Source organism: Comamonas sp. SCN 65-56, from assembly GCF_001724135.1.
Taxonomy (GTDB): Bacteria; Pseudomonadota; Gammaproteobacteria; order Burkholderiales; family Burkholderiaceae_C; genus Comamonas_C.
This window is the reverse complement of sequence record NZ_MEDS01000012.1, coordinates 166,813-223,008: the sequence shown is the minus strand read 5'-3', so window position 1 is coordinate 223,008 and position 56,196 is coordinate 166,813. Positions and strand designations below refer to the sequence as shown.

At 65.1% G+C, this 56,196-nt stretch carries 55 protein-coding genes and 1 pseudogene (1 of these 56 only partly in view); 40 read left to right on the top strand and 16 right to left on the bottom strand.

What is annotated here, in order from left to right; genetic code table 11:
* The first annotated feature begins 26 nt into the window (after positions 1-26).
* The 15 genes from gyrA (at position 27) to ABS45_RS09200 (ending at position 17,775) form a co-directional block, all read left to right on the top strand.
* Entirely contained in the window at positions 27-2,639 is a 2,613-nt protein-coding gene (gene gyrA / locus ABS45_RS09270; RefSeq protein WP_291555188.1) for a DNA gyrase subunit A, read from the top strand.
* A gap of 54 nt (positions 2,640-2,693) precedes the next feature.
* Positions 2,694-3,803, top strand: coding sequence for a 3-phosphoserine/phosphohydroxythreonine transaminase (gene serC / locus ABS45_RS09265; protein ID WP_291555186.1), 1,110 nt, complete (start codon positions 2,694-2,696; stop codon positions 3,801-3,803).
* 68 nt (positions 3,804-3,871) lie between these two features.
* Positions 3,872-4,969, top strand: coding sequence for a prephenate dehydratase (gene pheA / locus ABS45_RS09260; RefSeq protein ID WP_291555184.1), 1,098 nt, complete (start codon positions 3,872-3,874; stop codon positions 4,967-4,969).
* A gap of 9 nt (positions 4,970-4,978) precedes the next feature.
* Positions 4,979-5,866: a prephenate dehydrogenase/arogenate dehydrogenase family protein gene (locus tag ABS45_RS09255; protein ID WP_291555182.1), complete on the top strand. Its 888-nt coding sequence runs from the start codon at positions 4,979-4,981 to the stop codon at positions 5,864-5,866.
* The gene (locus ABS45_RS09250) at positions 5,866-7,887 is read left to right on the top strand and encodes a bifunctional 3-phosphoshikimate 1-carboxyvinyltransferase/cytidylate kinase (RefSeq protein ID WP_291555180.1); all 2,022 of its coding nucleotides are present in this window, start codon (positions 5,866-5,868) and stop codon (positions 7,885-7,887) included. Before ABS45_RS09255 ends, ABS45_RS09250 begins: the two co-directional genes overlap by 1 nt.
* 188 nt (positions 7,888-8,075) lie before the next feature.
* Complete coding sequence (gene rpsA, locus ABS45_RS09245; protein WP_291555179.1) at positions 8,076-9,758, top strand: 30S ribosomal protein S1; 1,683 nt, start codon at positions 8,076-8,078, stop codon at positions 9,756-9,758.
* A gap of 17 nt (positions 9,759-9,775) precedes the next feature.
* Positions 9,776-10,135: an integration host factor subunit beta gene (locus ABS45_RS09240; protein ID WP_291555177.1), complete on the top strand. Its 360-nt coding sequence runs from the start codon at positions 9,776-9,778 to the stop codon at positions 10,133-10,135.
* A gap of 115 nt (positions 10,136-10,250) precedes the next feature.
* Positions 10,251-10,541 carry a LapA family protein gene (locus ABS45_RS09235; protein ID WP_291555175.1) on the top strand — a complete coding sequence of 97 codons (291 nt, stop codon included), beginning with the start codon at positions 10,251-10,253 and terminating at the stop codon, positions 10,539-10,541.
* A complete protein-coding gene (lapB, locus tag ABS45_RS09230) occupies positions 10,531-11,691 on the top strand; it encodes a lipopolysaccharide assembly protein LapB (RefSeq protein ID WP_291555173.1) in 1,161 nt (386 codons plus the stop codon). Before ABS45_RS09235 ends, lapB begins: the two co-directional genes overlap by 11 nt.
* 14 nt (positions 11,692-11,705) lie before the next feature.
* Positions 11,706-14,615, top strand: a complete 2,910-nt coding sequence (locus ABS45_RS09225) for a monovalent cation/H+ antiporter subunit A (RefSeq protein WP_291555171.1) — start codon at positions 11,706-11,708, stop codon at positions 14,613-14,615.
* Complete coding sequence (locus tag ABS45_RS09220) at positions 14,615-14,974, top strand: Na+/H+ antiporter subunit C (protein WP_291555169.1); 360 nt, start codon at positions 14,615-14,617, stop codon at positions 14,972-14,974. Before ABS45_RS09225 ends, ABS45_RS09220 begins: the two co-directional genes overlap by 1 nt.
* Entirely contained in the window at positions 14,971-16,635 is a 1,665-nt protein-coding gene (locus ABS45_RS09215) for a monovalent cation/H+ antiporter subunit D (RefSeq protein ID WP_291555167.1), read from the top strand. Before ABS45_RS09220 ends, ABS45_RS09215 begins: the two co-directional genes overlap by 4 nt.
* On the top strand, positions 16,632-17,123 hold the full coding sequence (locus ABS45_RS09210) for a Na+/H+ antiporter subunit E (protein ID WP_291555165.1): 492 nt from the start codon (positions 16,632-16,634) through the stop codon (positions 17,121-17,123). Before ABS45_RS09215 ends, ABS45_RS09210 begins: the two co-directional genes overlap by 4 nt.
* Complete coding sequence (locus tag ABS45_RS09205; RefSeq protein WP_291555164.1) at positions 17,120-17,401, top strand: K+/H+ antiporter subunit F; 282 nt, start codon at positions 17,120-17,122, stop codon at positions 17,399-17,401. Before ABS45_RS09210 ends, ABS45_RS09205 begins: the two co-directional genes overlap by 4 nt.
* Positions 17,398-17,775 (top strand): monovalent cation/H(+) antiporter subunit G, encoded by a 378-nt coding sequence (locus tag ABS45_RS09200; protein ID WP_291555163.1) that lies wholly within the window; start codon positions 17,398-17,400, stop codon positions 17,773-17,775. The genes ABS45_RS09205 and ABS45_RS09200 overlap by 4 nt, the downstream gene beginning before the upstream one ends.
* 28 nt (positions 17,776-17,803) lie before the next feature.
* Here the strand turns inward: ABS45_RS09200 and ABS45_RS09195 are convergent, their stop codons facing one another.
* Positions 17,804-18,274 (bottom strand): Rrf2 family transcriptional regulator, encoded by a 471-nt coding sequence (locus ABS45_RS09195; protein ID WP_291555162.1) that lies wholly within the window; start codon positions 18,272-18,274, stop codon positions 17,804-17,806.
* A 93-nt stretch (positions 18,275-18,367) separates the two neighbouring features.
* Between ABS45_RS09195 and ABS45_RS09190 the strand changes: the two genes are divergently transcribed.
* Complete coding sequence (locus ABS45_RS09190) at positions 18,368-18,796, top strand: group III truncated hemoglobin (protein ID WP_291555161.1); 429 nt, start codon at positions 18,368-18,370, stop codon at positions 18,794-18,796.
* Positions 18,797-18,970: 174 nt separating this feature from the next.
* Here the strand turns inward: ABS45_RS09190 and ABS45_RS09185 are convergent, their stop codons facing one another.
* Together ABS45_RS09185 and ABS45_RS09180 are read right to left on the bottom strand one after the other, a co-directional pair.
* Positions 18,971-19,198: a SlyX family protein gene (locus tag ABS45_RS09185; protein ID WP_291555159.1), complete on the bottom strand. Its 228-nt coding sequence runs from the start codon at positions 19,196-19,198 to the stop codon at positions 18,971-18,973.
* The gene (locus ABS45_RS09180; protein WP_291555213.1) at positions 19,195-20,388 is read right to left on the bottom strand and encodes a PLP-dependent aminotransferase family protein; all 1,194 of its coding nucleotides are present in this window, start codon (positions 20,386-20,388) and stop codon (positions 19,195-19,197) included. The genes ABS45_RS09185 and ABS45_RS09180 overlap by 4 nt, the downstream gene beginning before the upstream one ends.
* Before the next feature lie 92 nt (positions 20,389-20,480).
* Between ABS45_RS09180 and nth the strand changes: the two genes are divergently transcribed.
* Entirely contained in the window at positions 20,481-21,125 is a 645-nt protein-coding gene (nth, locus tag ABS45_RS09175; protein WP_291555158.1) for an endonuclease III, read from the top strand.
* 12 nt (positions 21,126-21,137) lie between these two features.
* Here nth and gshA read toward each other — a convergent pair whose 3' ends face one another.
* The gene (gene gshA / locus ABS45_RS09170; RefSeq protein ID WP_291555156.1) at positions 21,138-22,673 is read right to left on the bottom strand and encodes a glutamate--cysteine ligase; all 1,536 of its coding nucleotides are present in this window, start codon (positions 22,671-22,673) and stop codon (positions 21,138-21,140) included.
* Between the two features lie 94 nt (positions 22,674-22,767).
* A complete protein-coding gene (locus ABS45_RS09165) occupies positions 22,768-23,676 on the bottom strand; it encodes an SDR family NAD(P)-dependent oxidoreductase (protein WP_291555154.1) in 909 nt (302 codons plus the stop codon).
* An 85-nt stretch (positions 23,677-23,761) separates the two neighbouring features.
* On the opposite strand from ABS45_RS09165, the gene ABS45_RS09160 reads away from it, so the two are divergent.
* The 11 genes and pseudogenes from ABS45_RS09160 (at position 23,762) to yegQ (ending at position 32,588) form a co-directional block, all read left to right on the top strand.
* The gene (locus ABS45_RS09160) at positions 23,762-24,640 is read left to right on the top strand and encodes an NUDIX hydrolase (RefSeq protein WP_291555152.1); all 879 of its coding nucleotides are present in this window, start codon (positions 23,762-23,764) and stop codon (positions 24,638-24,640) included.
* Between the two features lie 132 nt (positions 24,641-24,772).
* On the top strand, positions 24,773-25,069 hold the full coding sequence (locus ABS45_RS09155; protein ID WP_291555151.1) for a 2Fe-2S iron-sulfur cluster binding domain-containing protein: 297 nt from the start codon (positions 24,773-24,775) through the stop codon (positions 25,067-25,069).
* A 134-nt stretch (positions 25,070-25,203) separates the two neighbouring features.
* Complete coding sequence (gene ribBA, locus ABS45_RS09150) at positions 25,204-26,325, top strand: bifunctional 3,4-dihydroxy-2-butanone-4-phosphate synthase/GTP cyclohydrolase II (RefSeq protein WP_291555149.1); 1,122 nt, start codon at positions 25,204-25,206, stop codon at positions 26,323-26,325.
* Between the two features lie 2 nt (positions 26,326-26,327).
* Positions 26,328-26,792 carry a 6,7-dimethyl-8-ribityllumazine synthase gene (gene ribH, locus ABS45_RS09145; protein WP_291555148.1) on the top strand — a complete coding sequence of 155 codons (465 nt, stop codon included), beginning with the start codon at positions 26,328-26,330 and terminating at the stop codon, positions 26,790-26,792.
* 44 nt (positions 26,793-26,836) lie between these two features.
* A pseudogene (gene nusB, locus ABS45_RS09140) lies at positions 26,837-27,277 on the top strand (transcription antitermination factor NusB); the annotation flags it as partial.
* 13 nt (positions 27,278-27,290) lie between these two features.
* Positions 27,291-28,475 (top strand): pyridoxal phosphate-dependent aminotransferase, encoded by a 1,185-nt coding sequence (locus tag ABS45_RS09135; protein ID WP_291555146.1) that lies wholly within the window; start codon positions 27,291-27,293, stop codon positions 28,473-28,475.
* Positions 28,475-28,891 (top strand): tol-pal system-associated acyl-CoA thioesterase, encoded by a 417-nt coding sequence (gene ybgC / locus ABS45_RS09130; RefSeq protein ID WP_291555144.1) that lies wholly within the window; start codon positions 28,475-28,477, stop codon positions 28,889-28,891. Before ABS45_RS09135 ends, ybgC begins: the two co-directional genes overlap by 1 nt.
* Positions 28,888-29,592: a protein TolQ gene (gene tolQ / locus ABS45_RS09125; protein WP_291555141.1), complete on the top strand. Its 705-nt coding sequence runs from the start codon at positions 28,888-28,890 to the stop codon at positions 29,590-29,592. The genes ybgC and tolQ overlap by 4 nt, the downstream gene beginning before the upstream one ends.
* Positions 29,593-29,608: 16 nt before the next feature.
* Positions 29,609-30,034, top strand: a complete 426-nt coding sequence (locus ABS45_RS09120) for an ExbD/TolR family protein (protein WP_291555140.1) — start codon at positions 29,609-29,611, stop codon at positions 30,032-30,034.
* Positions 30,034-30,993 carry a cell envelope integrity protein TolA gene (gene tolA / locus ABS45_RS09115; RefSeq protein WP_291555138.1) on the top strand — a complete coding sequence of 320 codons (960 nt, stop codon included), beginning with the start codon at positions 30,034-30,036 and terminating at the stop codon, positions 30,991-30,993. The genes ABS45_RS09120 and tolA overlap by 1 nt, the downstream gene beginning before the upstream one ends.
* 230 nt (positions 30,994-31,223) lie before the next feature.
* The gene (yegQ, locus tag ABS45_RS09110; protein WP_291555136.1) at positions 31,224-32,588 is read left to right on the top strand and encodes a tRNA 5-hydroxyuridine modification protein YegQ; all 1,365 of its coding nucleotides are present in this window, start codon (positions 31,224-31,226) and stop codon (positions 32,586-32,588) included.
* A 105-nt stretch (positions 32,589-32,693) separates the two neighbouring features.
* Here the strand turns inward: yegQ and acnB are convergent, their stop codons facing one another.
* From acnB to ABS45_RS09090, 4 genes are all read right to left on the bottom strand, one after another.
* Positions 32,694-35,285: a bifunctional aconitate hydratase 2/2-methylisocitrate dehydratase gene (gene acnB, locus ABS45_RS09105; RefSeq protein ID WP_291555134.1), complete on the bottom strand. Its 2,592-nt coding sequence runs from the start codon at positions 35,283-35,285 to the stop codon at positions 32,694-32,696.
* Positions 35,286-35,385: 100 nt separating this feature from the next.
* Entirely contained in the window at positions 35,386-35,946 is a 561-nt protein-coding gene (locus ABS45_RS09100) for a hypothetical protein (protein ID WP_291555132.1), read from the bottom strand.
* 31 nt (positions 35,947-35,977) lie between these two features.
* Positions 35,978-36,967, bottom strand: a complete 990-nt coding sequence (locus ABS45_RS09095; protein WP_291555130.1) for an aldolase/citrate lyase family protein — start codon at positions 36,965-36,967, stop codon at positions 35,978-35,980.
* A 165-nt stretch (positions 36,968-37,132) separates the two neighbouring features.
* On the bottom strand, positions 37,133-38,119 hold the full coding sequence (locus ABS45_RS09090) for a malate dehydrogenase (protein ID WP_291555128.1): 987 nt from the start codon (positions 38,117-38,119) through the stop codon (positions 37,133-37,135).
* Positions 38,120-38,331: 212 nt separating this feature from the next.
* Between ABS45_RS09090 and ABS45_RS09085 the strand changes: the two genes are divergently transcribed.
* The 9 genes from ABS45_RS09085 (at position 38,332) to rnk (ending at position 45,848) form a co-directional block, all read left to right on the top strand.
* Positions 38,332-39,087: a GntR family transcriptional regulator gene (locus ABS45_RS09085; RefSeq protein WP_291555126.1), complete on the top strand. Its 756-nt coding sequence runs from the start codon at positions 38,332-38,334 to the stop codon at positions 39,085-39,087.
* Between the two features lie 129 nt (positions 39,088-39,216).
* Complete coding sequence (gene sdhC, locus ABS45_RS09080; RefSeq protein ID WP_291555114.1) at positions 39,217-39,648, top strand: succinate dehydrogenase, cytochrome b556 subunit; 432 nt, start codon at positions 39,217-39,219, stop codon at positions 39,646-39,648.
* A 31-nt stretch (positions 39,649-39,679) separates the two neighbouring features.
* Complete coding sequence (gene sdhD / locus ABS45_RS09075) at positions 39,680-40,045, top strand: succinate dehydrogenase, hydrophobic membrane anchor protein (protein ID WP_291555112.1); 366 nt, start codon at positions 39,680-39,682, stop codon at positions 40,043-40,045.
* Positions 40,046-40,067: 22 nt separating this feature from the next.
* A complete protein-coding gene (sdhA, locus tag ABS45_RS09070; protein WP_291555111.1) occupies positions 40,068-41,873 on the top strand; it encodes a succinate dehydrogenase flavoprotein subunit in 1,806 nt (601 codons plus the stop codon).
* A gap of 26 nt (positions 41,874-41,899) precedes the next feature.
* Entirely contained in the window at positions 41,900-42,601 is a 702-nt protein-coding gene (locus ABS45_RS09065; protein ID WP_291555110.1) for a succinate dehydrogenase iron-sulfur subunit, read from the top strand.
* Between the two features lie 6 nt (positions 42,602-42,607).
* Positions 42,608-42,892, top strand: coding sequence for a succinate dehydrogenase assembly factor 2 (locus ABS45_RS09060; RefSeq protein WP_291555109.1), 285 nt, complete (start codon positions 42,608-42,610; stop codon positions 42,890-42,892).
* Between the two features lie 49 nt (positions 42,893-42,941).
* Positions 42,942-44,246, top strand: a complete 1,305-nt coding sequence (locus tag ABS45_RS09055; RefSeq protein WP_291555212.1) for a citrate synthase — start codon at positions 42,942-42,944, stop codon at positions 44,244-44,246.
* A gap of 157 nt (positions 44,247-44,403) precedes the next feature.
* Positions 44,404-45,270: an S-formylglutathione hydrolase gene (fghA, locus tag ABS45_RS09050; RefSeq protein ID WP_291555107.1), complete on the top strand. Its 867-nt coding sequence runs from the start codon at positions 44,404-44,406 to the stop codon at positions 45,268-45,270.
* Between the two features lie 170 nt (positions 45,271-45,440).
* Complete coding sequence (gene rnk / locus ABS45_RS09045) at positions 45,441-45,848, top strand: nucleoside diphosphate kinase regulator (protein WP_291555105.1); 408 nt, start codon at positions 45,441-45,443, stop codon at positions 45,846-45,848.
* A 52-nt stretch (positions 45,849-45,900) separates the two neighbouring features.
* Here the strand turns inward: rnk and ABS45_RS09040 are convergent, their stop codons facing one another.
* The 7 genes from ABS45_RS09040 to ABS45_RS09010 all read right to left on the bottom strand — a co-directional run bounded on the left by ABS45_RS09040 (position 45,901) and on the right by ABS45_RS09010 (position 53,716).
* The gene (locus tag ABS45_RS09040) at positions 45,901-47,037 is read right to left on the bottom strand and encodes an acyltransferase family protein (RefSeq protein ID WP_291555104.1); all 1,137 of its coding nucleotides are present in this window, start codon (positions 47,035-47,037) and stop codon (positions 45,901-45,903) included.
* 95 nt (positions 47,038-47,132) lie between these two features.
* On the bottom strand, positions 47,133-48,092 hold the full coding sequence (locus ABS45_RS09035) for a nitronate monooxygenase family protein (protein WP_291555103.1): 960 nt from the start codon (positions 48,090-48,092) through the stop codon (positions 47,133-47,135).
* Between the two features lie 82 nt (positions 48,093-48,174).
* Positions 48,175-49,965 carry an acyl-CoA dehydrogenase C-terminal domain-containing protein gene (locus tag ABS45_RS09030; RefSeq protein WP_291555101.1) on the bottom strand — a complete coding sequence of 597 codons (1,791 nt, stop codon included), beginning with the start codon at positions 49,963-49,965 and terminating at the stop codon, positions 48,175-48,177.
* A 61-nt stretch (positions 49,966-50,026) separates the two neighbouring features.
* The gene (locus ABS45_RS09025; protein WP_291555098.1) at positions 50,027-50,959 is read right to left on the bottom strand and encodes an electron transfer flavoprotein subunit alpha/FixB family protein; all 933 of its coding nucleotides are present in this window, start codon (positions 50,957-50,959) and stop codon (positions 50,027-50,029) included.
* Between the two features lie 97 nt (positions 50,960-51,056).
* Positions 51,057-51,806: an electron transfer flavoprotein subunit beta/FixA family protein gene (locus tag ABS45_RS09020; RefSeq protein ID WP_291555096.1), complete on the bottom strand. Its 750-nt coding sequence runs from the start codon at positions 51,804-51,806 to the stop codon at positions 51,057-51,059.
* 135 nt (positions 51,807-51,941) lie between these two features.
* Entirely contained in the window at positions 51,942-52,757 is an 816-nt protein-coding gene (locus ABS45_RS09015; protein WP_291555094.1) for an enoyl-CoA hydratase, read from the bottom strand.
* A gap of 5 nt (positions 52,758-52,762) precedes the next feature.
* Positions 52,763-53,716, bottom strand: a complete 954-nt coding sequence (locus ABS45_RS09010) for a histone deacetylase family protein (RefSeq protein ID WP_291555093.1) — start codon at positions 53,714-53,716, stop codon at positions 52,763-52,765.
* A 39-nt stretch (positions 53,717-53,755) separates the two neighbouring features.
* Between ABS45_RS09010 and ABS45_RS09005 the strand changes: the two genes are divergently transcribed.
* From ABS45_RS09005 to ABS45_RS08995, 3 genes are all read left to right on the top strand, one after another.
* Entirely contained in the window at positions 53,756-54,676 is a 921-nt protein-coding gene (locus ABS45_RS09005; protein ID WP_291555092.1) for a MoxR family ATPase, read from the top strand.
* The gene (locus ABS45_RS09000) at positions 54,673-55,656 is read left to right on the top strand and encodes a DUF58 domain-containing protein (RefSeq protein ID WP_291555091.1); all 984 of its coding nucleotides are present in this window, start codon (positions 54,673-54,675) and stop codon (positions 55,654-55,656) included. Before ABS45_RS09005 ends, ABS45_RS09000 begins: the two co-directional genes overlap by 4 nt.
* 95 nt (positions 55,657-55,751) lie before the next feature.
* A protein-coding gene (locus tag ABS45_RS08995) for a DUF3488 and transglutaminase-like domain-containing protein (RefSeq protein WP_291555090.1) crosses the window boundary here: on the top strand, positions 55,752-56,196 show its start. It continues 1,583 nt past the right edge of the window; the window shows 445 of its 2,028 coding nt (coding positions 1-445); the start codon lies at positions 55,752-55,754; its stop codon lies beyond the right edge, outside the window.

Genomic DNA, 56,196 nt, shown 5'->3' with positions numbered 1-56,196 from the left:
AACCCCGGAGTTTTTGATCGCTCGTGATGCCTGAATTCGCCAAAGAGACCCTGCCCATAGGCCTGGAAGAGGAGATGCGTCGCAGCTATCTCGATTACGCCATGAGCGTGATCGTGGGCCGCGCCCTGCCGGATGCGCGCGATGGCTTGAAGCCCGTGCACCGGCGCGTGCTGTTTGCCATGCACGAGCTCAACAACGACTGGAACCGGCCGTACAAGAAGTCGGCGCGTATCGTCGGCGACGTCATCGGTAAATACCACCCGCACGGCGACAGCGCGGTGTACGACACCATCGTGCGCATGGCGCAGGATTTCTCGTTGCGCCACATGCTGGTGGACGGCCAGGGCAACTTCGGCTCGGTCGATGGCGACAACGCCGCCGCCATGCGTTACACCGAAATCCGATTGTCGAAAATCGCCCACGAAATGCTGGCCGACATCGACAAGGAAACGGTCGATTACGGCCCCAACTACGACGGCAGCGAAAAAGAACCGCTGGTGCTGCCCGCGCGCTTGCCCAATCTGCTGGTCAACGGCAGCGCCGGTATTGCCGTGGGCATGGCGACGAATATTCCGCCGCACAATCTGAACGAAGTCGTTGACGCTTGTTTGCATTTGCTGCGTAGTCCTGACGCAACAGTGGACGATTTGATGGAGATCGTGCCCGCGCCCGACTTCCCCACCGCTGGCATCATCTACGGCATCCAGGGCGTGAAAGACGGCTACCGCACCGGTCGTGGCCGTGTGGTGATGCGCGCCAAGGTGCATTTCGAGGACATCGACCGCGGCCAGCGCCAGGCCATCATCGTGGACGAGCTGCCCTACCAGGTCAACAAAAAAACGCTGCAAGAGCGCATGGCCGAGCTGGTCCACGAAAAGAAATTGGAGGGCATCAGCCACATCCAGGACGAATCGGACAAGTCCGGGATGCGCCTGGTGATTGAATTGAAGCGCGGCGAAGTGCCTGAGGTGGTGCTCAACAACCTGTACAAGCAAACGCAGCTGCAGGACACCTTTGGCATGAACATGGTGGCGCTGGTCGACGGCCAGCCCAAGCTGTGCAACCTGAAGGACTTGATCGAGGTCTTCATCGGCCACCGCCGCGAGGTCGTCACGCGCCGCACCGTGTTCGAGCTGAGAAAAGCCCGCGAGCGCGGCCACGTGCTCGAAGGCCTGGCCGTGGCGCTGGCCAATATCGACGACTTCATCCGCATCATCCGCAACGCTCCGACGCCCCCGGTCGCCAAGGCCGAGCTGATGGCCAAGAGCTGGGACAGTGCCCTGGTGCGCGAGATGCTCACCCGCACCCGCGCCGATGGCGACGTGGTCAATGCCGACGACTACCGCCCCGAAGGGCTGGAGCGCGAATTCGGCCTGCTGGGCGATGGCCTGTACCGGCTGTCGGAAACCCAGGCGCAAGAGATTTTGCAAATGCGCCTGCAGCGCCTGACCGGCCTGGAGCAGGACAAGATCGTCGCCGAGTACAAGGACATCATGGCGGTCATCGAGGACCTGCTGGACATCCTGGCCAAACCCGAGCGCGTGGCCGTCATCATTGGCGAAGAACTCACGGCCGTGAAGACCGAATTCGGCCAGACCAAGCTGGGCGCGCGCAGGAGCGAAATCGAGCACAGCGCGCAAGACCTCTCGACCGAAGACCTGATCACGCCCACCGACATGGTGGTGACGCTCAGCCACACCGGCTACATCAAGAGCCAGCCCCTGTCCGAATACCGCGCGCAAAAGCGCGGCGGGCGCGGCAAGCAGGCCACGGCGACCAAGGAAGACGACTGGATCGACCAGCTCTTCATCGCCAACACGCACGACTGGATTTTGTGCTTCTCCAACCGGGGGCGCCTGTACTGGCTCAAGGTCTGGGAAGTGCCCGCCGGCTCACGCGGCTCGCGCGGGCGGCCCATCGTCAACATGTTCCCGCTGCAGGACGGCGAAAAAATCAACGTCGTGCTGCCGCTGACGGGCGCGATGCGCAGCTTCCCCGACGACCACTACGTCTTCATGACGACGCGCATGGGCACGGTGAAGAAGACGCAGCTGTCGGACTTCAGCAACCCGCGCAAGGCTGGCATCATTGCCGTGGGCCTCGATGAAGGCGATTTCCTGATCGGCGCCGCGCTGACCGACGGCCAGCACGACGTGATGCTGTTTTCTGACGGCGGCAAGGCCGTGCGCTTTGACGAAAACGACGTGCGCCCCATGGGCCGCAACGCCCGTGGCGTCAAGGGCATGACGCTTGAAGACGGCCACAGCGTGATCGCCATGCTGGTGGCCGAGGACGAGTCGCAAAGCGTGCTGACGGCCACCGAGAACGGCTACGGCAAGCGCACCAACATCACCGAGTACACGCGCCATGGCCGGGGCACCAAGGGCATGATTGCCATCCAGCAGAGCGAGCGCAATGGCCGCGTCGTCGCCGCCACGCTGGTGCGCGCCGACGATGAAATCATGCTCATTACCGACACCGGCGTGCTGGTGCGCACGCGTGTGGCCGAGATCCGCGAACTGGGTCGCGCCACCCAAGGGGTGACGCTGATCAACCTGGACGAAGGGGCCAAACTCAGCGGCCTGCAGCGCATCGTCGAGAACGATGCAGGCGAAGACAGCGCCGAGGAAAATACCTGATTTGATAGCTGCTTGCGCCTGCCAAGCAAGCGTCAGAGCCTTATTTCATTCAAAATGACCCGTCCCTACAATTTTTCCGCCGGCCCCGCCGCGATTCCCGAAGAAGTGCTACAACAAGCGGCCGCCGAGATGCTCGACTGGCACGGCAGCGGCATGAGCGTGATGGAGATGAGCCATCGCGGCAAGGAATTCATCGCCATCTGCGAGCAGGCCGAAGCCGACCTGCGCGAGCTGCTGGCCGTACCGCCCGAATTCAAGATTTTGTTCATGCAAGGCGGGGGGCTAGGCGAGAACGCCATCGTGCCGCTGAACCTCTCACGCGCGGGCACGGTGGATTTCGTCGTGACCGGTTCGTGGAGCCAGAAGTCACGCAAGGAAGCAGGCAAATACGCCACCGAGGTGCACACCGCCGCCTCGGGCGAGGCATCGAGCTTCACCACCCTGCCCGATCCGTCCACCTGGCAGCTCTCGCGCGGCGCCAGCTACGTGCACATTTGCAGCAACGAAACCATCCACGGCGTCGAATTCCAGCAACTGCCCGACCTCAAAGCCCTGGGCAGCGACGCTCCGCTGGTGATCGATTTTTCCTCGCACGTCGCCTCGCGCCCGGTGGACTGGAGCCGCGTGGGCCTGGCCTTCGGCGGCGCGCAGAAGAACCTCGGACCCGCAGGTGTGACCTTGGTCGTGGTGCGCGAGGACTTGATCGGCCACGCACTGCCGATCTGCCCCAGCGCCTTTGACTACAAGAACGTTGCCGACGCCGACTCGCGCTACAACACGCCGCCCACCTGGGGCATCTACATCGCAGGCCTCACCTTTCAATGGCTCAAGCGCCAGCGCGAGGGCAAGTTCACCGGAATCGCCGCCATCGAGGCGCGCAACATCGCCAAGTCCACGCTGCTCTACGACTTCATCGACCAATCGGGCTTTTACGTCAACAAGGTCGCCATGAATGCCCGCTCGCGCATGAACATTCCCTTCCTGCTGGCCGACGATGAGCTGAACGATGCCTTCCTCGCGGGCGCGAAGGAGCGCGGCCTGCTGCAACTCAAGGGTCACAAATCCGTGGGCGGCATGCGCGCAAGCCTCTACAACGCGATGCCGATGGCGGGCGTGCAGGCGCTGGTGGCGTACATGCGAGAATTTGAACGGCAGCGGGCGTGAGCCGCCCGATGCGGCACTGAGCGCCCGACGCTCCACGCCCGACGCCGAACGCAGAACCCTTTCACCCCATGCCAGAGCCCCAAGCCTCTCCTGAACTCGTGCGCTTGCGCACGCAGATCGACCAGATTGATCAGCAGCTGCTGAGTCTGTTCAACCAACGCGCCCACCTTGCCGAGCAGGTCGGCGACGTCAAGAAGCGCGAGGGTAGCCCGCTGTTTCGCCCGGACCGGGTCGCCCAGGTCATCCAGAAGATCCAGGCCACCAACCCCGGACCGCTCAAGGACAGCCATGTCGCCGCCATCTGGCGCGAACTGATGTCCGCCTGCCTGGCGCTGGAGGCGCCACAGCGCGTTGCCATCCTCGGGCCGGAAGGCACTTTCTGCGAGCAGGCAGCGATCGAGTACTTTGGCAGCAGCGCCGACACCATTTATTGCGGCAACTTCGACGAGGTCTTTCATGCGGTGGCGGCCGGCACCGCGGAATATGGCGTGGTTGGCATGGAGAATTCCAACGAAGGCGTCGTGACGCGCTCCCTGGATTTGTTCCTGCGCACGCCTGCGCATATCGTGGGCGAGATCAGCCTGCCGGTGCGCCACCATCTGCTGCGCGCCCAGCCGGGCATGCAAGGCATCGAGGCCGTGCTCGCCCATCCGCAGGCGCTGGCGCAGTGCCAGACCTGGCTGGCCAAGCACCTGCCGCAGGCCGAGCGCCGCCCGGTCTCGAGCAATGCCGAAGGCGCGCGCCTGGCTGCCGGCAACCCCGCCTGGGCCGGCATCGCCAGTGAGCGCTCGGCCCAGAAATACGGCCTGCACCTGCTGGCCCGCGCGATTCAGGACGATGCGCACAACCGCACGCGCTTTGCCGTCATCTGCCTGCCGCAGACGCTGGCCAACCCAGAGCCCAGCGGGCGCGATTGCACCAGCATCGTGGTCTCCGTGCCCAACCGCCCCGGTGCGGTGCACGACCTGCTGGTGCCACTCAAGGACCACGCCGTCTCCATGACCCGCATCGAATCGCGCCCGGCGCGCAACGGCCAGTGGGACTACAACTTCTACATCGACATCGAGGGCCACACGGCCCAGCCGCACGTGGCCGCGGCGCTGGGCGAGCTGCAGCAGCTGTGCGCTTTCTACAAGGTGCTTGGCACCTACCCGGTGGCGGCATGAGGACGTGCCATGTTTGAACAACTCGGCCTGATCGGCTGCGGCCTGATGGGCGGCTCGTTCGCGCTGGCGATGAAAAAGGCCGGCCTGGTCAAGCGCGTGATCGGCTACAGCAAATCGCCCACCACCACCGAGCGCGCCCAGCAACTGGGCGTGATCGATGCCCAGGCACCTTCGGCCCTGATGGCGGCGTCCAACTCAGACCTCGTGCTGCTGGCCATTCCCGTCGCCGCCACCGAGGCGACGCTCAAGGCCATACGCCACCTGGCCACGCCGCAGATGCTCATCATGGACGTGGGCTCGACCAAGTCGGATGTGGTCGCCGCCGCCGAACGTGCGCTCGGGGAGGCGCACATCGGCAGCTTTGTTGCTGCGCATCCGATCACCGGTCGGGAGGTCTCCGGGGTTGAACATGCCGAGGCCGAGCTTTACGAGGGCCGGCAGATCATCCTGACGCCCACCGAAACCACTCATCTTGCGCACCTGGACCGCGCCGAAGCACTGTGGAAGGCATTGGGCAGCCGCGTCAAGCGCATGACGCCGCAGGCGCACGACTCCGCCTTCGCCGCCGTCAGCCACCTGCCGCACCTGCTCGCATTTGCCATGATGCAAAGCATAGACATGCAGCCCGAGGCCGATGACTATCTCTCGCTCGCGGGCCCCGGGTTTCGTGATTTCACCCGGATTGCCGCCAGCGACCCCAAGATGTGGCGCGACGTGCTGCGCTCCAACAGCGAAGAAGTGCTGGCGCAGGCGGTGCTGTTTCGCGAGGCGCTGCAGGAATTGGAACAAGCCATGCAGGCACCCGGCGACCAGAAGCTAGAGGCCCTGATCACCAAAGCCAGCAGCACGCGCGCCAAATGGCGCATGGGTGCGCAGCGCAAGGCCTCGCCCAACTGATGCAACGCACCCCCTTTCTCGATCTGCCGCCGCTGGCGTGCGCGGGGGGCAGCGTTGCCCTTCCCGGCTCCAAGAGCATCTCCAACCGCGTGCTGCTGCTGGCCGCGTTGAGCCACGGCACGACACAGGTGCGCAGCCTGCTGGACAGCGACGACACGCGGGTGATGCTCGATGCGCTGCGCCAACTCGGCTGTGGCGTGGATGAGCGTGGTGGCGGCCTGGTGCGCATCACGGGCCTGGGTGGCGCGCAACCACGATCGCCCGCCCGGCTGTTTCTCGGCAACGCCGGCACGGCCATGCGCCCGCTCACGGCGGCGCTCGCGCTGCTGGGTGGCGAGTACGAGCTCTCGGGCATTGCCCGCATGCACGAGCGACCGATTGGCGACCTGGTGGATGCCTTGCGCCAGCTCGGCTGCCAGGTGGCCTACCTGGGCAACGAGGGCTATCCGCCGCTGCGCATCGCCCACGGCGGCGGTCGCCCGGCGCTGCAACTGGATGCGCCGATCCGCGTGCGCGGCGATGTTTCCAGCCAGTTCCTCACCGCCCTCTTGATGGCGCTGCCGCTGACAGCCGACACGCAGGACATCGTGATCGAAGTGGCCGGCGAGCTGATCTCCAAGCCCTATATCCACATCACCCTGGAGTTGCTGGCGCGGTTTGGCATTGCCGTGCAGCGCGAGGGCTGGCGGCGCTTCACCATCCCCGCCGGCAGCCGCTACCACTCGCCCGGCGAGATTCATGTCGAAGCCGACGCCTCTTCCGCTAGTTATTTCATAGCTTTAGGCGCCATTGCAGCGGGCGCCAAAGGCCAAAATGGCTTGAACATCGAAGGCGTGGGGCTAGACTCCATCCAGGGCGACATCCGTTTCATCGAAGCCGCACGCGCCATGGGCGCACAGATCACCGGCAGCGCCAACAGTCTGCAGGTACAGCGCGGGACCTGGCCGCTCAGGGCCATTTCCCTGGATTGCAACCACATCCCCGATGCCGCCATGACGCTGGCCGTGATGGCGCTGTACGCCGAAGGCACGACCGAGCTCACCAACATCGCCAGCTGGCGGGTGAAAGAGACCGACCGCATCACCGCCATGGCGACGGAGTTGCGAAAACTCGGCGCCACGGTTGACGAAGGCGCAGACTACCTTCGCATCACCCCCCCTGCATCGCCCGCCGAGTGGCGCGCGGCCAGCATCCACACCTACGACGACCACCGCATGGCGATGTGCTTTGCGCTGGCGGCCTTCAACCCCGCGCGTCTGCCGGTGCGCATCGAAGATCCGGGCTGCGTGGCCAAGACCTACCCGGACTACTTCCATGCCCTGTTTGCCGTGACCAAGGCGGCAAGCGCCGACATTCCGGTGATCTGCATCGACGGCCCCACCGCATCCGGCAAAGGAACCCTGGCGGCGGCCGTCGCGGCGCGGCTGGGCTACCGCTTGCTCGACTCCGGCGCGCTCTACCGCTTGACGGCACTGGCAGCGAGCCAGGCTGGCATTGCGATCGATCCCGCCAACGAAGCAGCGCTCGCGCAACTGGCAGCCAGCCTGCCGGTGCGATTCCAGGCCGAGTGCGTGCTGCTCGCAGGCGCCGACGTGACCGACACCATCCGGCAGGAAACCATAGGCATGCAGGCGTCCGCCGTCTCGCGCCTGCCCGCCGTGCGCCAGGCGCTGGTGGCGCTGCAGCACGGCTTTCGGCAGCTGCCCGGGCTGGTGGCGGATGGGCGCGACATGGGCACCGTGATCTTCCCTGCAGCCAACCTCAAGGTCTACCTCACCGCCAGTGCCCAATGCCGCGCCGAAAGGCGCCACAAGCAATTGATTTCCAAGGGTATTTCCACTACAATCGACAGCCTTCGCGCCGACTTGGAAGCGCGGGATGCGAGCGATATGCAACGCAGCACCGCACCTTTGAAGCCGGCGCAAGACGCCTTGCTGCTGGACAGCTCCGGGCTTACGGTCGATCAGACCGTGGCCCAGGTGCTTGACTGGTGGCAGGCACGTCGGCCGTTTTCCGCCTGAGTCTTTGCGCTTGAGGCGGCAAACCCCGGCACAAGCGCCCGCCAGGCTCCTTTCGCGTTTCGCTGCGCACCGGTCTGGCGGTTGTTCAACTGCAACCCGCGCCATTGCTGCGCACCACTCTCGCACACCACCCTGCAAAGCCGCCATCCCGCGACCCAGGTTCCCGCGTGCTGCGAACAAGGAAATCCATGTCCGAATCTTTTGCCGAGCTGTTTGAAGAATCCCAGAAGCGCACCGAGATGCGCCCTGGCGAGGTGATCACCGCCGAAGTCGTCGCCGTCGAGCACAACTTCGTCGTCGTGAACGCCGGCCTCAAATCCGAAGCCTACGTACCCATCGACGAATTCAAGAACGACCAGGGCGAGATCGAAGTCCAGGTCGGCGACTTCGTCTCGGTCGCCATCGGCTCCATCGAAAACGGCTACGGCGACACCATCCTGAGCCGCGACACCGCCAAGCGCCTGGCCTCCTGGCTGAGCCTGGAAAAGGCGCTCGAATCCGGCGAATTCGTCACCGGCACCACCAGCGGTCGCGTCAAGGGCGGCCTCACCGTCATGGTCAACGGCATCCGCGCCTTCCTGCCCGGCTCGCTGCTCGATACGCGTCCGGTCAAGGACTTGACGCCGTACGAGAACAAGACCATGGAATTCAAGGTCATCAAGCTCGACCGCAAGCGCAACAACGTGGTGCTGAGCCGCCGCGCCGTGGTCGAAGCCTCCATGGGCGAAGAGCGCGCCAAGCTGCTGGAAACCCTGAAGGAAGGCGCGGTCATCACCGGCGTCGTGAAGAACATCACCGAATACGGTGCCTTCGTCGATCTGGGCGGCATCGATGGCCTGCTGCACATCACCGACATGGCCTGGCGCCGCGTGCGCCACCCGTCCGAGGTGGTGCAAGCCGGCCAGGAAATCACCGCCAAGGTGCTCAAGTTCGACGTCGAGAAGCAACGCGTTTCTCTGGGCCTGAAGCAACTGGGCGACGACCCCTGGATGGGCGTGGCACGCCGCTATCCCTCGGGCACGCGCTTGTTCGGCAAGATCACCAACATTGCCGACTACGGCGCGTTTGTCGAGCTCGAACCCGGCATCGAAGGTCTGGTGCACGTCTCCGAGATGGACTGGACCAACAAGAACGTGGCGCCCTCCAAGGTGGTGTCGCTGGGCGACGAGGTCGAGGTCATGGTGCTCGATATCGACGAAGACAAGCGCCGCATCAGCCTGGGCATGAAGCAGTGCAAGGCCAACCCGTGGCAGGAGTTCGCGCAGAACACCAACCGCGGCGATCGCGTCAAGGGTCCGATCAAGTCGATCACCGACTTCGGCGTGTTCGTCGGCCTGGCCGCCGGCATCGATGGTCTGGTGCACCTGTCCGATCTCTCGTGGAACGAAACCGGCGAAGCCGCCGTGCGCAACTACAAGAAGGGCCAGGAAGTCGAAGCCATCGTGCTGGCCGTGGACGTCGAGCGCGAACGCATCTCGCTGGGCATCAAGCAACTCGATTCCGACCCGTTCACCACCTTCGCGTCGATCAACGACAAGGGCTCGAGCGTGACCGGCAAGGTCAAGAGCGTCGATGCCCGTGGTGCCGAGATCGATCTGGGCCAGGACATCGTTGGCCACCTGCGCGCTTCCGAGATCTCGCGCGATCGCGTCGAAGACGCCCGCAACGTGCTCAAGGAAGGCGATGAAGTCTCGGCCGTGGTCGTCAGCATCGACCGCAAGACCCGCGTCATTCACCTGTCGATCCGCGCCAAGGACCAGGCCGACCAGCAGGAAGCCATGGCCAGTCTGAGCCAGACCTCGAACAACGCCGGCACCACCAGCCTGGGCGCCCTGCTGCGCGCCAAGCTGGATCACTCCGACGACAAGTGAAGCAGTCCCGTTGAGCATTGGGTCGCAGGCGATCACACGCCCGCAACCCAAGGTTCAACGTCCAACCGTCAACGCCCATGACCCGCTCCGACCTCGTTCAGGAACTGGCTGCCCGGTTCCACCAGTTCACCCAGCGCGATGCGGAATACGCCACCAAGGCGATTCTGGACGCTCTGGGCGAGGCGCTGGTGCGCGGTCATCGAATCGAGATCCGCGGCTTTGGCAGTTTTGCCATCAACCACCGCCTGCCGCGCGTGGGGCGCAACCCGCGCACCGGAGAAGCGGTGCAGGTCCCCAGCAAGCGGGTGGTGCATTTCAAGCCCGGCAAGGCCTTGCGCCACACGGTGGCAGGCCTTGCGGACGAAGACGGTAAATAACGGTTTTCATAGCTTGCAGCACAGATGCTGTTTGCGTGAAGCCCGGATTTTCATACTGAGTTGAAGGCCTGGGCGCCCGGAGACCGTAGAATCAGTGCATCGCCGGGGATGCCTCATGAAATACTTCGCATGGCTGCTCAAGGCAGCCATTTTTTTTACGCTGTTCGCTTTCGCGCTGAACAACCAGCAAAACGTCAGCGTGCACTTCTTTTTCGGCACGCAATGGACGGCATCGCTGGTGCTCGTGGTGCTGGCCGCCTTCACGCTCGGTGTTGCCGTCGGCGTGCTTGGCATGGTGCCGCACTGGTGGCGCCACCGCAGTGCCGCACGCCACCAGCAGGCACAGGTACCCGCAGCGGCAGCCGACACTGCCGCACCACTGCCTGCGGCGGCCCATGGGGTTTGACGCAAGCTGGCTGCTGCTCGGCCTGCCGCTGGCGTTTGTTCTCGGTTGGCTGGCTTCGCGTCTGGACCAGCGCCAATGGCGCGACGATGGTCGGCGTGCACCCAAGGCCTACTTCAAGGGTCTGAACTACCTGCTCAACGAGCAGCAGGACCAGGCGATAGACGCCTTCATCGAGGCCGTGCAAAGCGATCCGGATACGGCGGAGTTGCACTTTGCCTTGGGCAACCTGTTTCGCCGCCGCGGTGAGTACAACCGGGCGGTCCGGGTTCACGAGCACCTGCTCTCGCGCGACGACCTGAGCCGCACCGATCGCGAGCGCGCACAGCACGGGCTGGCACTGGACTACCTCAAGGCCGGCCTGCTCGACCGCGCCGAAGACGCACTGCGCCGCCTGGAAGGCACGCCGCTGGAAACCCAGGCGCGGCTGGCGCTGCTGACCATCTATGAACGTTCGCACGACTGGGCGCAGGCCACTGCCATTGCCGAGCGCATGCAGCAATCGCAGCAGGGCGATTTCAGCACGCGGCACGCGCACTACCTGTGCGAGCAGGCGCAGACCCAGGCCACTCAGGGCAACTTTGACGCGGCACGTGGCCTGCTGACGCACGCCATTGACCTGGCACCCGGTGCAGCACGCGCGCGGCTGGAGCTGGCGCGCCTGCAACTGCACCAGGGCGAGCCCGCCGCTGCCCTTGCCACGCTTCACCACATCGCGGCCGCAGCCGCAGCCGCCCTGCCACTGGCGGCCGGCCTATTTGTCGAAAGCGCGAACGCCTGCGGGCAACAGGAAAGCACCCGCGCGCTGCTGCAGGAGCACTATCAGCGCCTGCCATCGCTGGATTTGCTCGATGCCATCATCGCGCTCCTGCCAGCCGGCAGTACCCGGGACGACGACGCAATACAGCACTGGTACGCCGGCTACCTCGACAAGGAAGCCTCGCTGGTCGTGGCCGCCAAATGGCTGTCGCGTGAAACCTTGACGCACGAAGAGCGCCACCCTGCCATCCAGCGCGCGCTGGATCAGGCGGCCAAACCCTTGACACGCTACCGCTGCGCTGCCTGCGGCTTTGAAGCACTGCAGCATTTCTGGCAATGCCCCGGCTGCCAGAGCTGGGACAGCTACCCGCCGCGCCGCGTGGAAGAGCTCTGAGAGAGCCCTCCATCATGCTGTCCCCATGGCTTTTGCTGCTGCTGCCGTTCACTGCCAGCCTGATCGCTGCGCTGCTGCCGAGCAACGCCCGCAACATCGAATCCACGCTTGCAGGCTTGGTAGCACTCTGGTGCGTGGTGCAAAGCGCGCTGTACTTTCCCGCCATAGCCCACGGCGAGGTCCTGCAGCACACGATTCAATGGCTGCCCATGCTGGGGCTGAACCTGAGCGTGCGCATCGACGGCTTCGCTTGGCTGTTTTGCATGCTGGTGTTCGGCATTGGCGCATTGGTAGTGCTGTATGCACGCTACTACCTGTCGCCACAGGATCCGGTGCCGCGGTTTTTTTCATTTTTGCTGGCCTTCATGGGCGCCATGGCAGGCGTCGTGCTGTCGGGCAACGTGATCCAGCTGGCGCTGTTCTGGGAGCTCACCAGCCTGTTTTCCTTTCTGCTGATCGGCTACTGGCACCACCGGCGTGACGCGCGGCGCGGCGCACGCATGGCGCTCACCGTGACCGGCGCTGGCGGGCTGGCGTTGCTGGGCGCCCTGCTGCTGCTCGGGCACATCGTCGGCAGTTATGAACTGGATGCCATCCTGCCGGCGGGCGAGCAAGTGCGCGCGCATCCGCTGTACCACGTCACACTGGCGCTGCTGCTGCTGGGCGCATTCACCAAAAGCGCGCAGTTTCCGTTTCATTTCTGGCTGCCCAACGCGATGGCAGCCCCCACGCCGGTATCCAGCTACCTGCATTCAGCGACCATGGTCAAGGCCGGCGTATTTCTGCTGGCAAGGCTATGGCCCGTGATGGCGGGTACCGAGGCGTGGTTCTGGTGCGTCGCCGGCGCCGGCTGCATCACGCTGCTGCTGGGCGGCTACCAGGCGATGTTCGAGCGCGATCTCAAAGGCGTGCTGGCCTATTCCACGATCTCGCACCTGGGCCTGATCACACTGCTGCTGGGCCTCAACAGCCCGCTGGCGGCGGTGGCAGCCGTCTTTCACATTTTGAATCACGCCACCTTCAAGGCCTCGCTCTTCATGGCGGCAGGCATCGTCGACCACGAAAGCGGCACGCGCGACATGGCGCGCCTCTGCGGCCTGCGCCACGCGATGCCGATTACGGCAACACTGGCCACCGTCGCCGGCGCGGCGATGGCGGGCGTACCGCTGCTCAACGGCTTTCTCTCCAAGGAAATGTTCTTTGCCGAGACGGTGTTTCTGAATGCTTCGCCCGTCGTGTCCACGCTGCTGCCGATCGCCGCCACGGTGGCCGGCATGTTCAGCGTGGCGTACTCGCTGCGCCTGGTTGCATCGGTGTTCTTCGGCCCGGTAGCGAGCGACCTGCCGCGCCAGCCCCACGAGCCGGTGCGCTGGATGCGTGCGCCGGTGGAGCTCCTGGTGGCGCTGTGCCTGCTGGTGGGCATCTTCCCCGCCGCGGTCGTCGGCCCTGCGCTCGCCGCCGCCGCGCTGCCGGTCACGGGCGGCAGCTTGCCCGAGTACAGCCTGGCGGTCTGGCACGGGATCAACGCTCCACTGGTGATGAGCCTCATCGCCATGGCGGGCGGCCTGCTGCTGTACCGCCTGTTGCGCAGCCGCTCAGCCATGCGAGGGCTGCCGGTGGACGCCGCCTGGATGTTTGTCGCGGTGTCCGCGCAGATCACCAGCCTGGCACGCCGTGGGCGCCAACGCCTGGCCACCCAGCGCCTGCAGTGGCAAATGCTCTGGCTGGTGCTGGCCGCCCTGGGCGCGGCTGCGCTGCCACTGTGGTTGAGTGCCAGTCACCTGGGATCGAGCAGCATTGCAACGCCGGCGCCAGCGCTGGTCTTGCTGTGGATGCTCGGTGCGATCTGCGCCCTGGCAGCCGCATGGCAGGCCAAATACCATCGCCTGGCAGCACTGATCCTCGTGGGAGGCACCGGCTTGTGCACCAGCCTCACCTTCCTCTGGTTCTCCGCTCCAGACCTGGCGTTGACGCAATTGTCGGTGGAGTTTGTCACCACGCTGCTCATGCTGCTGGGGCTGCGCTGGCTGCCGCGGCGCGAAGAAGAGCTGCGCCACCTGCAGCGCTCGGGGCTGTCGCAACGCACGCGCAGGCTGCGCGATGGCGTGCTTGCCACCTGCTGCGGTCTGGGCATGGCATGGCTGGCCTACGCCTTCATGACGCGCGACTTCCCGCAGAGCACATCCACCTTTTTCCTGGAAAACGCCCGCCCGTTGGGTGGCGGCAGCAACGTGGTGAACGTGATGCTGGTGGATTTCCGCGGTTTTGACACCTTTGGCGAAATCGTGGTGCTGGCCATCGTCGCGCTCACGGTTTATGCGCTGCTGCGACGCTTTCGCCCCGCGCGCGAGGTGATGGAGCTGCCGGCACAGCAGCGCGCACTGCCGCCCGACCTGCAGACCGACCTGCTCAATCCGCGCCATGCCACCGATACCGCCATCGGCTACCTGATGGTGCCCGCCGTGCTGGCGCGCTGGCTGCTGCCTTTCATCGCCCTGATTGCCATCCACCTGTTCCTGCGCGGCCACGATGAGCCGGGCGGCGGCTTCGTCGCGGGCCTGGTGTTTTCGCTCGCACTGGTGCTGCAGTACATGGTTTCGGGCACCACCTGGGTTGAATCGCACCTGCCGCTCAAGCCTGAACGCTGGATCGCCACCGGCTTGTTGCTGGCGCTGGCGACGGGGCTGGGGTCGATCGCATTCGGCTACCCGTTTCTCACCAGCCACATGACGCACCTGACACTGCCCGTGATTGGTGAAATCCACATCGCCAGCGCCCTGTTCTTCGATGCCGGCGTGGCGCTGCTGGTGATCGGCGCCACGCTGCTGATGCTCACCGCCATCGCGCACCAGTCGGTGCGCAGTCACTACTACCACGCGCATCTGCAAGCGCAGCGGCCACCAGCCGGCAAGGACGCAGGCTGATGGAGCTGGTACTGTCGCTTGCGATCGGCGTGCTGGCGGGCTCAGGCGTCTGGCTGATCCTGCGCCCACGCACCTTTCAGGTGATCATGGGCCTGACGCTGCTGTCTTATGCCGTCAATCTGTTCATCTTCTCCATGTCGCGCCTGGGCCTGACGGAAAACAAGGCCCCCGTGCTGTACGAAGGCGCGGCCCTGGATTTGCTGCACTACAGCGATCCCATGCCCCAGGCCCTGGTGCTGACGGCCATCGTGATCGGCTTTGCCATGACCGCGCTGTTCCTCGTGGTGCTGCTGGCATCGCGCGGCATGAGCGGCACCGACCACGTGGACGGCGCGGATGGCGAGGGAGAAGCGCCATGACCGATTTCATCGCCGCGCTCATGCCCCACCTGATGCTGGCGCCGATCGCGCTGCCGCTGCTCACCGCGGCCTGGCTGCTGTTCGTGCGCGAGGAGCACGAGCGCCTGAAGCTGACGGTGAACATCGCCTCCACCACCGTTTCATTGCTGGTAGCCATTGCGCTGCTGCTATGGAGCGGCTCCGGTTCGACCGGGTCTTTCGGCATCTACCTGCCTGGCAACTGGCCGGCGCCCTTTGGCATCGTGCTGGTGCTCGACCGGCTCACGGCGCTGATGCTCGTCACCACCAACGTGGTGGCGCTCGCTTCAGCCGTCTTCGCCGCCGCGCGCTGGCACCGGGCCGGCGTGCTCTACCACTCGCTGTTTCAGTTTCAGCTCATGGGGCTGTGCGGCGCTTTCCTCACGGCAGACCTGTTCAACCTGTTTGTCTTCTTCGAGATCATGCTTGCAGCCTCCTACGGGCTGTTGCTGCATGGCTCGGGGCAAGCCCGGGTGCGTGCCGGACTGCACTATATTGCAATCAATTTAGTAGCATCCAGCCTATTCCTGATAGGCGCTGCAATGCTCTACGGCATTGCAGGCACGCTGAACATGGCCGACATCGCGCGCGCCGTCGGGCAGGTGGCAGCGCACGACCGTGGACTGCTGCATGCGGCTGCGGCCATCCTGGCGGTAGCCTTCTTCATCAAGGCGGCGGTCTGGCCGCTGAATTTCTGGCTCGCTCCGGCCTATGGCGCGGCCGTGGCACCGGTGGGCGCCCTGTTTGCCGTGCTGACCAAGGTCGGCATTTACAGCCTGCTGCGCCTGTGGACGCTCTGGTTCGGCGACGCTGCGGGCAGCTCGGCCTACTGGGGCGGCAGCTGGCTGGTCGGCGCCGGCATGGCGACGATGGTGTTTGGCGCGCTCGGCATGCTCGCCTCCCAGCGCCTGACCCAGTTGGCGAGCCATGCGGCCATTCTTTCTTCGGGCACGCTGCTGGCCGCCCTCGGCCTGGGCGACGCTGCCGTTACCGCCGGCTTGCTGTACTACCTGCCCGGCTCGACGCTGGCGGTTGCCTGCCTGTTCCTGCTCGCCGATCTGGTACGCCGCTGGCGCAATGACGGCGCCACCCTGGCACCCTACGAGCGTGAAGACACACCCTTCCTCACCGCCGACCTGGTGCCGCGCGAACGGCTGAATCTGGACGATGACGAGCAGATTCTGGTCGGGCGCGTGATCCACGCCACCACCGCCCTGCTGGGGATCGCCTTCCTGCTCACCACCCTGGTCATCGCCGGGCTGCCGCCGCTGTCCGGCTTCATCGGCAAGTTCGCCATGCTGGCAGGCGCACTGCGGCTCCCCGGCAGCGCTGTGCCCAATGGCGTCCCGACCGCCACCTGGCTGCTGTTTGGCCTGATGCTGCTCACCGGCCTGGCGGCGCTGCTGGCACTGGTGCGCGTGGGTGTGCGGCATTTCTGGGCCGCACACGACCGGCGCGCACCCCAATTGCGCGTACTCGAAGGCCTGCCGATCGCCGGGCTGCTGGGTGCCTGCATCGCCCTGGCCCTCTATGCCGGATCGGCCATGCGTTTTACCGGCGAAGCGGCGCAGGCGCTCCATACGCCCGCGCACTACATCCACGGCGTACTGGCAGCGCAGCCGCACGCAAGGACGGCTCCGTGAAGCGCTGGCTACCCGCACCACTCGTCAGCATCAGCCTGATGGCCGTCTGGCTGCTGCTGCACCCCGGTTTCGGTATCGGCCACGGTCTGCTTGCGATCCTGCTCGGCCTGCTGCTGCCGCTGCTACTGCGGGGCCTGCGCCCTCGGCAGGTGCGTGTGCGCCACCCACTCACCATCGCCAGGCTCACGCTCAGAGTACTGGGCGACAGCCTGCAATCGAACATCGCCGTGCTGCGCTACGTGCTATTCCCTGGACGGCGCCCGCATCCGGCAGCATTCGTGCGCATTCCACTGCAACTGCGCGATCCGAACGCCCTGGCCGTGCTCGCCATGATCGTCTGCATCACACCCGGAACCGTTTGGGCAGAACTTTCGCTGGACCGCTCGGTGCTCATGCTGCATGTGCTGGAAGTGGCCGATGCCCACGCGGTCGCACATCACGTCCAGACTTGCTACGAGCGCCCGCTGATGGAGATTTTCGAATCATGAACGCCACCTTCCTCACCTGGACGCTCCCACTGGCGCTGGGCATGCTGGTCCTGGCCATGGTGCTGTGCCTGACGCGCATTCTGCGCGGACCTGGCGCCCAGGACCGCATCCTCGCGCTGGACACCATCTATATCAACGCCATGCTGCTGATACTGGTGCTGGGCGTGTACTGGAGCAGCAGCAATTACTTCGAAGCCGCTCTGCTGATTGCCGTGCTGGGCTTCATCGGCAGCACGGCGCTGGCCAAGTTCCTGCTGCGCGGCGAGGTGATCGAATGACGCCCGCACTCCCACTGTGGCTGGATGTGCTGGTCTCCGTCCTGATCCTTGCCGGAGCAGGCGTTGCACTGACGGCATCCATAGGTCTTTTGACCTTGCCGAGCTTCTTCAAGCGGATGCATCCGCCCGCGACCGTGGCCACGCTGGGCTGCTGGTGCATTCTTCTGGGCGCGCTGGCGTATTTTTCATGGCACGATGGCACGCCCATGCTGCGGTTGCTGCTGATTGCGCTGTTCATGGCGACGACCGTGCCCATCACCAGCATCTTCCTTCTGCGCGCGGCACTGTTTCGAGCGCGCCGCGCCGGTGAAAACGTCCCCGCCAACCTGAGCGGTCCGCAGCCGGATACCACCGGATCAGGCAAGTCCAGCTAAGCCAATCGGAGGCGCCACCACACCCACTTCACGCCAACGCAGGCACACCCGGCACCAGCGCAGCGCCAGCGCCTCGCCGCATCCCTCTGGCACTCTGCGGCGCGAGATCGGCCAGGGTGACACCGTCCAGCACCGCAAGGTAACTGCGGGTCGCCCGGTCGAGCACCCCCTTGAGGTTGCAATTGCTGCTGATGCGACAGATGGAATGGCTGGTACTGAAGCACTCCACCATCTCAAAGTTCGTTTCGGTCGCACGCACCACCGCGCCTACGATGATCTCTTGCGCCGGGCGCATCAACCGCATGCCGCCGCCGCGCCCGCGCGTGGTGTCCAGCAGCTCCAGCGACGCGAGTTGGCGCACGATCTTGGTCAGATGGCTGCGCGAAATCCCATGCGCCTGGGCAATTTCGGTGATGGTCACGGGCTGCTCGCGCCCCTCGTAGGCAGCGCAATACATCAGCACGCGCAAGGCGTAATCGGTCCACTGAGTCAGGTGCATGGCGTCATCCGCGCTTAAAATCGCATTTCACATGCATTTTATTGAATTGGCAACCACGGGCAATTCCCAACCGCCAACGCCCGCGCCCCACCCATGACGAACCCCACCGCACCCACGCCCGCTGCCCTTGATGCCGATGGCGTCTCCCGCCTCGTCTACAGCTTCTACGACGACATCCGCGCCCACCCCGAGCTGGGCCCGGTGTTTGACCGCGTGATTCAGGACCGCTGGGGCATCCATCTGCCGCGCATGGTGCAGTTCTGGAGTACGGTGATGCTGGGCACGCGCAGCTTCAGCGGCAATGTGTTTGGCAAACACATGGCGATCGACGGCGTGCAGCCCGGGCATTTTTCCATCTGGCTGTCGCTGTGGAAGAAAAACACCGAAGCGCTGTTTGCGCCCGAAGTCGCGCAGGAATTCCAGTTCGTTGCCAAAGGCATCGCGCGCAATCTGTACAACGGCTACTTCGACGTGTTCCCGGAATTCATGGATACGCAGCCCGAGGATGAACCGGCGGCCTGAGCCGTCCATGCCTCAGAGCTTGAGAGGAAATTACCGATGCCCGAAAGGTGCGTCAAAACGCTGCCAATCGAGGCGCAAAACGCAGTCATGGCTAGTGCCATGGCGAGTATTTGCAACGAAGAGTGGTGGTGTTTTGGCGTGCAGGGCGGGCATGGGGGATTGCCGCTCAAGCTCTCAGTAATGCGGCGGGATTTCATCGCGCATGCCGCCCGGCGCTGACGGCCCGCCGCTGTCGCGCAACTGCTGGCGCAGCTGCGCCAGCTGTCCCTGGAGCTGCTCGATGCGCTGGTGCTGTCGATAGACGGTCAGATTGAGCTGCTCGAGCAGATCCTCGGCATACGCCGCCTTCACTTCCAGCGCTTCCAGGCGCTCGCGGGTGCTCGTCGCTTCGGATGGCGTCACGCCAGCGCCTTGCCCAGCCGTGCCACGCCTTCGCGGATCTTGTCCACATCGGCCGTGGCAAACGACAGCCGCAGCGTGGCCGTATCCGGACGAGCGCAGAAGAAGGGGGCGCCAGGCACAAAGGCAACGCCCTGCGCGATCGCCTTCTTCGCGAAATCGTTGCCATTGGCGATCGAGCCGCCGGCCCCCGTGAGACGCGCCCAGATGAACAGGCCACCGCTGGGCTGCACGAATTCGATCGCCCCCCCCAGCTGCGCACGCAAGGCATCTCCCATGGCGGTGGCACGCTCGGCATAGACGCTGCGCACACGCGCGAGCGTGGCGGGCATGCGGCCGGCCTTGAGGTATTGGGCCGCCGTCGCCTGGGCAAAAGTGCTGGTATGCGCATCGCTGAACTGCTTGCACATCGTGGCCCTGGCCAGCAGTTCGGGCGGCGCGATCATCCAGCCCACACGCAGGCCGGGCGAGAGCACCTTGGAGAGCGAACCGCAATGCACCAGCAGCTCACGGCTGCCCGGCACCTGGCTGGAGAGCGCCAGCAGACTGGGCGGCGGCGCTGCATCAAAGTACAGATCGCCATAGGGATCGTCCTCGACGATCACCGTCTGGTATTTGACAGCCAGCTCCAGCACGCGCTTGCGACGCTCCAGGCTCAGCATCGCGCCGCTCGGGTTGCCGAAGGTGGGAATCAGATACACCAGCTTGGGCTTGTGCTCGATGATCAGCTGCTCCAGTCGATCGGTCTGCACTCCATGGCCGTCGATCGGTGCACTCACCAGATCGGCGCCGTAGAGGCGAAAGCACTGGATCGTGGCGAGAAACGTCGGACCTTCCACGATGACCTTGTCGCCCGGGTCAATCAGCGTCTTGCCAACGAGATCGAGCGCCTGCTGGCTGCCGGTGGTGACGATCAACCCCTCGGGGGCCACGCCTGCCGCGCCCTTGGCGGCCATGAACTGAGCGAGCTGCTCGCGCAGCTGCGGGTAGCCTTCCGTGGCGCCATATTGCAGTGCACTGCCGGGCTCCTCGGTCAACGCCCGGTCGCACGCCTCGCGGATTCCGTCCACATCGAACATGGCGCTGTCGGGAAAGCCGCCGGCGAAGCTGATGATGCCGGGCTTGCCCAGCAGCTTGAACAGTTCACGGATGGCGGACGTTTCCACCTGGTTGAGGCGCTGGGCAAAGGCAATGGACATGGCTGGATTTCGCAGGAACAGGTTGACGGCAAGTTTTGGATTGTCGCCAATCGCAAGCCACTGCGCACGCGGCGACAATCTTGGCCATGAACCCCGCTGCCATCGCCGCCTTTTTTGCGACGCTTCAATCCGCCAACCCGCATCCCGTCACCGAGCTGGAATACACCAGCATCTTCGAGCTGCTCACCGCCGTGCTGCTCTCCGCCCAAGCGACCGACGTCGGCGTGAACAAGGCGACGCGGCGGCTGTTCCCCGTGGCCAATACGCCGCAGGCCATGCTGGACCTGGGTCTCGATGGACTGGAGAGCCACATCCGGACCATTGGTCTGTACCACACCAAAGCCAAAAATCTGCTGCAGACCTGCCGCCTGCTCATCGAACGCCACGGCGGCGAGGTACCGCGCACGCGCGAAGCGCTGGAGGCCCTGCCGGGCGTAGGGCGCAAGACCGCCAACGTGGTGCTCAACGTCGCCTTTGGCGAGCCCACGATGGCAGTGGACACGCACATCTTTCGCGTCAGCAATCGCACCGGGCTTGCGCCCGGCAAGACGCCCCTGGCCGTGGAGCTGCAGCTGCTCAAGCGCGTGCCGGCCGAATACCTGCCCGACGCGCACCACTGGCTGATCCTGCACGGGCGCTACGTCTGCCAGGCACGCACACCGCGCTGCTGGGAATGCAGCGTTGCCAGCTACTGCGATTTCAAGCCGAAGACGCCGGCACCCCGAGCGTGATGCCGGGCTGATTCAGACCGCGCACTGCTCGCTTGCCATGTAGCGCAGCCGCCACTCCTCAAAGGGCAATGTGTCGCCCATCTCGATCTCGCGCTGGCGCTGCAGCGATTGCTGCGCCATCAGGCAATAGCGCTCTTCCTGGGCTGCATCCCAGCCATGACCGAGCAGCTGCTGCTGTGCGGTGTGTGAACGCGCCGCGGCAAACGCGATGTAGTCGTTGCCATAGAGCTGCTGCACCTCCGCCAGCACACGCGCCGAGGGCGTCTGCGCCGCGTCGCTCCAGGTGGCGCGTGCCTGCGCCAGCGCATGGCCGTAGGCATCACCGCCCTGCAGAGCATCCAGGTGGGCGGCAATCGGTTCGCACTCGGCCAGCACCCGCGCACCCCAATCCGCCAGCAGCACCTGCGCGCCGCCGCAGGCCAGGCGCAGGCCAGGCTCGCGTCCGCGCTCGGCCGCCAAATGCTGGTTGTGCTTGAGCGCGGCAATTTCTTCGGGCGTATCCGGCGGGCTGTCCGACAGCAGGCAGTGCAGCAGGAACACATCGAGCACGCGCATGGTGTCTGCCGAAATCCCGACCGGCGTCAGCGGGTTAATATCCATCAGCCGCACTTCGATGTATTCGACGCCGCGCTCGCGCAGAGCATGCAGCGGGCGCTCGCCGCTTTGGACCGTGCGCTTGGCGCGTATCGTGCCGTAGAACTCGTTTTCGATCTGCAGCAAGCTGGTGCCGAGCTGGTTGTAATCACCACCGAGGCTGCGCACGCCCATGGCTTCGTAAGGGGGGTAAGGCTTGGTGAGTGCCTCGTGCAGCGAGGCCGCATAGCCTTGCAAGCCGTTGTAGCTCACGGACAGGCTGGCCTGCGCATCGCTCTGGTAGCCCAGCCGCCCCATGCGCAGCGACGTGGCGTGCGGCAGGCCCAGCGCCCCCTTGCCGTCGCCCAGCAGGGCCAGCCCATGCTTGCGTCCGGCGACAAACCCGGGCGCCAGCACCGGCGAGGCACCGAACAGGTACAGCAGCACAAAGGACTGGCGCCGAAAGTTGCGAATCAGCGCGAAATACGCATCCGTGTCCACGCCGGGCAAGGACCAGTTGTAGTGGATGCCCGCGATCATCTGCATGCGCCTGCCATAGCGGTGGCCCAGACCCATGCGATAGACACTCTTGGCACGGCCAATGTTCGAGGTGCCATAGCGCCCCAGCGGAATCGTCTCGTCCGGCGGCAGCAGGCTGGGCATGCTGGTGTTCCACAGCAGCTCGGGTTCACGCTGGCGCGCCAGCACCTGCTGCGCTGCCTGGTGCAGTTCGGTCAGCTCATCCAGGCAGGCCTGCGCCGTGGGTTGCGGCTTGGTGATGAGCTCCAGCAGCGACTCGCTGTAGTCCGTCGTGATGCTGGCATGTGTCAATGCCGAGCCCAGAGCCTCGGGATGCGGCGTCAGCGCCAGACGACCAGCGGACAGCACTCGCAGCCCTTCCTTTTCCACACCGCGGCGCATGCCGGCAATGCGCTCTGCGTTGAGCGCAGTCAGGCGCGCTTGCATTGTGCTCATGATGATGGCTTCTTTTGTGAACGGCGCGGAACTTAGCACGTGCCGCGCGATCGCGCGCCATCACCCACCAGCACCTGCATGCAGCGGCGGGTTTTCAGCGCCGCGCGGCCATCGCCTTGCCAACCTCCAGTGTGCCCTGGGCGGAGCCACTTTGCGGCACCTGTTGCCCCGTGCCGTCAATGGTTTCGGCCAGGCGTTCGGCCAGTTGCTCGGCCACCAATGCGCCCGTACCCAGGTAAATGCCTTGGGTCAACGTGATGTGGGCGGCTTCAAAACCACCCCCACCGGCGCACAGGATGGTGCGCGTGGGAGCGCTCTCGTGCGTCAGCACCAGCATCGCCGGCACCACCGATTCGGGTTGCAGTGCGGCCAGCACCTCCTGCGGAAACAGGGCTTCGGTCATGCGCGTGGCCGCGGTAGGCGCCAGCGCATTCACGTGGATGCCGTATTTGGCGCCTTCGATCGCAAGCGTCTGCATCATCCCGACCTGCGCGAGCTTGGCCGCGCCATAGTTGGCCTGACCAAAATTGCCGTAGAGCCCGGTGGACGAGGTCGTCATCAGAATGCGCCCGTAGTGCTGCGCCTGCATGTGCGGCCAGACCGCCTTGCAGCAATGCGCCGCGCCCATCAGATGCACATCGACCACGCGGCGAAAATCGTCCATCTCCATCTTGGCAAACGACTTGTCGCGCAAGATGCCGGCGTTGTTCACCAGGATATCCACCCGGCCCCAGGCGTCGAGCGCCTGCTGCACCATGGCCTGCACTGCCGCAAAATCCGTCACCGACGCGCCATTGGCCAGTGCCACGCCGCCCGCGGCCATGATTTCGTTGACCACCCCCTGCGCCGCCGAGACCGAGCCACCGCTGCCATCGACCGCACCGCCCAGGTCATTGACCAGTACCTTGGCGCCGCGCGCCGCCAGTGCCAGCGCATGCTGGCGACCGAGGCCGCCGCCGGCTCCCGTTACGATCGCTACCCGTCCCGTGAAATCCAAACCCATGGTGCAAGTCTCCCGTCGTGCGTTGCAAAGAAAGCGCAGACTGTAAGCGAGCCCGGCACCTGACATTGTTTGCAACGACCTGCCCATGACCGATTCCACTGCCCCCCAGATTCCGCTGGATGCCGCCACCATCGTGCTGCTGCGCGACAGCGACCAGGGCATCCAGACCCTGCTGCTGCGCCGCGATACGCGGCTGGCCAACATGGCGGGCATGTATGTCTTTCCCGGTGGCAAGCTCGATGCGGCCGATCAGGAAAGCGCCTGCACCGCCCTGCTCGACCAGCCACCGGCCAGCCTGCACGCAGCACTTGCCGAGGCCGCGATCAGCGACAGCGCCGCCGCCGGGCTGCATGTGGCTGCGCTGCGTGAAGCATTGGAAGAATGCGGCATGCTGCTGGCCGAGCCGGCCCGTGGCGATGCGCGACTTGATGCCGTGCGCGCACGGCAGATGCTGCACGACGGTCAGGGGTTTGCCCAGGTGCTCAGAACACTCGGACTGCGCATGGCCACGCGCGCACTCGTGCCCTGGTCGCGCTGGATCACGCCGATTGCGCCGGCCCTGGCCACGCGCCGCTTTGATACGCGCTTCTTCCTCGCCTTGGCGCCTGCGCACCAGTACGCAATGCACGACAACGAAGAGACCACCGCTAGCCTCTGGTGCACGGCGCGCGGCGCGCTGGAGCGCTACCGCGACGGCAGCATCAGCCTGGCGCCACCGCAGATCATGAGCCTGGCCCACCTGAGCCGCTACGCCACCGCCGCCCAGGCGCTGGCAGCCGCCCGCAGCCAACACCCGCCGACCATCCAGCCCCATGTGTTTGCGCAGGACGGCCTGCAAATGCACTGCTACCCCGGCGACGCCAGCCACCCCGTGCACCAGCGCGCCCTGCCCGGCCCCACCCGGCTGGTGCGCGACGGCAACTCCTTTTTGCCATTGCAGGGCTTTGAAGCCCTATTCGCTTGAAAGCCCCGCGCGGTCGGCTCGGCTTTGCCGGTTCGCATGCGCCTGCGCAAGGCTTGAAATACTCCTGTATTGATAGCTTTCAGCGCTTTTCTACATTGCGCTAGAGCGACTTTTTATTCAAATTTTCCAGCCATGAACACCCCAGCACCGCGACAAGCCTTCACCGCCCGCATCGACGGCGAGGACCGCGTGATGCCAACGCCAGCGCACCAGACCTTGCTCGACTCGCTCGAAGCCAGCGGCGTGGACTGGCCTTCCTCCTGCCGCGAGGGCACCTGCGGCAGCTGCATGGGGCGGCTCAAGCAAGGCCGTGTGCGCTACGACACACAGTGGCTGCTGCTTTCCGATCAGGATGTGGAAGACGGTTTGGTGCTGCCCTGCATCGCCTACCCCGAAAGCGATCTGGTGCTCGAAGGCTCCTCCTTCTGAGCGACTAAAATCCACCGCTTCGGGGTCGCGTGACCCCAGCCGCCCGGCCCGGGCGGCAGCGCCTGTTCTTTGGGGTTTCTTCCAGCCGGGAACAGCGCCGCCGCTGGCCGGCGTGAACGCAAAGGCTCTCTCGCATGAACACCTCCCGCTCCCCTGTACCCATCTCGCCCGTACAGGACATCGTGGCCGAGCTGGCCGCCGGCCGCATGGTCATCCTGGTGGATGAAGAAGACCGTGAAAACGAAGGCGATCTGGTCCTCGCGGCCGATCACGTCACGCCCGAAGCCATCAATTTCATGGCGCGCTTCGGCCGCGGGCTGATCTGCCTGACCCTGCGCCGCGAAGCCTGCGAGCGCCTGCACCTTCCACCCATGGTGGCGCACAACGGCGCCAAGCTGGGCACGGCGTTCACCGTCTCCATCGAGGCTGCCGAGGGCGTCTCCACCGGCATCTCGGCCGGCGATCGCGCGCGCACTGTCGCCGCCGCCGTGGCGCCAGGCGCCAAGGCCAGCGATCTGGTGCAGCCCGGCCATATATTCCCGCTGCAGGCGGTCGATGGCGGCGTGCTGATGCGCGCCGGCCATACCGAAGCCGGCTGCGATCTGGCGCAACTCGCCGGCTGCTCGCCCGCGGCCGTGATCTGCGAAATCATGAAGGACGATGGCACGATGGCGCGCCTGCCGGACCTGCAGCTGTTCGCCGCGGAGCACGGCATCAAGGTAGGCACGATCGCCGACCTCATCAGCCACAGGAGCCGCACCGAATCGCTGGTCGCGCGCGTCGGCAGCCGCAACATCACCACCGCCTGGGGCGAGTTCACCGCGCTGGCCTTTCGCGACCAACCCAGCCAGAGCGTGCACATGGCACTGGTCAAGGGCCAGTGGAATGCGGACGAAAGCGTCCCGGTGCGCGTGCACGAGCCGCTCTCCGCGCTCGATCTGCTGGATATCAACACCACGCTGCATTCCTGGAGCCTGCGCGAAAGCCTGGCCTACATCGAAGCCCAGGGGCGCGGCGTTGCGGTGTTGCTCAATTGCGGCGAGAGTGGCGACCAGCTGCTGGCCCAGTTCGACGGCACGGCCCAAGCCACCCACGCGCCGGAGCGCGGCCGCATGGACCTGCGCACCTACGGCATAGGCGCGCAGATCCTGCGCGAAGCCGGCGTGGCGCGCATGCGGCTCATGGGTCAGCCCAGGCGCCTGCCGAGCATGGCGGGTTACGGGCTTGAAATCACTGGCTACATTCCCAAGGAGTGATGATGCAAAACGCAGACAAGGGCAACGCCGAACGCCTGGACGGCAAGGAGCTGCACATCGGCATCGTGCAGGCACGCTTCAACGCCAACATCACCAATGCGCTGGCCAAGGCCTGCCTGCAGGCGCTGGCCGATCTGGGCGTGGAGGACGAAAACATCACCCACGTCCTGGTGCCCGGGGCGCTGGAAATCCCGGTGGCGCTGCAGGCGCTGGCGGAGCAGAACAATTTTGATGCGCTGATCGCGATCGGCTGCGTCATCCGCGGCGAGACCTACCACTTCGAGCTCGTCGCCAACGAATCGAGCAGCGGCGTCACGCGCATCTCGCTCGACTACCAGCTGCCCATCGCCAACGCCATTCTGACGACGGAAACCATCGATCAGGCGATCACGCGCCAGAATGAAAAGGGACGCGATGCCGCCTGTGTGGCGGTGGAGATGGCGAACCTGCTGGAGTCGCTTTCGTGAGCGAAGCCGAGAACCGGCGCGCCACGCGCAAGAGCAGCCAGCTTTCAGGCCGTTCGCGTGCGCGCGAGTTCGTACTGCAGGCGCTCTATCAGCATCTGGTGGGCGGCAATGCAGCGGCCGACATCGACGGTTTCACGCGCGATCTCTCCGGCTTTCACAAGGCCGACGCGGCGCACTACGACGCGCTGCTGCACGGCTGCATCGCCGATGCCACGCTGCTGGATCAATGGTTGCAGCCACACCTGGACCGCAGCTGGCCGGAAATTTCACCCATAGAGCATGCGGTGATGTGGATGGGCGCCTGGGAGTTGCAGCACTGCCCGGACATTCCCTGGCGCGTGGTGCTCAACGAATGCATAGAGCTCACCAAGTCGTTTGGCGGCACCGATGGCTACAAATACGTGAACGGCGTGCTCAACCACCTGGCGCCGCAGTTGCGCCCAGCCGAAGTCGCTGCCGACCAGGCCGCCAAGACGCATTCCTGACCTTTTCACCGCCATGCAATTTGCTTCCCGCACCGAGCGGATCGATCCGTTCTACGTCATGGAAATGGCCAAGACCGCGCAGGCCCTGGCCCGCGAGGCGGCGCACACGCGGCGGGAAATGATCTTCCTGAACGTCGGCGAGCCGGATTTCACCGCGCCGCCGCAGGTAGCAGAAGCCGCCGAGCGCGCCATCCGCGATGGCCGCACGCAATACACCAACGCGCTCGGGCTCGAAACCCTGCGCGAGGCGCTCAGCCGCTGGTATGGCGAGCGCTTCCGGCTGGACGTGCCCGCGCGGCGCATCGTCATCACCGCCGGTGCCTCCGCGGCGCTGCATCTGGCCTGCCTGGCGCTGATCAACGCGGGCGACGAGATCCTGATGTCCGACCCCGGCTACCCTTGCAACCGCCACTTTGTGGCCGCGGCAGAAGGCGTTCCGGTGCTCATCCCCACGACCGCGGATGAACGCTACCAGCTCAGCAGCTCCAAGGTGCGTGCGGCCTGGAGCGCGAGGACGCGCGGCGTGCTGCTGGCCTCACCCTCCAATCCCACCGGTACCTCGATTGCTCCTGATGAGCTGCGCGCCATCCACGATGTGGTGCGCACTCGCGGCGGCCTCACGCTGATCGATGAGATCTATCTGGGCCTGTCCTACGACGAGACCTTCGGCCACACCGCGCTGGCGCTGGGCGATGACATCATCAGCATCAACAGCTTCAGCAAGTACTTCAACATGACCGGCTGGCGCCTCGGGTGGATGGTGGTGCCCGAGCCCATGGTGCCCGTCGTCGAGCGCCTGGCACAAAACCTCTTCATCTGCGCCAGCAGCGTCGCGCAGCACGCAGCGCTCGCCTGCTTTGAGCCGCAGAGCATCGCAATCTACGAAAAACGCCGCGCCGAATTCAAGACGCGGCGCGACTTCTTCATCCCGGCACTGAACGAGCTCGGCCTGACGGTTCCGGTGATGCCCGATGGCGCCTTCTACGCCTGGGCCGACTGCACGCAGGCAGCGCGCAAACTCGGCGTGCAGGGTAGCTGGGAGTTCGTGCTCGAACTCATGCGCCGCACGCATGTCGCCGCCACGCCCGGGCGCGATTTCGGCAATGCCGAAACCGCGCACTTCATCCGGTTTTCTACCGCCAGTTCGATGGCCCAGCTGCAGGAAGCCGTAGCGCGGCTGCGTCGGGAGCTGGCCTGATGGCCTTTGCCTGGCCCGTGCGGGTCTACTGGGAAGACACCGATGCCGGGGGCATCGTCTTCTATGCCAACTATCTCAAGTTTTTCGAGCGCGCACGCACCGAATGGTTGCGCTCGCTCGGTCACAGCCAGCAGGAACTCAAGACCCGCGCTGGCGGCATGTTCGTCGTGACCGATGCGCAGCTGCGTTATCTGCAGCCTGCGCGCCTGGACGATGAACTTCTGGTCACCGCCAAGGTCAGCCAGCACAGCCGCGCCAGCATCACCATCGCCCAGCAGGCGCTGCTGCCCGGCCCACATGCCAATGACCCACCCGTACTGTTGTGCGAAGGCAGCATCCGTGTCGGCTGGGTCGATGTCAACTCTTTGCGCCCCTGCCGCATTCCCTCTTCATTGCTTGAACAATTGTCCTCATGACTGCGTCGCAAGACCTCAACATCCTGAGCCTGGTGCTCAACGCCAGCTGGGTAGTGCAGCTGGTAATGCTGCTGCTGCTCATCGTTTCCGTCGCCAGTTGGGCGGCGATCTTCCGCAAGGTCTTCGGCCTGAAGAAAATCAATGCGCTCAACGACGATTTCGAGCACGATTTCTGGTCCGGCACCAGCCTCAACGACCTGTACGCCGGCGCGGTGAAGAATGCCCAGGGCACCGGCCCGATGGAGCGCATCTTCGCCAGCGGCATGCGCGAATTCCACAAGCTGCGCGAGCGCCACATCCAGGACGCGGGCACGCTGCTCGACGGCGCGCGGCGCGCCATGCGCGCCAGCTTTCAGCGCGAGATGGACGTGATCGAATCCAACCTCTCCTTCCTCGGCTCGGTGGCGTCGGTCAGTCCGTATGTCGGCCTGTTCGGCACCGTCTGGGGCATCATGCACGCCTTCACCGGCTTTGCCGGCATGGAACAGGTGACGCTGGCCACCGTCGCGCCCGGCATCGCCGAGGCGCTGGTGGCCACGGCGCTGGGCCTGTTCGCCGCCATCCCCGCCGTGATCGCCTACAACCGCTTCGCGCGCGACATCGACCGCGTCGCCATCCAGCAGGAGACCTTCATCGAGGAGTTCTCCAACATCCTGCAGCGCAACCTCGGCGGCCACCCGCCCGCCCCGGCCGCGCACTGACGCGAAGGAGATCGGCATGCCCACGATGGCTTCGCGCGGCCACGGCCGCCGCCGTTCGATGAATGAGATCAACATGGTGCCCTTCATCGACGTGATGCTGGTGCTGCTCATCATCTTCATGGTGACCGCGCCCATGCTCACGCCGAGCTCGGTCAACGTGCCCTCGGTGGGCAAAGGCAGCAACCCGCCCAAGGTACGCGCCGACGTGATCGTGCAAAAGGATGGCAGCCTCGTCTTCAAGGCCGATGGCAACGAGCGCAGCGTGACCACGCAAAACCTTGGCAACATGGCCAAGAACTGGCTCAAGGATCAGCCCGAGGACACGCCGGTCTTGATCAGCGCCGACAAGGACGTTTCCTACGACAAGGTGATGCAGGCCATGGGCGCGCTGCAAAACGCCGGTGTCAAGCGCGTCGCCCTCGCCGTCAAGGCCGCGAAGTGATGCTTGCCCTCAACCACAGCGACCACGATCTGTTTGCCCCCACCATGCCGGGCGGGCGCAAGCGTGCCGTGGCGCTGGCAGTCCTTGCTCATCTGGTGCTGATCGGCGCGCTGACCTGGGGCGTGCACTGGAAGGCCAGCAGCGACGAGCCAGCCGTGGAAGCGGAGTTGTGGTCTGCCGTACCGCAGCAGGCGGCGCCGCGCCCCGTCGCCCCACCGCCGCCCCCGCCCGCGCCGCAACCCCCGCCACCGCCCGCTCCGGCCCCCGTGCCCGCGCCGCCGCCCGCCCCCAAGGTGGAACAACCGCCGCAGCCCAGCGAAGCCGACATTGCGCTGGAGCGCGAAAAGAAACGACAGCAGGAAGAGAAGAAACGCCAGGCCCAGCTGGAGCAGCAAAAGCAGGCTGCGCAAGAGAAGGCACGCCAAGAGCAGGAAGAAAAACAACGCCAGCAAGCCAAGGCCAAGGCGGAAAAAGACAAGGCAGAAAAAGAAAAAGCCGCCAAGGCGGCCGAACAGGAAAAACAGCGCAAGCTGGCCGAAGACAAGCGCAAGGCGGATGAAAAACGCAAGGCAGAGGCCGAAGCCAAGCGCGCCGAGGAGTTCCGCAAGGACCAGATGAAGCGCATCGCCGGCCTTGCCGGCGCCACCGGCGCAGAAACCGCGACCGGAACCACCGAGAAAAGCAGCGGGCCCTCGGGTGGCTACGGTGGCAAGGTGGCGGCCAAGGTCAAGCCCAACATCGTTTACCCGGATACCGTCTCGGGCAACCCGCGTGCCGAGGTGGAAGTGCGCGCCTCGCCCGACGGCACCATCGTCGGTGTGCGTCTGACCCACTCCAGTGGCAACCCGGCCTGGGACGATGCCGTCGTGCGTGCGCTCTACAAGACCGAGACGCTGCCACGCGATATCGACGGGCGCGTGCCCTCCTCGCTGGTCATCGGGTTTCGCCCCAAAGATTAAAAACAATAGCTGCTTGCGTGAGCCTGTCGGACTTGGAGCGTCGATAGCGAAAATCGGCCCCAGCGAGACCAGTTTTTGCCGGATTTGCAGCCCAATAGCCGAGCTATTGGGCAAAAAGACGGTGAAAAATGGGCCGATGCGGTCGATTTGCAGCCGACGATTTCCAAGTCTGACAGGCTCCCAGAGCCATTTTCAATGCCTTGCGAGCACTGCGCCACCCCAACCGGACCATGCGCCCCATGAAAAGCCCCGAACTGCTGCTGCCCGCCGGCTCGCTGGACAAGATGCGCGCGGCCTACGATTTCGGTGCCGACGCCGTCTATGCCGGCCAGCCGCGCTACTCGCTGCGCGCGCGCAACAATGAATTCCGCCTGGAGCAGATCGCCCAGGGCATCCAGGAGGCGCACGCGCGCGGCAAGAAGTTCTTCGTCACCAGCAACCTGATCGCGCACAACGACAAGGTGCGCACCTATCTGCGCGACATCGAACCCGTCATCGCCTGCCAGCCCGACGCCTTCATCATGGCCGACCCCGGCCTCATCATGATGGTCAAGGAGAAGTGGCCCGAGACCGAGATCCACCTCTCGGTGCAGGCCAACACCACCAACTGGGCCACGGTCAAGTTCTGGCAGAAGATGGGCGTGGCGCGCATCATCCTCTCGCGCGAGCTGGCACTCGACGAGATCGAGAAGATCCGCCAGGAATGCCCGGACATGGAGATCGAGGTCTTCGTGCACGGCGCGCTGTGCATCGCCTACTCCGGCCGCTGCCTGCTGTCGGGCTACTTCAACCACCGCGATCCCAACCAGGGCACCTGCACCAACGCCTGCCGCTGGGAGTACAAGACGCACGACGCCCAGGTGGATCCGAACACCGGCGAGGCCCTGGCCAGCACCATGGACAAGGGTTTCAGCTTCACCAAGTCACGCGAGGACGCCGACGCGCAGTTCACCGGCACGCAGATTGCCCGCCACCCCAAGGCCGACCAGGTCTACCTGCTGGAAGAAGCCAACCGCCCCGGCGAGCTGATGCCCATCATGGAGGACGAGCACGGCACCTACATCATGAACAGCCGCGACCTGCGCGCGGTCGAGCATGTCGAGTGGCTGGTAAAAATTGGCGTCAATTCGCTGAAGATCGAGGGCCGCACCAAGAGCCTGTACTACGTGGCACGCACCGCCCAGGTCTACCGCCGCGCCATCGACGACGCCGTCGCCGGCCGGCCCTTCAACCCCGAGTTGATCACCGAGCTGGAGGGCCTGGCCAACCGCGGCTATACCGGCGGCCTCTTGGAGCGCCGCCCGGCCAACGACTACCAGAACTACGAAACCGGCCACAGCGTGCTGCAACGCAGCCACTTCGTCGGCGAGGTGCGCGGCTATAGCGACGGCCTGGCCGAGGTGGAAACCAAGAACCGCTTCGCCGTCGGCGACCGGCTGGAGATCATCCACCCCCAGGGCAACCGCCAGGTGCTGCTGGAAAAAATGTTCAACCTGGATGGCGAACCCGTACAGGTGGCCCAGGGCAGCCCGGTGCGCGTGCGCATACCGCTCGATGGCCCGGTCGAGGGCGCGCTGATCTCGCGTTTGCTGTGACCCAGGGCAGGCCCGCCCCGGTTGCAGGCCTGGCCCCACCACCCGGCGCACACCGGAGGCTTAGCCTCTTGAGGCCCCGCGCACCGCAGGGGCCCATCATGTGCCTCAGACGGTCACTGCCCTGGCCACGTCTGCGTACTCTTCGATTTGGTCGAAATTCATGTAGCGATAGACACTGGCCTTGTCGGCATCGATCACGCCCATTTCCTTGAGGTACTCGGCCGGCGTCGGCAGCTTGCCGATGCGCGACGCGATGGCGGCCAGCTCGGCCGAGCCGAGGAACACATTGGTGTTGCGCCCCAAGCGGTTGGGGAAATTGCGCGTGCTGGTCGAGATCACCGTCGCGCCCTCCCGCACCTGGGCCTGGTTGCCCATGCACAGGCTGCAGCCGGGCATTTCGGTGCGCGCACCAGCCGTGCCAAACGCCGCGTAGTGGCCTTCCTTGATCAGCTCGTTCTGGTCCATCTTGGTCGGCGGGGCCACCCACAGCTTGGTCGGGATGTCGCGCTGGCCGCCCAGCAGCTTGGCTGCGGCGCGGAAATGGCCGATGTTGGTCATGCACGAACCGATGAAGGCTTCGTCGATCTTGGTGCCGGCGACTTCAGACAGGAACTTGGCGTCGTCCGGGTCGTTGGGGCAGCAGACGATGGGCTCCTTGATGTCGTTCATGTCGATCTCGATCACGGCAGCGTACTCGGCGTCCTTGTCGGCTTCGAGCAGGTCAGGCTGGGCCAGCCAGGCTTCGACCTTCTCGATGCGGCGCGCCAGGGTCTTGGCGTCTGCGTAGCCGTCGGCAATCATGTTCTTCATGAGAACGATGTTGCTGGTCAGGTACTCCTTGATCGGCTCGGGGTTGAGCTTGATGGTGCAGCCAGCGGCGCTGCGCTCGGCCGACGCGTCGGACAGCTCAAACGCTTGCTCGACCTTCAGGTCTGGCAGGCCTTCGATTTCCAGGATCTTGCCCGAGAAGACGTTGATCTTGCCGGCCTTGGCCACGGTCAAGAGGCCTGCCTTGATGGCGTACAGCGGAATCGCGTGCACCAGGTCGCGCAGGGTCACGCCCGGTTGCAGCTTGCCCTTGAAGCGCACCAGCACCGATTCGGGCATGTCGAGCGGCATGACGCCGGTGGCGGCGCCGAATGCCACCAGGCCCGAGCCTGCCGGGAAGCTGATGCCGATGGGGAAGCGCGTGTGCGAGTCGCCGCCGGTGCCCACGGTGTCAGGCAGCAGCAGGCGGTTGAGCCAGCTGTGGATCACGCCGTCGCCCGGGCGCAGGGCCACGCCGCCACGGTTGCTGATGAAGGCGGGCAGCGTGCGGTGGGTTTTCACGTCCACCGGCTTGGGGTAGGCGGCGGTGTGGCAGAAGCTTTGCATCACCATGTCGGCGCTGAAGCCCAGGCAGGCCAGGTCCTTCAGTTCGTCGCGCGTCATCGGGCCGGTCGTATCTTGCGAGCCGACGGTGGTCATCTTGGGTTCGCAGTAGGTGCCGGGGCGAATGCCCTGGCCTTCCGGCAGGCCGCAGGCGCGGCCGACCATCTTCTGCGCCAGGGTGAAGCCAGCCTTGGATGGAGCCGGAGCTTGCGGCAGGCGGAAGGCGGTGGAAGCGGCCAGGCCCAGGGCTTCGCGCGCCTTGGCGGTGAGCGAGCGGCCGATGATCAGGTTGATACGGCCACCGGCCTGCACTTCGTCGAGCAGTACTTCGGATTTGAGAGCGAAGTCCGCAATTTGGACGCCGGCTTTCTCGATTTTTCCTGCATAGGGGTAAATGTCGATAACGTCCCCCATTTCCATTTTGGAAACGTCCACTTCGATGGGCAGCGAGCCGGAATCCTCTTGCGTGTTGAAGAAGATAGGAGCGATCTTGCCGCCCAGCGTAACGCCGCCAAAGCGCTTGTTGGGCACGAAGGGGATGTCTTCGCCGGTGGCCCAGATGACCGAGTTGGTGGCGGATTTGCGGCTCGAACCCGTGCCGACCACGTCGCCCACGTAGGCCACGACGTGGCCCTTTTTCTTCAGGTCCTCGATGAACTGCATCGGGCCGCGCACGCCGTCCTGCTCGGGCTTGAAGGCCGCGTCCGGGCGCTGGTTCTTCAGCATGGCCAGGTAGTGCATGGGGATGTCGGGGCGCGTGGTGGCGTCGGGCGCGGGCGACAGGTCGTCGGTGTTGGTCTCGCCCGGCACCTTGAAGACGGTGACGGTGATTTTTTCAGCCACTTTGGCACGGCTGGTGAACCACTCGGCGTCGGCCCAGCTTTGCAGCACTTCCTTGGCCTTGGCGTTGCCGGCCTTGGCCTTGGCCGCCACGTCGTTGAAGTAGTCGAACATGAGCAGCGTCTTCTTGAGCGCCTCGGCAGCCACCCCAGCCACATCGGCGTCGTCGAGCAGCTCGATCAGCGGGTGCACGTTGTAGCCACCCACCATGGTGCCCAGCAGCTCGGTGGCGCGAGCCTTGCTGATCAGCTCGACCTGGGTGTCGCCATGCGCCACGGCGGCCAGGAACGATGCCTTGACCTTGGCGGCGTCGTCCACGCCCGGGGGGACTCGGGTAGCGAGCAAGTCCAGCAGAAACTCGGCCTCGCCGGCCGGCGGGTTCTTGATCAGTTCGATCAAATCAGCCACTTGTTTGGCGTCCAACGCCAGCGGGGGGATACCCAAAGCGGCGCGTTCTGCAGCATGGGCGCGGTAGGCTTGCAACATGGTTGTCGTTCTCCAGGGTTCATCGAAATCAAAAGGCTTGCGGCCAGCCTGCCTTGTGCATGCGCATGCACAAGGCGCTGCCGCAAAGGCAAGGGGTCGGTCAGCGGCTGCCGGCGGGGGCGGTGTCAAACAGGCTCTGCGGTGGCGCACTCTTCATCGCCTGCGTCACCTGCGCCTGCTGCTCGCTCATGCACTCGTCGGCCATGCGCTGGCCGAGCTTCTGATTCATGAGCATCGATTTGTTGGCAATCTGTATCCATACCGCGCCCGAGCGCTGGTCTTCCAGGCGCACGGCGCTGGTGGCACCATGCACAGGGCGCATGTGGTACTTGAACCCTTTGCCGCTGACAAAAAAGCTGCCGGGCGACTGGGTGTCTGGCGTGATCTGCACCGTGGCCCCCAGCTCGCAGGTGATGGTGCCGGTATAGACGCGCTCGGCAATCGCCTTTTCCTCCGGGGTCAGCACGATCACCTCGGGCACGGGCTCGGCCACCGCTGCGGGCGCCTGCTTCTTGGCCTTGGTGGCAGGCGTCGCCTTCTTGACTGCAGCCTTGGGCTTGGGCTTTGCTGCCGCGGCCTTGGGTTCGCTGGAGGCTGCGCCGGCGGCCATCGAGAGCGCCGGGCCAAGCAGCAGGAAGGAAGCCAGGATCAAGGGTTTCATCGAATCACCTGCAAGGCTGAATGAAAAGGCATCAGGCAAACCAGTGCCGCGCTTGTGCCGGCACCATGGTACCCGTGGCATGCGCACGTTCGAGCAAATGCCAGAAATAACGGTAACTGGCGCGATCGTGCAGGGTGCCGGCATCGCTGATGGGGGCCCAGTCTGCGGCCTGCGCGGCACACAGGATGCGGGCGGCCTGAGCCACCTCGGCTTCATCGGGCGCCATGGCCGCGAGGATGGGGCGTATCTGTGCCGGATGGATGCTCCACATGCGCGTGTAGCCGAACTCGCGCGCCGCACGTGCCGCCGCTGCCTGCATGGCGGCAGCATCGCTGAACTCGGTCACCACGCAGTGCGAGGGCGCCTTGCCATGGGCATGGCAGGCACTGGCGATCTCCAGCTTGGCGCGCACCACCAGCGGATGCTCGAATTGCCCCTTGGAAGACATGGCCGATGCAGGGATTGCCCCGCCATGGGCCGAGACGAAATCCATCAGCCCGAACGACAGGCTCTGCACTCTGGGGTGCGCCGCGATCTCGAAGGCGTTGTGGACAGCGCACGGCGACTCTATCAAAACTTGTAGCTGCAAGCGATCGCCAGCATTGCGTTGCAATGCCTTTTCTGCCGCAAACACATCGTCCACGCGTTCCACCTTGGGAATCATCACGTGGCACAGGCGATCGGCGGCTTCGCCCAGGATGGTGTCCATGTCCTGCGCGAACGCGGGATGGTCCACCGGATGCACACGCACCGCCACCCGCGCACCTTCCGGCGCCTGGTGCACCAGCTGCGCCACCAGCCGCGCATGCGCCGCCTCGCCTCCGACGGGCGCGCCATCCTCGCAATCGAGGGTCACATCGAACACGCAGGTGCCGAACTCCGCCGTCATCTCGGCCTGCAACTGCAAGCTCTTGCGCATGCGCACTTCCACACCGCTGTAGTGATCGCAGACCGGGAGCCGCGCCGCGCCGGCCTGGGCGCCCAGCAAAATGGCGGCCGGGTGGGGAGTGGATGAGGTCATGGTATGCGCCGGGCCATGATGGACTGGCGGGAAAAGGCCGACAACCGTGACGGCAAGGGCATGCGCGCCGGCAGCCCGGCCGCGGTACGCGCGCGCGCATCCGCGCAACGCAGGTACGGCGCCGGGTTCCGGTCGTTCATGGCGCGTGCTGTGCAGTCGCCGGGCTTACAGCAGGCTTTGAACCGCTTCTGCTTCGCCCTGAAGCTCTGCCAAGGTCTTGTTGATGCGCTCCTGCGAGAAGGCATCGATCTCCAGACCCTTGACCACGGTGTACTTGCCGCCTTCGGTGGTGACCGGAAAGCCGAACATCACGTCCTTGGGAATGCCGTAGTCGCCATTGGAGGGAATGCCCATCGTGACCCACTTGCCATTCGTGCCCAGTGCCCAGTCGTGCATGTGGTCAATCGCCGCGTTGGCGGCCGAAGCGGCGGACGACAGGCCGCGCGCCTCGATGATCGCCGCGCCGCGCTTGCCAACCGTCGGCAGGAACACATTGGCGTTCCATTCCTGGTCGTTGATCGCATCCTTGACCGACTTGCCATTGACATGGGCAAAGCGGTAGTCGGCATACATGGTGGGCGAGTGGTTGCCCCACACCGCCAGCTTCTCGATGTCACCGACAGCCACGCCCATCTTGTGCGCGATCTGGCTGGCCGCGCGGTTGTGGTCCAGGCGCAGCATGGCGGTGAAGTTCTCGCGCGGCAGATCGGGGGCCGACTTCATGGCGATGTAGGCGTTGGTGTTGGCGGGGTTGCCCACCACCAGCACGCGCACATTGCGGCTGGCCACGGCGTTCAGAGCCTTGCCCTGGGCGGTGAAGATCTGGGCGTTGGCGGCCAGCAGGTCGGCGCGCTCCATGCCGGGGCCGCGCGGGCGGGCGCCGACGAGCAGCGCGTAGTCGGTGTCCTTGAACGCCTGCATGGGGTCGGAATGGGCCTCGATGCCGGCCAGCAGCGGGAAAGCGCAATCTTCGAGCTCCATGATCACGCCCTTGAGCGCGTTCTGGGCTTTTTCAGCGGGAATTTCCAGCAATTGCAAAATGACGGGCTGGTCCTTGCCCAGCATTTCGCCGGAGGCAATGCGAAACAGCAGCGCGTAGCCAATCTGGCCCGCAGCACCGGTAACGGCTACGCGGACGGGTTTCTTGCTCATGGTGGTACTCCAGTCGGAACGATGAATGGTGGCTGCCCGGGCGCTGGCAACAGCGCCAGAAACGGCGCGCCGCGCGGGAACATGCAGCCGACGATTTTATAGCGATTTGACGCCACGCGCCAATTTGTCTTATATCTTATATAAGATATCATTGCGCTCAGCTACTGGTCTGCGACGCAGCGTTCGAAACCTTCGTGCAGGCACGCCTTGCCATGTCCCAAAGCCCCACACTCGCCCTGGAATCACCCGCCTTCAGCCCGCTGTATCTGCAGATCAAAGGTCTGATCCTGCAAGGCCTGCAGTCCGGCGAATGGAAACCCGGCGAGCCCATACCCAGCGAAATGGAACTGGCCGCCCGCTTTCGCGTCAGCCAGGGCACGGTGCGCAAGGCGATCGACGAGCTGTCGGGCGACAACCTGCTGGTGCGCCGCCAGGGCAAGGGCACCTTTGTCGCCACCCATTCGGAGCGTCAGGTGCAATACCGATTCCTGCGCTTGCGTCCTGACCGCGGGGATGAACGCGAAGAAGGGCCGGCGCACCGGCGCATCGTCGAGTGCAAGCGCGTGCGCGCCGGCAGCGACGTGACGCGCGCGCTGGCGCTGCGCGCCGGCGATGCGGTCATGCACGTGCGACGCGTGCTCTCATTTGCCGGGGTCGCCGCGATACTGGAAGACATCTGGCTGCCCGGCCAGGCTTTCAAGGGCCTGACCGCCGAGCGCATGGCCGACTATCCCGGGCCGACCTATGCCATGTTCGAAGCGGATTTCGGCGTGCGCATGGTGCGCGCCGACGAGAGCCTGCGCGCGGTCACGCCCACGCCGGAGCAGGCCCAATTGCTGGAAGTCGACGGCGCCACACCGTTGCTGAGCGTTGAGCGCATCGCCTATACCTACAACGACGTGCCGATGGAGTTGCGCCGCGGCCTGTACCGCACGGACACCCACCACTACCACAGCACGCTCAACTGATGGGCGCCACACCAGCTGATGAAAAATAATTCCATGCGCAACCGTAACGTCATTTTTGCAGTGCAATAAAATTTGCCGTGCCGATGCCACGCGTCGACGCCGATAGAACATTCTCCCGAAAGCCCACCCATGTCAGAAACCACCAAGAAACGCCCGGAGTTTCGCAACATCAATGCGTTCGCCGATCTGCCCAGCTACCGCTGGCCGCTGGCCGCCCTGGTCTCGGGCATGCACCGCATCAGCGGCCTGCTGATCTTCATCCTGCTGCCCTTCATCGTCTGGATGTTCGACACCTCGGTGACATCCGAAATTTCGTTTGCGCGCTTCACCTCGATTTTTTCGGAGGGCGCAGGCTTTCTGCCGGGCTGGTTCATCAAGCTGGTGACGCTGGGCCTCATCTGGGCCTACCTGCACCACTTCATCGCCGGCATCCGCCACGTGTACTTTGACATCAGCCACCAGACCACCAAGACACGCGGGCGGCACACCGCGGCGATCACCATTATTCTAGCGTTCGGCCTCACCGCCATCCTCGGCGCCAAGCTCTTCGGCCTGTACTGATCCGCGCCCTTTCTGAATCAAGGAGAAATTCATGGCCATTACCTATGGATCCAAACGACTGTCCGTCGGCGCGCACTACGGCCTGCGCGACTGGCTGGTGCAACGCCTCACCGCCATCGTCATGGCGCTCTTCACCATCGCCCTGCTGGTGCAAGTAACCCTGGTCAAGGGGCCGATCGGCTACGAGACCTGGGCCGGCATCTTCGCCAGCCAGTGGATGAAAAGCATCACCTTCGCCACGCTGGTGGCGCTGATCTGGCATGCCTGGGTCGGCGTGCGCAATGTCTGGATGGACTACGTCAAGCCCGACGGTCTGCGCCTGGTGTTCTATCTGGTGACGATTTTCTGGCTGGTGGCCTGCGCCGGCTGGGGTGTCCAGGTGCTGTGGCGTCTGTAAATCACGCGAGCGAGAGAAAACAATGAGCTATACCAAAGCCAATATCACCAAGCGCAAGTTCGACGTGGTCATCGTCGGCGCGGGTGGCGCGGGCCTGCGCGCCGCGCTGGAACTGTCGCGCGTCGGCCTCTCCGTGGCCTGCCTGTCCAAGGTTTTTCCGACCCGCTCGCACACCGTGGCGGCGCAGGGCGGCGTCTCCGCGTCACTGGGCAACATGAGCGAGGACAATTGGCACTTTCACTTCTACGACACCGTCAAGGGCGGCGATTGGCTGGGTGACCAGGACGCCATCGAGTTCATGTGCCGCGAAGCGCCGAATGTGGTGATCGAGCTCGAACACTTCGGCATGCCGTTTGACCGCAACCCGGACGGCACGATCTACCAGCGCCCCTTCGGTGGCCACACCTCCAACTACGGCGAAAAGCCGGTGCAGCGCGCCTGCGCCGCGGCCGACCGCACCGGCCACGCGATGCTGCACACGCTGTACCAGCAAAACGTCAAGACCAAGACCAATTTCTTCGTCGAATGGATGGCGCTGGACCTGATCCGCAACACCCAGGGCGACGTGGTCGGCGTGACCGCCATCGAACTGGAAACCGGTGATTTCTACGAACTGCATGCCAAGGCGGTGCTGCTGGCCACCGGCGGCGCGGGGCGCATCTTTGCGGCATCGACCAACGCTTACATCAATACCGGCGACGGCCTCGGCATGGCCTCGCGTGCCGGCATTCCGCTGCAGGACATGGAATTCTGGCAATTCCACCCCACCGGCGTTTTCGGCGCCGGTGTGCTGCTGACGGAAGGCTGCCGCGGGGAAGGTGCTATCCTTTTGAATAGCGAAGGTGAGCGCTTCATGGAGCGCTATGCACCGACGCTCAAGGATCTGGCACCACGCGACTTCGTCTCGCGCTCGATGGATCAGGAGATCAAGGAAGGCCGCGGCTGTGGCCCCAACAAGGACCACATCCTGCTCAAGCTCGACCACCTGGGCGCCGAGACCATCCACAAGCGCCTGCCCTCGGTCGAGGAAATCGGCCACAACTTCGCCAACGTCGACATCACCAAGGAGCCGATCGGCGTCATCCCGACCATCCACTACATGATGGGCGGCATCCCGACCAACCTGCATGGCCAGGTCGTGGTCTGGGACGGCAGCCAGAACACCCCGGTCAACGGCCTGTACGCGGTGGGCGAGTGCTCCTGCGTATCGGTGCACGGCGCCAACCGCCTGGGCACCAACTCCCTGCTCGATCTGCTGGTGTTCGGCAAATCGGCCGGCAGGCACATCACCGAGTTCGTGCGCGGCTTTGGCGAGCACCATGCCACGCCGGCCGATGCCTCCGATTACTCGCTGGGCCGCCTGAACCACCTGCAGGACGCCAAGGACGGCGCCTACTCACAGGACGTGGCCAACAAGCTGCGCAGCACCATGCAGACGCATGCCGGGGTGTTCCGCACCCAGGCGACGCTGGACGAAGGCGTTGGCAAGGTCCGCGCGATCGCCGAGGAAGCCGCCCACCTGACGCTCAAGGACAAGTCCATGGTGTGGAACACCGCACGCATGGAAGCCCTGGAAGTCGAGAACCTGATCGAAGTGGCGCGTGCCACCATCACCTCGGCGGCGGCGCGCAAGGAGTGCCGCGGCGCCCACGTGGTCTACGACTACGAACACCCCGCCGATCACCCGGATTTCCCGCTCGGGCGCAACGACAAGGAATGGCTCAAGCACACGCTCTGGTACCGCGAAGGCGATCGGCTGGACTACAAGCCGGTCAACCTCAAGCCCCTGACGGTAGACACCATCCCGCTGAAGGTCCGCACCTTCTGAGCGCCACAACGATAAGGTTCTGAATCATGAAGCGCACCATCAAGATCTATCGTTACGATCCGGACAAGGACGAACGCCCCTACATGCAGACCCACCAGGTCGAGCTCGACGGACACGAGCGCATGCTGCTCGACGCCCTGGGCAAACTCAAGAAGGAAGACCCGTCCATCGCCTTCCGCCGTTCCTGCCGCGAAGGCGTCTGCGGCTCGGACGCGATGAACATCAACGGCAAGAATGGTCTGGCATGCCTGACCAACATGCACACGCTGCCCGAGACCATCGTTCTCAAGCCCCTGCCCGGCCTGCCCGTGATCCGCGACCTGATCGTGGACATGACGCAGTTCTTCAAGCAATACCACTCGATCAAGCCCTACCTGGTCAACGACGAGCCGCCGCCCGAGAAGGAGCGCCTGCAGTCGCCGGAAGAGCGTGAAGAGCTCAACGGCCTGTACGAGTGCATTCTGTGCGCCAGCTGCTCCACCGCCTGCCCCTCGTTCTGGTGGAACCCTGACAAGTTCGTCGGCCCCGCCGGCCTGCTGCAGGCCTACCGCTTCCTTGCCGACAGCCGCGACCAGGCCACGGGCGAGCGCTTGGACAACCTGGAAGACCCCTACCGGCTGTTCCGCTGCCACAGCATCATGAACTGCGTCGATGTCTGCCCCAAGCACCTGAACCCGACGCGCGCTATCGGCAAGATCAAGGAACTGATGGCGCACCGCGCGCTGTAAATCGACATGTCGGATTCGGCACTTCTGGGCGAACGCGAAACAGCGGTACTGCGCTGGCGCTGTCGCCGCGGTCTGGTGGAGAACGATCTGTTTCTGGACCGGTTCTTTGCCGCGTTCGGCGAGCGGCTCAGCACCGCCCAGGCCAGTGGCCTCTCGGCCCTGATGGCCTTGCCCGACAACGATCTGCTGGACCTTTTCCTGCGCCGCGCCGAACCCTGCGACGGGCTTGACACCCCCGAAGTCAAGTCCGTGCTGGAGCAATTGCGCCAACCCTCCATGGCCCGCCCGTAACGCTGGCCCCACCCCATTGCCACACGAAGAAGGAAACACGGAAATGACCATGCAATTGGCAGAACACAAGGCAACGCTGTCGTTCAACAACGGCAGCCCCAGCGTTGATCTCCCGGTCTACCAGGGCACCATCGGCCCGGAGGTCGTGGACATCCGCAAGCTCTACGGCCAGACGGGCATGTTCACCTACGACCCGGGCTTCCTCTCCACCGCGTCGTGCCAGTCCTCGATCACCTTCATCGACGGCGAAAAAGGCCGCCTGCTCTATCGCGGCTACCCGATCGAGCAACTGGCCACGCAGTGCGATTTTCTCGACACCTGCTACCTGCTGCTCAAGGGCGATCTGCCCAACGAAACCCAGCGTGGTGATTTTCACAAGCTCGTGATCAGCCACACCATGGTGCATGAGCAGATGCAGTTCTTCCTGCGCGGTTTCCGCCGCGACGCGCACCCCATGGCCGTGCTCACCGGTCTGATCGGGGCGCTGTCGGCGTTCTACCACGACAGCACCGACATCCATAACCCCGAGCACCGCGAGATCGCCGCGATCCGCCTGATCTCCAAGCTGCCGACGCTGGTGGCTATGGCCTACAAATACGGCGTCGGCCAGCCCTACATGTACCCGAGGAACGACCTGTCGTACGCCGGCAACTTCCTGCGCATGATGTTCGGCACGCCCTGCGAGGATTACAAGGTCAATCCGGTATTGGAAAAGGCGCTGGACCGCATCTTCATCCTGCACGCCGACCACGAGCAAAACGCCTCCACCTCCACCGTGCGCCTGTGCGGCAGCTCGGGCACCAATCCATTTGCGGCGATTGCGGCCGGCGTCGCCTGCCTCTGGGGCCCGGCCCACGGCGGCGCCAACGAGGCCTGCCTCAACATGCTGGAACACCTGCAGGCCAACGGCGGCGTGGCCAAAGTGGGCGAGTTCATGGAGCAGGTCAAGGACAAGAACAGCGGCGTCAAGCTCATGGGCTTTGGCCACCGCGTCTACAAGAACTACGACCCGCGCGCCAAGCTGATGCAGGAGACCTGCAACGAGGTGCTGGCCGAGCTGGGTCTGGAAAAGGACCCGCTGTTTGCCCTGGCCAAGGCGGTGGAAAAGATCGCGCTGGAAGACGACTACTTCGTGCAGCGCAAGCTCTATCCGAACGTGGATTTCTACTCCGGCATCGTGCAGCGCGCGATCGGCATCCCCGTCAAGCTCTTCACCGGCATCTTCACGCTGGCGCGCACCGTGGGCTGGATCGCGCAGCTCAACGAAATGATCGGCGACCCGGAATACAAGATCGGCCGCCCGCGCCAGCTCTACGTCGGCGCGCCGGAGCGCAACGTCTCCACGCAGCGCTGATCCACCCCGTTTGCCGTGCAAGCCACCCGCTTGCACGCATCCCGGCCCGCAGGCCACAAGCCTGCGGGCTTTTTTCTGGGTATCAACACCTTGGCGTCATAATGGACCGTAGCGCATGAGAGACAAGCGCGGAATGCTATCAATAACGGAGAATCCTGTGTCCACCCTACTCGACCTGAAAGATGTACACGCCTGTTTCGGCGGCGCACAGCGCACGTACGAGCACCTGTCACGCGAAATCGGACTGCCGATGCGGTTTTCCATCTTCCTGCCACCGGCGGCGCTGGAAAATCATCGCGTGCCGGCACTGCTCTATCTTGCCGGGCTGACCTGCAACGAAGAGACCTTCATGATCAAGGCAGGCGCGCAGCGTCTGGCGGCGCAACTGGGTCTGGCCCTGATCGCCCCCGACACCAGCCCGCGCGGCGCCAATGTCGAGGGTGAATCGGCATCGTGGGACTTTGGCGTGGCCGCGGGCTTTTATCTCGATGCCACCCAACCCCCCTGGGAGCGTCACTGGCGCATGGAAAGCTATCTGTTGGCGGAGTTGCTGCCGCTCATCAGCGTGTCGCTGCCCATCGATACGCAGCGCCTGGGCATTTTCGGCCACAGCATGGGCGGGCATGGCGCGCTCACACTGGCGCTGCGCCACCCCGGGAAATTCAAAAGCCTCTCGGCCTTCGCGCCGATCAGCCACCCGACGCAATGTGCCTGGGGGCAAAAGGCGTTCAAGGGCTACCTGGGCGACGACGCCGTGCGCTGGGCACAGCACGATGCGACGCTCTTGATGCAAAGGCAAAGCGCACCCCCCTACCCGGGCGGCATCCTGATCGACCAGGGCATGGCAGACAAATTTCTGATGGAAAAACAACTGCTCCCCGAGGCCTTCGAAGCGGCCTGCCAGCAAGTCGGCCAAGCACTCACGCTGCGGCGCCAGCCCGGCTACGACCACGGCTACTACTTTATCCAGACCTTCATCGAGGACCATCTGCGCCACCATGCACGCGCGTTGGGCCTGGACTGATCACTGCGCGAGCCAACGCTTGGCAACGCACGTGTTTTCATAGACAATCGGAGCTTCTGCGCTGGCCCCGGCGGCGCACGCAGCACCGGCCCGGTCAACCCTGTTGTCCGGGCTTTTGTCCGTTTGCGCGCACTGCATGCGTCAACATATTTTTTGGATAGGAGCCGACCATGGCACGCAAACCACAGATCACTCTGTCTTCCCTCGATTACGAACGGCTGCAGGCCTTGCTGGAAAAGGATGGCAACGCATTTCCGGGCCGCGAGGCGCTGGAAGCTGAACTCGACCGCGCCGACGTGCTCGAGCCCAAGGACATGCCGGCCGACGTGGTAACGATGAATTCCACCGTGCGCTTCACGCTCAAGGAATCGGGCAAGACCAGCACGCTGCAGCTGGTCTATCCCAGGGACATGGACGGTTCGAGTGAAAAAGTTTCCATCTTTGCGCCCGTGGGCATCGCCCTGCTCGGCCTGCGCGTGGGCGACGAGCTGCAAATGCCTAGTCCCACCGGACAGGTGACAGTGCATGTGGAGGCAATCACCTGGCAACCCGAGAGCGCCGGCGAGTTGCACCGCTGACACGTCCCGATCGGCCTGAATCCGGATTTGGGATCAGCCTCTGGCCCACGTTTCAGGCCAGCAACGCTGTAACAAGCCCTGCACCCACCAGCCCGGCCTGCCAGCGCAGCGACGAGCGCCAGGTAGGCCGCTGGTGCTCCACCAAGACATACAGCAACCCGCCAGCGGTGATCGACAGACCATAGGCCAGCGCCATCCCGGCGATCGCCATCGGCACCGAATCAGGCCAGAGGCTGACCACCAGCGCATTGACCAGCAGGCACACGGCGAAGTGCACCAGAAAGACGGAATACGAAATCCGGCCCAGCAACCGCAGCGGCGCCCAATCGCACCACCGCGTCGCCTGCGGTACGCGCAGCGCCAGTACCAGCAGCATTGCCGTCAGCCCGGCCAGCAGGATGCGATCGCGCCAATCCAGCGCCAATGCCAGCACCGTGAGCATCGCAATCAAACCCACCCAGAGCCACGCACGGCGCGTCGAGCTCGCGTGCGCGCCCCAACAGGCCAGCATACCCATGCCGTAGGCACCGAAAAAGTACACCGCCCAGGCATCCCACGCACTGTCACGGTTGAAGCCCAGCAGCGAGAGCGCCGCCAGCGCCAGCGTCAACCACTGTGCCAAGGTCAGCGGTCCGTGCCCATGCCAACCCATGCGCCCACGCGCCCAGAGCGCAAGCCAGTGTGTCCCCACCAGCGCCAAGGTCGAGAAGGCGAAGAGCTGAAAATCAATCGCGACATACCAGACCCCGGCCGACAGCGAATCCTGTCCCAGCACCCCCTGCAACAACAGGGCGTGGGCGATGAGCTGCCACAGACCCGGGTCGGCGCTGACCATGCCTGAATCGTCAAGCCAGGGGCGCACCAGCACATCGACCATGACGACAACGACCAGTGCCGCTGCATACGGTACTACCAGCCGCTCAAAGCGCCCAGCGATGCGCTCCCAGGGGCGCCGCTGGCGAGCGTTGCCGTGCGGTGCCAGACTGGCTGCCGCAAGATAGCCGCCCAACACCAAAAATACCTGTACGGCCATGCGCGCGTACTGCACCAGCCAGTCCGAGACAGCGGGCGCCGCGGCGTGCAAGGTGTCGGACAGCGGCCCGTAGAAAGCCAGGTGGTGCCAGATGATGGCGCTGCACGCGAGGGCCTTTGCGCCGTCGATCAGGGCGCTGCGGGAAGAGTCGGACATGGAGAGAACGGGCAGGGAAACGAGGCAGCCCATCGCTCGGGCCGGGCCTCGTACAACAACAGGTGCGCCAGCCTCGGCGCTGACGCGCGGCAGGCTCAGCGCAGGCGTTCGCGTGCCGCCTCGTATTCGCGGCGCAGGCGCTCGACGAGTTCGCCCGCGCCCACCACCTCGGTGATCGCGCCTATGCCCTGGCCACAGCCCCAGATGTCGCGCCAGGCCTTGGCGTGATTGGCACCTTCACCGGTAGCGAAATTCATCTTGCTTGGGTCGCTCTCGGGCAGGTGGTCCGGATCCATACCGGCATTGCGGATGCTGCCCTTGAGGTAGTTGCCGTGGATGCCGGTGTAGAAGTTGCTGTAGACGATGTCGTCCGAGTCGCTGTCCACGATCATCTGCTTGTAGCCCTCGACCGCACGCGCCTCATGGGTGGCGATGAAGGCCGAGCCGATGTAGGCCAGATCCGCCCCCATGGCCTGCGCGGCCAGGATCGCGCCGCCCGAGGCGATCGCGCCCGAGAGTGCGAGCGGCCCGTCGAACCACTGACGAATTTCCTGCACCATCGCAAACGGGCTCTTGACGCTGGCATGCCCGCCCGCGCCCGCGGCCACCGGAATCAGGCCATCCGCGCCCTTGGCAATCGCCTTGTGCGCGAACACGTTGTTGATCACGTCGTGCAGCACCACGCCGCCCCAGCCGTGCACCGCCTGGTTCACGTCCTCGCGCGCGCCCAGGCTGGTGATGACGATCGGCACCTTGTACTTGGCGCAGACCTGCATGTCGTGTTCCAGGCGGTCGTTGCTCTTGTGCACGATCTGATTGATGGCGTAAGGCGCCGCGGGCTGGTCGGGGTGCGCCTTGTCCCAGGCGGCAAGCGTCTCGGTGATCTCGGCCAGCCACTCGTCGAGCTGCGAGGCCGGGCGCGCATTGAGCGCCGGCATCGAGCCGACGATGCCCGCCTGGCACTGCGCGATCACCAGCTTGGGCGTACTGATGATGAACATCGGCGAGGCGATGACGGGCAAACGCAGCGTGTCAAATACCGGGGGCAAGGCCATGGCAGTCTTTCCAGAAATATGAGTCAAAAAGGCTGTTTGCGCTTTATTGACAAGCGCTAGCAGCTCACTTTTCAATAGTCATTCAAAACGCGTCCAGCGCCAGCGCACAGCAGCTCTCGCCGCCGTGCAGGATGGCGTCGCGCTGGCCCGCGATGCGCGGCAGCAGGTGCTCGGCGTAAAACCGCGCGGTGACGATCTTCGCCTGCATGAAGGCCGCGTCCTGTCCCTTGGCGGACAGGGTCTGCGCGACGAGCAACGCCCGGCCCATCTGCCAGCCGGCCACCAGATTGCCTGTCAACAGCAGGTAGGGCACGCTGCCGGCGAACACCGCGTTGGGCTGGCCCTTGGTGTTGGCGGCAACGAAATCCACCACCTCAAGAAAGGCGGTGCGCGCCTTGGTCAGCTGCGCGGCCACGGCCTTGGCCGCGGGCGTCGCACTCGCGAGCAGCTCAGCCTCGGTCTTCTCGATCTGCGCGGCCACGGCCCTGGCGGTGGCGCCGCCGTCGCGCGCCGTCTTGCGCCCGACCAGGTCGTTGGCCTGGATCGCCGTCGTGCCTTCGTAAATCGTCAGGATGCGCGCGTCGCGCAGGTGTTGCGCCGCGCCGGTCTCCTCGATGAAGCCCATGCCACCGTGGACCTGCACACCCAGGCTCGCCACCTCCTGGCTCATCTCGGTGCTGTAGCCCTTGACCAGTGGCACCATGAATCCGTAGAAGGCCTGATGGTTCTTGCGCGCCGCGGCATCCGGATGGTGGTGCGCCGCGTCGTACGCCGCGGCGGCGATACTGGCCATCGCGCGGCAGCCCTCGGTCAACGCGCGCGCCGTCATCAGCATGCGGCGCACGTCGGGGTGGTGGATGATGGGGCCGCTGCCCGGCAGACTGCCATCCACAGGGCGGCTTTGCACCCGCTCGCGCGCATAGGCCACGGCGCGCTGGTAGGCGCGCTCGGCAATCGCAACACCCTGCATACCCACGGCGTAGCGCGCCGAGTTCATCATGATGAACATGTATTCGAGGCCGCGGTTTTCCTCTCCCACCAAATAGCCGATCGCGCCACCGTGGTCGCCATACTGCAACACCGCCGTCGGACTGGCCTTGATCCCGAGCTTGTGCTCGATGCTGACGCAGTGCACGTCGTTGCGCGCACCCAGGGACCCATCGGCGTTGACAAGAAACTTGGGCACGACGAACAGGCTGATGCCCTTGACGCCCTCGGGGGCCCCTGCCACGCGCGCCAGCACCAGGTGGACGATGTTGTCCGCCATGTCGTGCTCGCCGTAGGTGATGAAAATCTTGGTGCCGAAGACTTTATAGCTGCCGTCACCCACCGGTTCGGCGCGCGAGCGCACCAGCGCCAGGTCGGAGCCGGCCTGCGGCTCGGTCAGGTTCATCGTGCCGGTCCACTCGCCCGAGACGAGCTTTTCAAGGTAGATCGCCTTGAGCTCATCGCTGCCCGCGGTGAGCAGTGCCTCGATCGCGCCATCGGTCAGCAGCGGCGCGAGCGCAAAGCTCAGGTTGGCGGCGTTGAGCATCTCGACGCAGGCCGCGCCTATGGTCTTGGGCAGGCCCTGGCCGCCGAAATCCACCGGGTGCTGCACGCCCTGCCAGCCGCCTGCGGTGAACTGGCGATAGGCCTCCTTGAAACCGGCGGTGGTCGTGACCGCGCCGTCCTTGAACGCGGAGGGATGCAGATCGCCCTCGACGTTCAGCGGCGCGACCACGCCCTCGTTGAACTTGGCGCATTCTTCGAGCACTGCCGCGGCCGTGTCCAGCCCGGCATCTTCGAAGCCGGGGAGCTGTGTGAGCTGATCAATGCACGCCAGATGCTCGATGGCGAACAGCATGTCCTTGACGGGGGCAACGTAACTCATGACAAATCCTCAGTGCAAAAAAAGGGCACCGCACGCGATGCCCTGGATGAGACCAAGCGCCTTACAGCGCCTTCACCAACTCGGGCACAGCCACGAACAAGTCAGCGACCAGGCCGTAGTCGGCCACCGAGAAGATCGGTGCTTCTTCGTCCTTGTTGATCGCCACGATGACCTTGGAATCCTTCATCCCGGCCAGGTGCTGGATGGCGCCCGAGATGCCGCAGGCGATGTAGAGCTGGGGCGCGACGATCTTGCCGGTCTGGCCGACCTGCAAGTCATTCGGTGCGTAGCCCGCATCCACCGCCGCGCGGCTGGCACCGATGGCTGCACCCAGCTTGTCGGCCAGCGGCGTGATCACTTCGTTGAACTTCTCGCTGCTGCCCAGCGCCCGCCCGCCCGAGACGATGATCTTGGCCGCCGTGAGCTCAGGACGCTCGCTCTTGGAGAGCTCTGCGCCGACGAACTGGCTCTTGCCAGAATCGGCCACCGCGGCAAGGCTCTCGACCGCCGCCGAGCCACCGCTGGCGGCGGCTGCGTCAAAGCCCGTGGTGCGCACGGTGATGACCTTGGTGGCATCGCCAGACTGCACCGTGGCAATCGCATTGCCGGCGTAGATCGGGCGCTCGAAGGTATCGGGGCTGTCCACCTTGGTGATGTCGGAAATCTGCGCGACGTCGAGCTTGGCGGCCACACGCGGGGCTACGTTCTTGCCGCTGGCAGTGGCCGGGAACAGGATATGGCTGTAGTTGCCGGCGACGGCGAGCACCTGGGCAGCGAGGTTTTCTGCCAAGCCGTTCTTGAGGCTTGCGCCATCGGCGTGCAATACCTTCGCGACGCCAGCCACCTGGCTGGCAGCCTGCGCCACGGCGGCGGCGCCTTCCCCGACGACGAGGACATGCACCTCGCCGCCGCAGGCAGCGGCGGCAGTGACGGTATTGAGGGTGGCAGCCTTCAGGCTGGCGTTGTCGTGTTCGGCAATGACGAGTGCGGTCATTTCAATTCCTTGGGTTCAGCGTTGAGCGTCAAGCGTTGAGCGGGGGGCGCGGTCCGTTCACGCTGAACACCCAACGCCCAACACTCAACCTGGATATTCAGATCACCTTGGCTTCGTTGCGCAGCTTCTCGACGAGTGCGGCGACATCGGCCACCTTCACGCCGGCGCCGCGCTTGGGCGGCTCGCTGACCTTCAGGGTCTTGAGGCGGGGCACGGCATCCACGCCCAAATCCGCCGGGGTGACGGTGTCGAGCTGCTTCTTCTTGGCCTTCATGATGTTGGGCAGCGTGACGTAGCGCGGTTCGTTCAGGCGCAGGTCGGTGGTGATGATTGCGGGCGTCGTCACGGTGATGGTTTCCAGGCCACCATCGACTTCACGCGTGACCGTGGCCTTGCCGTCGGCCACCTCGACCTTGCTGGCAAAGGTGGCTTGCGGCAGGTCGGCCAGCGCAGCGAGCATCTGACCCGTCTGGTTCGCGTCGTCGTCGATCGCCTGCTTGCCCAGAATCACCAGGCCGGGCTGCTCCTTGTCGACCAGCGCCTTGAGCAGCTTGGCGACGGCCAGCGGCTGTAGTTCATCGTCGGTGTGCACGAGGATGGCGCGGTCGGCACCGATGGCCATGGCGGTGCGCAAGGTTTCCTGGCACTGCGTGACGCCGCAGGAGACGGCGATGACCTCGGTGACCACGCCCTTTTCCTTCAGGCGCACGGCCTCTTCGACGGCGATCTCATCAAACGGGTTCATGCTCATCTTGACGTTGGCAATGTCCACACCGGTGTTGTCCGACTTGACGCGGACCTTCACGTTGTAGTCCACCACGCGTTTGACAGGGACCAGGACCTTCATGGGAGGGGCTCCTCGGGTAGTTGTTGAAAAGGGGAAATGGATGCGCCGACAATTTTATGTTGCGGCGCATCAATAAAATAGAACGATCGTGCTTTTTTGATTATGCCAGCGAACCCGTCGACTGTCGAGCGCGCATCAGGCCGTGTGCTCGGGCAGCGCGGGCTTCCACGCCGGCACGCGCTTTTCGGCAAAGGCGCGCGCGCCTTCCTGCGCGTCGGCATCCATCATGTTGGTGGCCATGGTCTGACCCGCGAGCTGGTACGCGGCCTGCAGGCCGAGTTCGCGCTGCTGGTAAACGAGCTTCTTGCCCATGGCAACGGCCACCGGGGGTTTCTCGATGATGGATTGCACCAGCTTCTCCACCTCGGCATCGAGCTGCTCGCTTGCCACCACGCGGTTGACAAGGCCTTCCTTCAGGGCCGTCCCGGCATCGATGAAATCACCGGTGAGCAGCATTTCCATGGCCCGCTTGGCCGGGACGTTGCGCACCAGCGGCACGCTGGGGGTGGCGCAAAACAGCCCGTAATGGATGCCGCTGGTCGCAAACGTCGCGCCACTGCTGGCCACGGCCAGATCGCATTGCGCCACCAGCTGGCAACCCGCCGCCGCCGCAATCCCCTGCACGCGCGCAATCACCGGTACATCCAGCTGGTTGATCGACAGCATCATGCGGCTGCATTGCCCAAACAGTGTGCGGTAGTAATCCAGGCTGGGATGGGCCGCCATGTCCTTGAGGTTGTGCCCGGCGCAAAACGCACGGCCGACGCCCGCCAGCACCACGACCCGCACATCGGCATCGCGGGCAACCGCGTCCAGCGCCTGCTGCAAAGCGCTCAGCATCTCGCTGCTGAGCGCGTTGAAGCGCTTGGCATCGTTCATCGTGAGCGTGACCACGCCGCGCTCGTCACGCGTCGTGATCAAGAGCTCTTGTGCATCGGTCGTCATTGGCATCTCCATCACAAATCCGCCAGCGCGCGGACATGGGCCTCCACGCTCAAGGCGAGCGGCTGCATCACGTAGCCGCCTTCCAGACAGGAAACGATACGCCCTTTGGAAAACCGCCGTGCGATGTCCTTGATTCGCAGCGTGATCCAGGCAAAGTCGTTTTCCGTCAGCCCCAGCTGCCCCATGTCGTCGTCGCGGTGGCTGTCAAAGCCGGCGCTGATGAAGATCATTTCGGGCGCAAAGGCCTCCAGGCGCGGAATCCACATCACCTCGATGAGCTCGCGAATGTCCATGCCGCGCGTGTAGGCTGCCACCGGCAGATTGCACATGTTGGCCGCCGGATCGCGATCGCCGCTGTAGGGGTAGAACGGGTGCTGGAAGAAGCTGCACATCAGCGTGCGCTCGTCACCCGCCAGGATGTCCTCGGTGCCGTTGCCGTGGTGCACGTCGAAATCGATGACGGCCACGCGCTGCAGGTTGTGGCGCTGCAGCGCGTACTTGGCGGCGATGGCCACGTTGCTCAGAAAGCAAAAGCCCATGGCCTTGTTGTGCGTTGCGTGGTGGCCCGGCGGGCGCACGCTGCAAAAGGCGTTTTCCAGCTCGCCGGCCATGACCGCGTCGGTCGCATCCAGCGCCGCACCGGCGGCACGCAGCGCAGCGGTCCAGGTGTGCACATTCATCGCCGTGTCGGGATCGACCTGCGCGTACGCCGGGCCACCCGCGGCCACCTCTTCCGCGATGCGCTCGGACATGCCGCGCAGCGACGCCACATACCAGCGGTCGTGCGCCAGCTCGATATCGGCCAGCGAGGCCAACGGCGCCTCGCGCTGGTCCAGCACATCGGCCAGGCCGGTCACCAGCATGCGGTTGTGGATGGCGTCCAGCCGCTCCGGGCATTCCGGATGGCCTGCGCCCATCTCGTGCTTGCGGCAATCCGGGTGGGTATAAAAGCCCGTTCTGCTCATACGCTGTCTCCACCGTATTTTTCGGATAACGTCAGGCCCATGGATACACCCGGAAAAATCAAGACGCTGTTGGACCAGCTTAACACGGTGATCGTGGGCAAGCGCGCGCAAATCCAGGATGGCGTGGCCTGCTTGCTGGCGGGCGGCCATCTGTTGATTGAAGATGTCCCCGGCGTGGGCAAGACCACGCTGGCGCACGCGCTGGCGCGCAGCTTCGGTCTGCAGTTCGCACGCGTGCAGTTCACCTCTGATCTGATGCCCAGCGACCTCACCGGCGTCGCGGTCTATGAGCGGGGCAAGGAGGCTTTCGTGTTTCACCCCGGCCCGGTGTTCACGCAGGTGCTACTGGCCGACGAGATCAACCGCGCCAGCCCGCGCACGCAAAGCGCGTTGCTGGAGGCGATGGAGGAAAAGCAGGTGTCCGTCGAAGGCGAGACGCGCGCCCTGCCCCAGCCCTTCTTCGTCATCGCGACGCAAAACCCGCACGAACAGATCGGCACCTTTCAGCTGCCCGAGAGCCAGCTCGACCGCTTTCTGATGCGCATCTCGCTCGGCTACCCGGATCGCACCGCCGAGCGCGCGCTGCTGACCGGCGAAGACCGGCGCGCGCAGCTGGAGCATCTGCCGGCGCTGCTGAACGCCTCCGAGCTCGCGGCGCTGCAGCAGCAGGTGCTGGCGGTGCATGCGGCAGAGCCGCTGCTGGATTACCTGCAGGCGCTGATCGCCGCCACGCGCTCCGGCCAATGGTTTGTGCAGGGACTCTCGCCGCGCGCCGGCATCGCGCTGCTGCGCGCCGCCAAGGCGCAGGCGCTGATCGAAGGGCGCGACTATGTGGCGCCCGACGACGTGCAGGCCATCCTGGCGCAAACCATCGCCCACCGCCTGCATCCCGTGGCCAGCAGCGGCCGCGGCGCCATCGAGCAGGTGCATGCCATGGTTCAGTCGGTGGCGCTGCCATGACCGCCGCCGCGACGGCTGCCCCGCCGCGGCGCTGGCTGGCCGCGCGCTGGCAGCACTGGTGGATGGCGCGCGTGCCGCCCAGCGACAGCCTGCTGCTCACACAGCGCAATGTCTACATCCTGCCAACCCGCGCCGGCTGGATGCTGGCGCTCACACTGGCGGTGCTGCTGGTGGCTTCGATCAACTTCCAGCTCAATCTGGGCTATCTGCTGACGTTTTTGCTGGCTGGATGCGCGGCCGTGAGTACCTGGACCAGCCACGCCACGCTGCGCGGGCTGCAACTGCACCTGCTGCCGCCGCAGCCGCAGTTTCTTGGTGCCCACGTGCTGCTGCAGCTGCAATTGCAAAACGACCGGCGCAGCCCGCGCCGCGGCATCGCGCTTGCGCTGCGCGGCTCCGGGCAGTGGGCTTGGGCGGACGTGCCGGCCGAGGGCAGCAGCAGCCTGGATATCGGCTTTGAGCCGACACGCCGCGGCCTGCAAAGCGTGCCGCCGCTGAGCGTGCAGACCTTGTACCCGCTGGGCATTTTTCGCGTCTGGGCCTGGTGGCGCCCGGCGGCGCAGGTGCTCATCTACCCGCGCCCGGAGCCCGCCAGCCCGCCGCTGCCGCCGGGCGAACCCCGCGCCGGCACGGGCGCCGCTGCCGCCAGCCAGGCCAGCAGCGAGCACGAGGGCGTGCGCGCCTACCGCCGCGGCGACCCGCAACGGCTCATCGTCTGGAAGAAGGCGGCACAGGCACTGGCCAGCGGCACCTTGGTCAGCCGCGACACGCAATCGGCCCAGCGCAGCGAACTCTGGCTCAGCCTTTCCTCCACCGGGCTGGCCGACGGCGAGGCCGGCCTCTCGCGCCTCGCCGCCTGGGTGTTGCAGGCCGATCGCCTGGGCCTGAGCTACGGGCTGCGCCTGGGCACGCGGACCATCGCCCAGGGCAGCGGCGCAGCGCAGCGCGAGCAGTGTTTGCGCGCATTGGCACTTTATTGAATCAGAATGAAATACGGCCTTAGTGCATATCCAGAAAGCGTACCAAGCTATCGCTGCAATAGCAGATCCATCGGCGCGAAGCGGAGGCGTGCGTGATGCAGCGCCTCACTCTCTTGCCGCGCGAGCTGCGCGATACGTTGTTCCTGCTCGCCGTCATCGCCTGCTGCGTCGCGCCGCTGGTGGCGCACATTCCGGCTTGGGCATCGCTGCTGGCCGCGCTACTGCTGGCCTGGCGCGGGTGGCTCGCCTGGCGCACCCGTCCATTGCCCGGACGCTGGGTCACCTGGGTGCTGCTGGCGCTGGTGACAACGCTCACGCTGGCGAGCTTTCACACCATCGTCGGGCCCGATGCGGGGGTGACGCTGATCGTGATGCTGCTGGCGCTCAAGACGCTGGAGCTGCGTGCGCGGCGCGACGCGATGGTGGTGTTTTTTCTCGGCTTCTTCACGCTGCTGTCGAACTTCCTGTTCTCGCAGTCGCTGGGCGTGGCGCTGACCATGCTGGTGGCGCTGCTCGGGCTGCTGACCGCGCTCATCAACG

Coding starts and splice junctions, on each gene's coding strand:
- ABS45_RS09090 (WP_291555128.1), bottom strand. CDS start 38,119: ATGAGCAAGAAACCCGTCCGCGTAGCCGTTACCGGTGCTGCGGGCCAG.
- ABS45_RS09015 (WP_291555094.1), bottom strand. CDS start 52,757: ATGCCAATGACGACCGATGCACAAGAGCTCTTGATCACGACGCGTGAC.
- ABS45_RS09065 (WP_291555110.1), top strand. CDS start 41,900: ATGAAGCGCACCATCAAGATCTATCGTTACGATCCGGACAAGGACGAA.
- sdhA (WP_291555111.1), top strand. CDS start 40,068: ATGAGCTATACCAAAGCCAATATCACCAAGCGCAAGTTCGACGTGGTC.
- ABS45_RS09120 (WP_291555140.1), top strand. CDS start 29,609: ATGCCCACGATGGCTTCGCGCGGCCACGGCCGCCGCCGTTCGATGAAT.
- gyrA (WP_291555188.1), top strand. CDS start 27: ATGCCTGAATTCGCCAAAGAGACCCTGCCCATAGGCCTGGAAGAGGAG.
- ABS45_RS09235 (WP_291555175.1), top strand. CDS start 10,251: ATGAAATACTTCGCATGGCTGCTCAAGGCAGCCATTTTTTTTACGCTG.
- rnk (WP_291555105.1), top strand. CDS start 45,441: ATGGCACGCAAACCACAGATCACTCTGTCTTCCCTCGATTACGAACGG.
- ABS45_RS09095 (WP_291555130.1), bottom strand. CDS start 36,967: ATGACCTCATCCACTCCCCACCCGGCCGCCATTTTGCTGGGCGCCCAG.
- ABS45_RS09060 (WP_291555109.1), top strand. CDS start 42,608: ATGTCGGATTCGGCACTTCTGGGCGAACGCGAAACAGCGGTACTGCGC.
- ABS45_RS09010 (WP_291555093.1), bottom strand. CDS start 53,716: ATGAGCAGAACGGGCTTTTATACCCACCCGGATTGCCGCAAGCACGAG.
- ABS45_RS09255 (WP_291555182.1), top strand. CDS start 4,979: ATGTTTGAACAACTCGGCCTGATCGGCTGCGGCCTGATGGGCGGCTCG.
- ABS45_RS09205 (WP_291555164.1), top strand. CDS start 17,120: ATGAACGCCACCTTCCTCACCTGGACGCTCCCACTGGCGCTGGGCATG.
- ABS45_RS09135 (WP_291555146.1), top strand. CDS start 27,291: ATGCAATTTGCTTCCCGCACCGAGCGGATCGATCCGTTCTACGTCATG.
- ABS45_RS09190 (WP_291555161.1), top strand. CDS start 18,368: ATGACGAACCCCACCGCACCCACGCCCGCTGCCCTTGATGCCGATGGC.
- ABS45_RS09085 (WP_291555126.1), top strand. CDS start 38,332: ATGTCCCAAAGCCCCACACTCGCCCTGGAATCACCCGCCTTCAGCCCG.
- ribH (WP_291555148.1), top strand. CDS start 26,328: ATGCAAAACGCAGACAAGGGCAACGCCGAACGCCTGGACGGCAAGGAG.
- ABS45_RS09040 (WP_291555104.1), bottom strand. CDS start 47,037: ATGTCCGACTCTTCCCGCAGCGCCCTGATCGACGGCGCAAAGGCCCTC.
- ABS45_RS09020 (WP_291555096.1), bottom strand. CDS start 51,806: ATGAAGGTCCTGGTCCCTGTCAAACGCGTGGTGGACTACAACGTGAAG.
- ABS45_RS09215 (WP_291555167.1), top strand. CDS start 14,971: ATGACCGATTTCATCGCCGCGCTCATGCCCCACCTGATGCTGGCGCCG.
- tolA (WP_291555138.1), top strand. CDS start 30,034: ATGCTTGCCCTCAACCACAGCGACCACGATCTGTTTGCCCCCACCATG.
- ybgC (WP_291555144.1), top strand. CDS start 28,475: ATGGCCTTTGCCTGGCCCGTGCGGGTCTACTGGGAAGACACCGATGCC.
- nth (WP_291555158.1), top strand. CDS start 20,481: ATGAACCCCGCTGCCATCGCCGCCTTTTTTGCGACGCTTCAATCCGCC.
- ABS45_RS09250 (WP_291555180.1), top strand. CDS start 5,866: ATGCAACGCACCCCCTTTCTCGATCTGCCGCCGCTGGCGTGCGCGGGG.
- sdhD (WP_291555112.1), top strand. CDS start 39,680: ATGGCCATTACCTATGGATCCAAACGACTGTCCGTCGGCGCGCACTAC.
- ABS45_RS09005 (WP_291555092.1), top strand. CDS start 53,756: ATGGATACACCCGGAAAAATCAAGACGCTGTTGGACCAGCTTAACACG.
- ABS45_RS09025 (WP_291555098.1), bottom strand. CDS start 50,959: ATGACCGCACTCGTCATTGCCGAACACGACAACGCCAGCCTGAAGGCT.
- ABS45_RS09000 (WP_291555091.1), top strand. CDS start 54,673: ATGACCGCCGCCGCGACGGCTGCCCCGCCGCGGCGCTGGCTGGCCGCG.
- ABS45_RS09055 (WP_291555212.1), top strand. CDS start 42,942: ATGCAATTGGCAGAACACAAGGCAACGCTGTCGTTCAACAACGGCAGC.
- rpsA (WP_291555179.1), top strand. CDS start 8,076: ATGTCCGAATCTTTTGCCGAGCTGTTTGAAGAATCCCAGAAGCGCACC.
- yegQ (WP_291555136.1), top strand. CDS start 31,224: ATGCGCCCCATGAAAAGCCCCGAACTGCTGCTGCCCGCCGGCTCGCTG.
- tolQ (WP_291555141.1), top strand. CDS start 28,888: ATGACTGCGTCGCAAGACCTCAACATCCTGAGCCTGGTGCTCAACGCC.
- ABS45_RS09195 (WP_291555162.1), bottom strand. CDS start 18,274: ATGCACCTGACTCAGTGGACCGATTACGCCTTGCGCGTGCTGATGTAT.
- serC (WP_291555186.1), top strand. CDS start 2,694: ATGACCCGTCCCTACAATTTTTCCGCCGGCCCCGCCGCGATTCCCGAA.
- ABS45_RS09035 (WP_291555103.1), bottom strand. CDS start 48,092: ATGGCCTTGCCCCCGGTATTTGACACGCTGCGTTTGCCCGTCATCGCC.
- ABS45_RS09200 (WP_291555163.1), top strand. CDS start 17,398: ATGACGCCCGCACTCCCACTGTGGCTGGATGTGCTGGTCTCCGTCCTG.
- sdhC (WP_291555114.1), top strand. CDS start 39,217: ATGTCAGAAACCACCAAGAAACGCCCGGAGTTTCGCAACATCAATGCG.
- acnB (WP_291555134.1), bottom strand. CDS start 35,285: ATGTTGCAAGCCTACCGCGCCCATGCTGCAGAACGCGCCGCTTTGGGT.
- ABS45_RS09225 (WP_291555171.1), top strand. CDS start 11,706: ATGCTGTCCCCATGGCTTTTGCTGCTGCTGCCGTTCACTGCCAGCCTG.
- pheA (WP_291555184.1), top strand. CDS start 3,872: ATGCCAGAGCCCCAAGCCTCTCCTGAACTCGTGCGCTTGCGCACGCAG.
- ABS45_RS09100 (WP_291555132.1), bottom strand. CDS start 35,946: ATGAAACCCTTGATCCTGGCTTCCTTCCTGCTGCTTGGCCCGGCGCTC.
- ABS45_RS09220 (WP_291555169.1), top strand. CDS start 14,615: ATGGAGCTGGTACTGTCGCTTGCGATCGGCGTGCTGGCGGGCTCAGGC.
- ABS45_RS09165 (WP_291555154.1), bottom strand. CDS start 23,676: ATGGGTTTGGATTTCACGGGACGGGTAGCGATCGTAACGGGAGCCGGC.
- ribBA (WP_291555149.1), top strand. CDS start 25,204: ATGAACACCTCCCGCTCCCCTGTACCCATCTCGCCCGTACAGGACATC.
- ABS45_RS09160 (WP_291555152.1), top strand. CDS start 23,762: ATGACCGATTCCACTGCCCCCCAGATTCCGCTGGATGCCGCCACCATC.
- lapB (WP_291555173.1), top strand. CDS start 10,531: ATGGGGTTTGACGCAAGCTGGCTGCTGCTCGGCCTGCCGCTGGCGTTT.
- gshA (WP_291555156.1), bottom strand. CDS start 22,673: ATGAGCACAATGCAAGCGCGCCTGACTGCGCTCAACGCAGAGCGCATT.
- ABS45_RS09155 (WP_291555151.1), top strand. CDS start 24,773: ATGAACACCCCAGCACCGCGACAAGCCTTCACCGCCCGCATCGACGGC.
- ABS45_RS09030 (WP_291555101.1), bottom strand. CDS start 49,965: ATGAGTTACGTTGCCCCCGTCAAGGACATGCTGTTCGCCATCGAGCAT.